The organism is Pseudomonas sp. LB3P14 (genome assembly GCF_054898045.1).
The window spans coordinates 6,115,878-6,173,548 of the sequence record NZ_CM142714.1 but is presented as its reverse complement, the minus strand read 5'-3'; the positions used below and the strand labels follow the sequence as shown (position 1 = coordinate 6,173,548).

48 protein-coding genes and 1 pseudogene (2 of these 49 cut by a window edge) are annotated in these 57,671 nt (G+C 60.6%); 24 read left to right on the top strand and 25 right to left on the bottom strand.

Annotated features, from left to right (window positions below):
- Together mpl and ACYZT5_RS28245 are read right to left on the bottom strand one after the other, a co-directional pair.
- A protein-coding gene (mpl, locus tag ACYZT5_RS28250; protein ID WP_462048311.1) for a UDP-N-acetylmuramate:L-alanyl-gamma-D-glutamyl-meso-diaminopimelate ligase crosses the window boundary here: on the bottom strand, positions 1-1,290 show its 5' portion. The gene continues 60 nt to the left of window position 1, outside the view; only the first 1,290 of its 1,350 coding nucleotides appear in the window; its start codon is at positions 1,288-1,290; the stop codon falls past the left edge of the window.
- A 181-nt stretch (positions 1,291-1,471) separates the two neighbouring features.
- Positions 1,472-3,391: a sigma-54-dependent Fis family transcriptional regulator gene (locus tag ACYZT5_RS28245; RefSeq protein ID WP_462048310.1), complete on the bottom strand. Its 1,920-nt coding sequence runs from the start codon at positions 3,389-3,391 to the stop codon at positions 1,472-1,474.
- Between the two features lie 335 nt (positions 3,392-3,726).
- Here ACYZT5_RS28245 and exaC point away from each other — a divergent pair, with 335 nt between their 5' ends.
- The 10 genes from exaC to ACYZT5_RS28195 all read left to right on the top strand — a co-directional run bounded on the left by exaC (position 3,727) and on the right by ACYZT5_RS28195 (position 14,909).
- Positions 3,727-5,247, top strand: coding sequence for an acetaldehyde dehydrogenase ExaC (exaC, locus tag ACYZT5_RS28240; RefSeq protein WP_462048309.1), 1,521 nt, complete (start codon positions 3,727-3,729; stop codon positions 5,245-5,247).
- Positions 5,248-5,443: 196 nt separating this feature from the next.
- The gene (eat, locus tag ACYZT5_RS28235; RefSeq protein ID WP_462048308.1) at positions 5,444-6,814 is read left to right on the top strand and encodes an ethanolamine permease; all 1,371 of its coding nucleotides are present in this window, start codon (positions 5,444-5,446) and stop codon (positions 6,812-6,814) included.
- A 184-nt stretch (positions 6,815-6,998) separates the two neighbouring features.
- Positions 6,999-8,393, top strand: a complete 1,395-nt coding sequence (locus ACYZT5_RS28230; protein WP_462048307.1) for an ethanolamine ammonia-lyase subunit EutB — start codon at positions 6,999-7,001, stop codon at positions 8,391-8,393.
- A gap of 8 nt (positions 8,394-8,401) precedes the next feature.
- Positions 8,402-9,220, top strand: coding sequence for an ethanolamine ammonia-lyase subunit EutC (eutC, locus tag ACYZT5_RS28225; RefSeq protein ID WP_462048306.1), 819 nt, complete (start codon positions 8,402-8,404; stop codon positions 9,218-9,220).
- A gap of 124 nt (positions 9,221-9,344) precedes the next feature.
- Positions 9,345-9,806 (top strand): GNAT family N-acetyltransferase, encoded by a 462-nt coding sequence (locus tag ACYZT5_RS28220; RefSeq protein ID WP_462048305.1) that lies wholly within the window; start codon positions 9,345-9,347, stop codon positions 9,804-9,806.
- 220 nt (positions 9,807-10,026) lie between these two features.
- The gene (locus tag ACYZT5_RS28215) at positions 10,027-10,683 is read left to right on the top strand and encodes a DedA family protein (RefSeq protein WP_462048304.1); all 657 of its coding nucleotides are present in this window, start codon (positions 10,027-10,029) and stop codon (positions 10,681-10,683) included.
- Positions 10,684-10,689: 6 nt separating this feature from the next.
- Complete coding sequence (locus ACYZT5_RS28210; protein ID WP_462048303.1) at positions 10,690-11,502, top strand: M90 family metallopeptidase; 813 nt, start codon at positions 10,690-10,692, stop codon at positions 11,500-11,502.
- Between the two features lie 113 nt (positions 11,503-11,615).
- Entirely contained in the window at positions 11,616-12,143 is a 528-nt protein-coding gene (gene ppa, locus ACYZT5_RS28205) for an inorganic diphosphatase (RefSeq protein ID WP_462002876.1), read from the top strand.
- A 223-nt stretch (positions 12,144-12,366) separates the two neighbouring features.
- Positions 12,367-13,119 carry a S24 family peptidase gene (locus ACYZT5_RS28200; RefSeq protein ID WP_462048302.1) on the top strand — a complete coding sequence of 251 codons (753 nt, stop codon included), beginning with the start codon at positions 12,367-12,369 and terminating at the stop codon, positions 13,117-13,119.
- A gap of 728 nt (positions 13,120-13,847) precedes the next feature.
- Entirely contained in the window at positions 13,848-14,909 is a 1,062-nt protein-coding gene (locus ACYZT5_RS28195; protein WP_462048301.1) for a PDDEXK nuclease domain-containing protein, read from the top strand.
- Between the two features lie 119 nt (positions 14,910-15,028).
- Here ACYZT5_RS28195 and ACYZT5_RS28190 read toward each other — a convergent pair whose 3' ends face one another.
- From ACYZT5_RS28190 to ACYZT5_RS28165, 6 genes are read right to left on the bottom strand one after another with little or no spacing between them, the layout of a single operon-like run.
- A complete protein-coding gene (locus tag ACYZT5_RS28190) occupies positions 15,029-15,844 on the bottom strand; it encodes a YfaP family protein (RefSeq protein WP_462048300.1) in 816 nt (271 codons plus the stop codon).
- A 3-nt stretch (positions 15,845-15,847) separates the two neighbouring features.
- On the bottom strand, positions 15,848-17,467 hold the full coding sequence (locus ACYZT5_RS28185) for a DUF2300 domain-containing protein (RefSeq protein ID WP_462048299.1): 1,620 nt from the start codon (positions 17,465-17,467) through the stop codon (positions 15,848-15,850).
- Position 17,468: 1 nt separating this feature from the next.
- The gene (locus tag ACYZT5_RS28180) at positions 17,469-22,034 is read right to left on the bottom strand and encodes an alpha-2-macroglobulin family protein (protein ID WP_462052322.1); all 4,566 of its coding nucleotides are present in this window, start codon (positions 22,032-22,034) and stop codon (positions 17,469-17,471) included.
- Positions 22,031-22,681: a DUF1175 domain-containing protein gene (locus ACYZT5_RS28175; RefSeq protein WP_462048298.1), complete on the bottom strand. Its 651-nt coding sequence runs from the start codon at positions 22,679-22,681 to the stop codon at positions 22,031-22,033. The genes ACYZT5_RS28180 and ACYZT5_RS28175 overlap by 4 nt, the downstream gene beginning before the upstream one ends.
- Positions 22,666-24,378 (bottom strand): DUF2138 domain-containing protein, encoded by a 1,713-nt coding sequence (locus ACYZT5_RS28170; RefSeq protein WP_462048297.1) that lies wholly within the window; start codon positions 24,376-24,378, stop codon positions 22,666-22,668. Before ACYZT5_RS28170 ends, ACYZT5_RS28175 begins: the two co-directional genes overlap by 16 nt.
- 51 nt (positions 24,379-24,429) lie before the next feature.
- On the bottom strand, positions 24,430-25,209 hold the full coding sequence (locus ACYZT5_RS28165) for a YfaP family protein (RefSeq protein ID WP_462048296.1): 780 nt from the start codon (positions 25,207-25,209) through the stop codon (positions 24,430-24,432).
- 281 nt (positions 25,210-25,490) lie between these two features.
- Between ACYZT5_RS28165 and ACYZT5_RS28160 the strand changes: the two genes are divergently transcribed.
- Entirely contained in the window at positions 25,491-26,660 is a 1,170-nt protein-coding gene (locus ACYZT5_RS28160; protein ID WP_462048295.1) for a Fic family protein, read from the top strand.
- Between the two features lie 282 nt (positions 26,661-26,942).
- On the opposite strand, the gene ACYZT5_RS28155 is transcribed toward ACYZT5_RS28160, so the two are convergent.
- Positions 26,943-28,001 (bottom strand): IS110 family RNA-guided transposase, encoded by a 1,059-nt coding sequence (locus ACYZT5_RS28155; RefSeq protein ID WP_462052202.1) that lies wholly within the window; start codon positions 27,999-28,001, stop codon positions 26,943-26,945.
- Between the two features lie 238 nt (positions 28,002-28,239).
- Here ACYZT5_RS28155 and ACYZT5_RS28150 point away from each other — a divergent pair, with 238 nt between their 5' ends.
- The 4 genes from ACYZT5_RS28150 to ACYZT5_RS28135 all read left to right on the top strand — a co-directional run bounded on the left by ACYZT5_RS28150 (position 28,240) and on the right by ACYZT5_RS28135 (position 33,369).
- Positions 28,240-28,482 carry an exodeoxyribonuclease VII small subunit gene (locus tag ACYZT5_RS28150; protein WP_007894317.1) on the top strand — a complete coding sequence of 81 codons (243 nt, stop codon included), beginning with the start codon at positions 28,240-28,242 and terminating at the stop codon, positions 28,480-28,482.
- Positions 28,479-29,366, top strand: a complete 888-nt coding sequence (gene ispA / locus ACYZT5_RS28145; RefSeq protein WP_462048294.1) for a (2E,6E)-farnesyl diphosphate synthase — start codon at positions 28,479-28,481, stop codon at positions 29,364-29,366. The genes ACYZT5_RS28150 and ispA overlap by 4 nt, the downstream gene beginning before the upstream one ends.
- A gap of 91 nt (positions 29,367-29,457) precedes the next feature.
- Complete coding sequence (gene dxs, locus ACYZT5_RS28140) at positions 29,458-31,356, top strand: 1-deoxy-D-xylulose-5-phosphate synthase (protein WP_462048293.1); 1,899 nt, start codon at positions 29,458-29,460, stop codon at positions 31,354-31,356.
- 129 nt (positions 31,357-31,485) lie between these two features.
- Positions 31,486-33,369: a TonB-dependent receptor domain-containing protein gene (locus ACYZT5_RS28135; protein WP_462048292.1), complete on the top strand. Its 1,884-nt coding sequence runs from the start codon at positions 31,486-31,488 to the stop codon at positions 33,367-33,369.
- 113 nt (positions 33,370-33,482) lie between these two features.
- Here the strand turns inward: ACYZT5_RS28135 and ACYZT5_RS28130 are convergent, their stop codons facing one another.
- The 12 genes from ACYZT5_RS28130 to nrdR form a co-directional block, all read right to left on the bottom strand.
- The gene (locus ACYZT5_RS28130) at positions 33,483-34,283 is read right to left on the bottom strand and encodes a cobalamin-binding protein (RefSeq protein WP_462048291.1); all 801 of its coding nucleotides are present in this window, start codon (positions 34,281-34,283) and stop codon (positions 33,483-33,485) included.
- Complete coding sequence (locus ACYZT5_RS28125; RefSeq protein ID WP_462048290.1) at positions 34,283-34,702, bottom strand: MFS transporter; 420 nt, start codon at positions 34,700-34,702, stop codon at positions 34,283-34,285. Before ACYZT5_RS28125 ends, ACYZT5_RS28130 begins: the two co-directional genes overlap by 1 nt.
- Positions 34,699-35,316, bottom strand: a complete 618-nt coding sequence (gene ribA / locus ACYZT5_RS28120; RefSeq protein ID WP_027924335.1) for a GTP cyclohydrolase II — start codon at positions 35,314-35,316, stop codon at positions 34,699-34,701. Before ribA ends, ACYZT5_RS28125 begins: the two co-directional genes overlap by 4 nt.
- 111 nt (positions 35,317-35,427) lie before the next feature.
- Positions 35,428-36,183 (bottom strand): ABC transporter substrate-binding protein, encoded by a 756-nt coding sequence (locus ACYZT5_RS28115; RefSeq protein ID WP_462048289.1) that lies wholly within the window; start codon positions 36,181-36,183, stop codon positions 35,428-35,430.
- A gap of 22 nt (positions 36,184-36,205) precedes the next feature.
- On the bottom strand, positions 36,206-36,709 hold the full coding sequence (locus tag ACYZT5_RS28110) for a phosphatidylglycerophosphatase A family protein (RefSeq protein WP_131062001.1): 504 nt from the start codon (positions 36,707-36,709) through the stop codon (positions 36,206-36,208).
- Positions 36,706-37,671: a thiamine-phosphate kinase gene (gene thiL / locus ACYZT5_RS28105; RefSeq protein WP_462048288.1), complete on the bottom strand. Its 966-nt coding sequence runs from the start codon at positions 37,669-37,671 to the stop codon at positions 36,706-36,708. The genes ACYZT5_RS28110 and thiL overlap by 4 nt, the downstream gene beginning before the upstream one ends.
- Positions 37,672-37,688: 17 nt before the next feature.
- Positions 37,689-38,189 (bottom strand): transcription antitermination factor NusB, encoded by a 501-nt coding sequence (gene nusB / locus ACYZT5_RS28100; protein WP_462019799.1) that lies wholly within the window; start codon positions 38,187-38,189, stop codon positions 37,689-37,691.
- Positions 38,186-38,662 (bottom strand): 6,7-dimethyl-8-ribityllumazine synthase, encoded by a 477-nt coding sequence (gene ribH, locus ACYZT5_RS28095; RefSeq protein WP_161756585.1) that lies wholly within the window; start codon positions 38,660-38,662, stop codon positions 38,186-38,188. The genes nusB and ribH overlap by 4 nt, the downstream gene beginning before the upstream one ends.
- Before the next feature lie 91 nt (positions 38,663-38,753).
- Positions 38,754-39,845, bottom strand: coding sequence for a bifunctional 3,4-dihydroxy-2-butanone-4-phosphate synthase/GTP cyclohydrolase II (ribBA, locus tag ACYZT5_RS28090; RefSeq protein WP_033059428.1), 1,092 nt, complete (start codon positions 39,843-39,845; stop codon positions 38,754-38,756).
- A gap of 30 nt (positions 39,846-39,875) precedes the next feature.
- Positions 39,876-40,538, bottom strand: coding sequence for a riboflavin synthase (locus tag ACYZT5_RS28085; RefSeq protein WP_462048287.1), 663 nt, complete (start codon positions 40,536-40,538; stop codon positions 39,876-39,878).
- A 45-nt stretch (positions 40,539-40,583) separates the two neighbouring features.
- Positions 40,584-41,717, bottom strand: coding sequence for a bifunctional diaminohydroxyphosphoribosylaminopyrimidine deaminase/5-amino-6-(5-phosphoribosylamino)uracil reductase RibD (gene ribD / locus ACYZT5_RS28080; RefSeq protein ID WP_462048286.1), 1,134 nt, complete (start codon positions 41,715-41,717; stop codon positions 40,584-40,586).
- Positions 41,714-42,178: a transcriptional regulator NrdR gene (nrdR, locus tag ACYZT5_RS28075; protein ID WP_003228656.1), complete on the bottom strand. Its 465-nt coding sequence runs from the start codon at positions 42,176-42,178 to the stop codon at positions 41,714-41,716. Before nrdR ends, ribD begins: the two co-directional genes overlap by 4 nt.
- 128 nt (positions 42,179-42,306) lie before the next feature.
- Between nrdR and ACYZT5_RS28070 the strand changes: the two genes are divergently transcribed.
- The 3 genes from ACYZT5_RS28070 (at position 42,307) to trxA (ending at position 44,478) form a co-directional block, all read left to right on the top strand.
- The gene (locus ACYZT5_RS28070) at positions 42,307-42,771 is read left to right on the top strand and encodes a YbaY family lipoprotein (RefSeq protein WP_462048285.1); all 465 of its coding nucleotides are present in this window, start codon (positions 42,307-42,309) and stop codon (positions 42,769-42,771) included.
- Complete coding sequence (locus ACYZT5_RS28065) at positions 42,768-43,424, top strand: class I SAM-dependent methyltransferase (RefSeq protein WP_462048284.1); 657 nt, start codon at positions 42,768-42,770, stop codon at positions 43,422-43,424. The genes ACYZT5_RS28070 and ACYZT5_RS28065 overlap by 4 nt, the downstream gene beginning before the upstream one ends.
- Positions 43,425-43,605: 181 nt before the next feature.
- A complete protein-coding gene (gene trxA / locus ACYZT5_RS28060; protein ID WP_462048283.1) occupies positions 43,606-44,478 on the top strand; it encodes a thioredoxin in 873 nt (290 codons plus the stop codon).
- A gap of 102 nt (positions 44,479-44,580) precedes the next feature.
- Here the strand turns inward: trxA and ACYZT5_RS28055 are convergent, their stop codons facing one another.
- Positions 44,581-44,922 carry a hypothetical protein gene (locus tag ACYZT5_RS28055; RefSeq protein ID WP_462048282.1) on the bottom strand — a complete coding sequence of 114 codons (342 nt, stop codon included), beginning with the start codon at positions 44,920-44,922 and terminating at the stop codon, positions 44,581-44,583.
- 134 nt (positions 44,923-45,056) lie between these two features.
- Between ACYZT5_RS28055 and ACYZT5_RS28050 the strand changes: the two genes are divergently transcribed.
- From ACYZT5_RS28050 to ACYZT5_RS28030, 5 genes and pseudogenes are all read left to right on the top strand, one after another.
- Positions 45,057-45,635, top strand: a complete 579-nt coding sequence (locus ACYZT5_RS28050; protein ID WP_462048281.1) for a DUF2796 domain-containing protein — start codon at positions 45,057-45,059, stop codon at positions 45,633-45,635.
- Between the two features lie 23 nt (positions 45,636-45,658).
- Positions 45,659-46,369 carry an ABC transporter ATP-binding protein gene (locus ACYZT5_RS28045; protein WP_462048280.1) on the top strand — a complete coding sequence of 237 codons (711 nt, stop codon included), beginning with the start codon at positions 45,659-45,661 and terminating at the stop codon, positions 46,367-46,369.
- A 1-nt stretch (position 46,370) separates the two neighbouring features.
- Positions 46,371-47,636, top strand: coding sequence for an ABC transporter permease (locus tag ACYZT5_RS28040; RefSeq protein WP_462048279.1), 1,266 nt, complete (start codon positions 46,371-46,373; stop codon positions 47,634-47,636).
- Positions 47,637-47,647: 11 nt separating this feature from the next.
- Positions 47,648-48,166 carry a DUF3299 domain-containing protein gene (locus ACYZT5_RS28035; RefSeq protein ID WP_462048278.1) on the top strand — a complete coding sequence of 173 codons (519 nt, stop codon included), beginning with the start codon at positions 47,648-47,650 and terminating at the stop codon, positions 48,164-48,166.
- A 234-nt stretch (positions 48,167-48,400) separates the two neighbouring features.
- Positions 48,401-49,098: pseudogene (locus ACYZT5_RS28030) on the top strand (OmpW/AlkL family protein).
- A 147-nt stretch (positions 49,099-49,245) separates the two neighbouring features.
- On the opposite strand, the gene ACYZT5_RS28025 reads toward ACYZT5_RS28030, so the two are convergent.
- A complete protein-coding gene (locus tag ACYZT5_RS28025) occupies positions 49,246-50,175 on the bottom strand; it encodes an NAD-dependent epimerase/dehydratase family protein (protein WP_462048277.1) in 930 nt (309 codons plus the stop codon).
- Positions 50,168-51,052 carry a sugar nucleotide-binding protein gene (locus ACYZT5_RS28020; protein WP_462048276.1) on the bottom strand — a complete coding sequence of 295 codons (885 nt, stop codon included), beginning with the start codon at positions 51,050-51,052 and terminating at the stop codon, positions 50,168-50,170. The genes ACYZT5_RS28025 and ACYZT5_RS28020 overlap by 8 nt, the downstream gene beginning before the upstream one ends.
- Positions 51,053-51,367: 315 nt before the next feature.
- Between ACYZT5_RS28020 and ACYZT5_RS28015 the strand changes: the two genes are divergently transcribed.
- On the top strand, positions 51,368-55,684 hold the full coding sequence (locus tag ACYZT5_RS28015; RefSeq protein ID WP_462048275.1) for an Lhr family helicase: 4,317 nt from the start codon (positions 51,368-51,370) through the stop codon (positions 55,682-55,684).
- A 134-nt stretch (positions 55,685-55,818) separates the two neighbouring features.
- Here the strand turns inward: ACYZT5_RS28015 and ACYZT5_RS28010 are convergent, their stop codons facing one another.
- On the bottom strand, positions 55,819-57,671 hold the 3' portion of the coding sequence (locus tag ACYZT5_RS28010) for a mechanosensitive ion channel family protein (RefSeq protein ID WP_462048274.1). The gene runs 277 nt beyond the window's last position; 1,853 of the gene's 2,130 nt are visible here — the last part of the coding sequence; its start codon lies off the right edge, out of view — the gene reads right to left on this strand; its stop codon occupies positions 55,819-55,821.

Below are 57,671 nucleotides of genomic sequence, written 5' to 3'. Positions count from 1 at the left end.
CACCACATGAGTGCCGGGCTGGGCCTGGCTCTTCACGCGCTCGATGATGCCTTCCAGCGAATCGCTGACGATCGACGGCACCGTGCACAACCCAGCGATAGCCCCCAGATCCCAACCGAGGTTGGCCGGTGCGTACCAGATCACTTGATCGGCATCGACCACGCTTTCCGGCAAGCCGTCGCGGTGAGCACCAAGCTTCATGGAGTTGGAGCGCGGCTCGATGATCGCAATCAACGGTGCATCGCCGATGCGCTTGCGCAGACCGTCGAGGGTCGTCGCAATAGCCGTCGGATGGTGAGCGAAGTCGTCGTAAATGGTAATGCCACGGATCTCCGCGACTTTCTCCATCCGGCGCTTGACGCTTTTGAATGCGCTCAGCGCAGCGATGCCCATGGACGGCACCACGCCGACATGGCGGGCGGCAGCCAATGTAGCCAAGGCGTTGGCGACGTTGTGCTGGCCGGTCATGTCCCACTCGACCACACCTTGGGCAACACCTTCGAACATCACTTCAAACTTCGAACCGTCTTCGCTGAGCAGTTTGACCTGCCACTGACCGCCGGCACCGGTGGTTTGCACCGGGGTCCAGCAGCCCATCTCGATCACTCGCTGCAACGCAGGCTCGGTGGTCGGATGGATTACCAGGCCTTCGCTCGGGATGGTCCGCACCAAATGGTGGAATTGGCGCTCGATGGCTGGCAGATCGGGGAAGATGTCGGCGTGATCGTATTCCAGGTTGTTCAGGATCGCCGTGCGCGGGCGGTAGTGAACGAACTTGGAGCGCTTGTCGAAGAACGCGCTGTCGTACTCGTCGGCTTCGATCACGAAGAACGGTGTGTCACCCAAGCGAGCGGACACCGAGAAGTTTTGCGGCACGCCGCCGATCAGGAAACCCGGGCTCATGCCCGCGTGCTCCAGCACCCAGGCGAGCATGCTGCTGGTGGTGGTTTTACCGTGAGTACCGGCGACGGCCAGCACCCAGCGACCTTGCAGCACGTGATCTGACAGCCATTGCGGGCCGGAGACGTACGGCAGGCCTTTGTTGAGCACGTATTCGACAGCCGGGTTGCCGCGGGACATGGCATTGCCGATCACCACCAGATCCGGTGCCGGATCGAGCTGCGCCGGGTCGTAGCCTTGGGTCAACTCAATGCCCTGAGCCTCAAGCTGAGTGCTCATCGGCGGATAGACGTTGGCATCGGAGCCCGTCACGTGATGGCCCAGCTCTTTGGCCAGAACCGCCATCGAACCCATGAAAGTGCCGCAGATACCAAGAATATGAATGTGCATTAGTCGACCTCGTAAAACATGGCCGCAGGTTAGCGTAGGGTGGGGAAAATCGCACTCTTTAGCTGAGACCACAGATCGTTCCCACGCTCCGCGTGGGAATGCAGCAAGGGACGCTCTGCGTCCCAGAAGCGGACGCGGAGCGTCCGGCGAGGCATTCCCACGCAGAGCGTGGGAACGATCATTACGCAGACCGGGCGATGCCGTGTTTGCGCAGTTTTCTATAAAGGGTGTTACGGCTGACACCGAGCTGTTCGGCGGTGTGAGTCATATGCCAGCGCGTCTGCTCCAGCGCATTGAGCAACGCCAACCGCTCAGCGTCATCCAGCGGATGCTCCGATGACGCGTCAACCGCAACAACCGGCACCGGCCGAGCCAGACGAATCATCGCCGGCAAATCCTCCAGCCCGATCCGCCCGCCGTCACACAGCGCCGCCAACGTGCGCAGCACATTGCGCAATTGCCGCACGTTCCCTGGCCAGGAGAAGGCCAGCAACGCCTGGCGTGCCGGACTGTCGATCAGTACGGTTTCCCCCCCCGCCTCTTCGGCCAGCAAAAAGTCGAGCAACTGGGACTTATCACTGCGATCACGCAACGCCGGTAAAGCAACTTCCAGCCCATTGAGCCGGTAATACAAATCCTCGCGGAAGCTGCCGTCCTGCACCCGCTCCAGCAAATTACGGTGAGTGGCGCTGATGATCCGCACATTGACCGATTCCGGTTCGCCGCCGATCGGCACCACCTGACGATCTTCCAGCACCCTTAATAGCCGGGTCTGCAAGGCCAGGGGCATGTCGCCGATTTCATCGAGGAACAAGGTCCCGCCATCGGCCTGCTGCAACTTGCCGCGCATGCCTTCCTTGCGCGCGCCGGTAAAGCTGCCGCCGCGATAGCCAAACAGTTCGCTCTCGATCAGGCTTTCGGGGATGGCGGCGCAGTTGAGCGCGACGAAGGCTTTTTCTGCTCGCAGGCTGGCCTGGTGGACGGCTTTGGCAAACGCTTCTTTGCCGGATCCGGTTTCGCCGTTGATCAGTAGCGGCACGTCCCGTTCGAACACGCGCAAGGACTTGCGGAAGTCTTCCTGCAACCCGGTGTCGCCCAGACAAATGCCCGACAAGCGCGAAGGTTCGGCGATCAACGGGCTTTGCACCACCGGCACCGGAATACTGCGTGGTTGCCCGCGCAACACGGCAAACAGACTCCGCCCGTCGCGCGTGCGCAACGGCCAACTGGCGCTGGCATTGACGCTGGCGCGGCCGAGCAATTCATTCAGCGAGCAGTCGAAAAACGCCTCCACCGGTTTGCCCAGCAGCCCACCGCGAATATGCCCCAGCAGGTTCAGCGCACTTTGGTTGACCGCGCTGATCCGCCCTTCCCCGTCAAACGCCAGCAACCCTTCGCTGAACAACCCGACGGATTCGGCCTGAAGGTGAAAACGCAGCAGCCATTGATTGTCGAAATAACGCAGGAAATAGCAGCTCTCGATCATCTTCGCCGAAAGATTGACCAGGGCCATGGTGTGGAACTGACTTTGACGAGAGACCTCGTGGCGCGCCGAGGACACGTCGAGCACCGCCAGCAGTTCGCCGTGAGGGTCGAACACCGGGCTCGCCGAGCAGGTCAGCCCGGTGTGACGGCCCCGAAAGTGCTCGTCCTGATGAATGGTCAGGGACTGACGCTCCACCAGACAGGTGCCGATGCCGTTGGTGCCTTCGCAGGCTTCGCTCCAGTCAGCGCCGAGCCAGAGGCCGGCGCGTTCGAAAATCTTCCGTTCGGCAGGCGCGGTGACGCAGTTGAGGATCACGCCGCGGGCGTCGGTCAGCAAGACCGCATGGCCGGCGCCGGAGAGTTGCTGATGAAGGCTGGTCATTTCACTGCCGGCGATGTGCAGCACCTGCTGCAAGCGCTCGCGGCTTTCCAGTACGCGGCCATGTTCCAGCACCGTGGGTGCCATGGTCAGGGCCGGGTCGAGGTGATAATCCTCAAGACAACGCAGCCAGGAACGGGCAATCGACGGATCGCTGCCGGGACCGCGCAGGTGGGATTTTCCCTGAGTGACAGTCAGGACCTGCTGGGCATGGCGACTCAAATGGTTGTCGTGCATTTCTTATTGTTCTCCCCGAGCGGTTTACACCGCCCCTGTAGGAGCTGCCTCGTTTCACTCGACAGCTCCTACAGGGGTTGTGCCGAGCATCCTCCAGCCTAGCCTGCATTGCAATGCTGGCAAGACCGCCCGGTCACAGGCTGTGCCGAAAGCGGTACAAAGTGTCACAGGGGCTGTACCGGAAGCGTCACAGGCGCGGTCCGCCTGTCCGACAAAAACAACGCAAGGCCTTGATTTACCTGACCTGCAAGGCAGTGGCCCGACCTTTGCTCTACGCTTATAGCAAGCGCACATGCGCTCTCCCTTATAAGCACAAAAGCCAAGGAGAAATCACTATGCGTTACGCTCACCCCGGTACTGAAGGCGCTATCGTTTCGTTCAAGAGCAAATACGGTAACTACATCGGCGGCGAGTTCGTCGCGCCTGTCAAAGGTCAGTACTTCACCAATACCTCGCCAGTGAATGGCCAACCGATTGCCGAATTCCCGCGCTCCACGGCCGAAGACATCGACAAAGCCCTGGACGCTGCCCACGCGGCCGCCGATGCCTGGGGCGCCACGTCCGTCCAGGCTCGCTCGCTGGTGCTGCTGAAAATCGCCGACCGCATCGAACAGAACCTGGAAGTCCTGGCGATCACCGAATCCTGGGACAACGGCAAAGCCGTTCGCGAAACCCTCAACGCCGACATCCCGCTGGCTGCCGACCATTTCCGTTACTTCGCCGGTTGCATCCGCGCCCAGGAAGGCAGCGCCGCCGAGATCGATGGCAATACTGTGGCGTATCACATCCATGAACCACTGGGCGTGGTCGGGCAGATCATCCCGTGGAACTTCCCGATCCTGATGGCCGCCTGGAAACTCGCCCCGGCCCTGGCTGCCGGTAACTGCGTGGTGCTCAAGCCTGCCGAGCAAACGCCACTGGGCATTACCGTGCTGATGGAGCTGATCGGCGACCTGCTGCCGCCGGGCGTGCTGAACGTCGTGCAAGGCTTCGGCAAAGAAGCCGGCGAAGCGCTGGCCACCAGCAAACGCATCGCCAAGATCGCGTTCACCGGCTCGACCCCGGTCGGCTCGCACATCATGAAATGCGCCGCCGAAAACATCATTCCGTCCACCGTGGAGCTGGGTGGCAAGTCGCCGAACATCTTCTTCGAAGACATCATGCAAGCCGAGCCGACTTTCATCGAGAAAGCCGCCGAAGGCCTGGTGCTGGCGTTCTTCAACCAGGGCGAAGTCTGCACCTGCCCTTCCCGCGCCCTGGTGCAAGAATCGATCTACGACGAGTTCATGAAAGTGGTCATGAACAAAGTCCTGCAAATCAAACGTGGCGACCCGCTGGACACCGACACCATGGTCGGCGCCCAGGCGTCCGAGCAGCAATTCGACAAAATCCTTTCGTACCTGGAAATTGCCAAGGGCGAAGGCGCCGAGCTGCTGACCGGCGGCAAGATTGAAAAACTCGAGGGCAACCTGGCGACCGGGTATTACATCCAGCCGACCCTGCTCAAGGGCACCAACAAAATGCGCGTGTTCCAGGAAGAAATCTTTGGCCCAGTGGTGAGCATCACCACCTTCAAGGACGAAGCCGAAGCCTTGGCCATCGCCAACGACACCGAGTTCGGCCTGGGCGCCGGCCTCTGGACCCGCGACATCAACCGCGCCTATCGCATGGGCCGCGCCATCAAGGCCGGTCGTGTGTGGACCAACTGCTACCACCTGTACCCGGCGCACGCTGCGTTCGGCGGTTACAAAAAATCCGGCGTCGGTCGTGAAACCCACAAAATGATGCTCGATCACTATCAGCAGACCAAAAACCTGCTGGTGAGCTACGACATCAATCCACTGGGCTTCTTCTAACCCGGCGCGATACCGCGTAACGGCTATCGCGGGCAAGCCTCGCTCCTACAAGAGCCTGGTTTGCTCGCGATGGCACCCCGCCTCACACCGAACATTGCCCTGCCGCTCTGGCACGGGCTTTGCGTGCCCGCTCTACACGAAAACGTCGTACCCGAAAGTCCAACAGATCAAACAATAAAAAAGACAGCGAGGACTTATGACTTCTACTACACAGCTCAAACCCACACTCGGCACCCTGCATTTATGGGGCATTGCCGTCGGCCTGGTGATTTCCGGCGAGTATTTCGGCTGGAGTTACGGCTGGGGCACTGCAGGGACCCTGGGTTTCCTCGTCACCGCGTTGATGGTGGCGACGATGTACACCTGCTTCATCTTCAGTTTCACCGAATTGACTACCGCGATTCCCCACGCGGGCGGGCCGTTTGCCTACAGCCGGCGAGCCTTTGGTGAGAAAGGCGGACTGATCGCCGGCATCGCCACCCTGATCGAATTCGTCTTTGCCCCCCCGGCGATTGCCATGGCCATCGGCGCCTACCTCAACGTGCAATACCCGGAACTGGACCCCAAGATCGCCGCCGTTGGCGCCTATTTCGTGTTCATGGGCTTGAATATCCTCGGCGTCAGCATCGCCGCGACGTTTGAACTTGTAGTCACCGTGCTGGCGGTCGCCGAATTGCTGGTGTTCATGGGCGTCGTTGCGCCGGGCTTCAGCTTCAGTAATTTCGCGCTTAACGGCTGGTCGGGCGCCAACGAGTTCACCATGGGCTCGATCCCTGGCATCTTTGCGGCGATCCCCTTTGCGATCTGGTTTTTCCTTGCGATTGAAGGCGCGGCGATGGCGGCCGAAGAAGCCAAGGACCCGAAACGCACGATTCCCAGGGCTTATGTCAGTGGCATTCTGACCTTGGTGTTCCTGGCCATCGGCGTGATGGTGATGGCGGGCGGCGTCGGCGACTGGCGTCAACTGTCGAACATCAACGATCCGTTGCCTCAGGCAATGAAAGCGGTGGTCGGCAACAATTCGACCTGGATGCACATGCTGGTGTGGATCGGCCTGTTCGGTCTGGTGGCGAGTTTCCACGGGATCATTCTCGGTTACTCGCGGCAGTTCTTTGCGCTGGCCCGGGCCGGTTACCTGCCTCGCGGCCTGGCCAAGCTCTCGCGCTTCCAGACTCCGCACCGGGCGATCCTGGCCGGCGGCGTGATCGGCATCGCGGCGATCTACAGCGACGGTCTGGTCAACCTGCAAGGCATGACCCTGACGGCCGCCATGATCACCATGTCGGTATTCGGTGCCATCGTGATGTACATCATCAGTATGCTGAGCCTGTTCAAACTGCGTAAAACCGAGCCGAATCTTGAACGCACCTTCCGCGCGCCGGGTTATCCGATCGTGCCGGGGATTGCGCTGTTTCTGGCGGTGGTGTGCCTGGTGGCGATGGCCTGGTTCAACACACTGATCGGGTGTGTGTTCCTCGGGTTTATGGCTGCCGGTTACTTGTATTTCCAATTGACTGCCAAGCAGCGCTTCGATGCGCCGGCGGACGCGATGCTCGAAGGCGTCTGAGTTGCACCGGCGCCGGGCTGATTCCCGGCGCCTGCCCTATTTTGGGTCGACAACCCTGCCCTGTAGGAGCAAGGCTTGCCCGCGATGGCATCACTGCGATCGGACAGCTACACCGCGGTGATGCCATCGCGGGCAAGCCTTGCTCCTACAGGTCATCATTTCAGAATCAGGAGGACCCCGTACCATGGCCGCATTTGCCCATTCCGTCGGCGCCCAGACCTATCGCTTCGAGAGCCTCAAGGAAGTCATGGCCAAGGCCAGTCCGGCGCGTTCCGGGGACTTTCTGGCCGGCGTCGCCGCCCTCAACGATGGCGAGCGTGTCGCCGCGCAGATGGCCCTCGCTAACATCCCGCTCAGCCACTTCCTGCAAGAAGTCCTCATTCCTTACGAGGCCGATGAAGTCACTCGACTGATCATCGACACTCACGACAAACAAGCTTTCGCGGTCGTCAGCCACCTCACCGTTGGCGGTTTTCGTGACTGGCTGCTCAGCGACGCGGCCGACGAACAGAGCCTGCGCGCCCTCGCGCCCGGCCTGACCCCGGAAATGGCCGCCGCCGTGTCGAAGATCATGCGCGTGCAGGATCTGGTGCTGGTGGCGCAGAAAATTCGAGTGATCACCCAGTTTCGCGGCACCCTGGGTTTGCGCGGCCGGTTATCCACACGCCTGCAACCCAACCACCCCACCGACGAACCGGCCGGCATCGCCGCGAGCGTTTTGGACGGCCTGCTGTATGGCAATGGCGACGCGATGATCGGCATCAACCCGGCCACCGACAGCATCGCTTCGATCTGCGCCATGCTGGAAATGCTCGACGCAATCATTCAGCGCTACGAAATTCCTACACAGGCCTGCGTTTTGACCCACGTCACCACGTCTATCGAAGCGGTGAATCGCGGTGTCCCACTGGACCTGGTGTTTCAATCGATCGCCGGCACCGAAGCAGCCAACGCCAGTTTCGGTATCAACCTGAACGTGCTGCAGGAAGGCTACGACGCCGGTTTGAGCCTGAATCGCGGCACGCTGGGCCAGAATCTGATGTATTTCGAGACCGGTCAGGGCAGCGCCCTGTCAGCCAACGCCCACCACGGCATCGATCAACAGACCTGCGAAACCCGCGCCTACGCCGTGGCACGACATTTCAAACCGTTCCTGGTGAACACCGTCGTAGGATTCATCGGCCCGGAATACCTCTACAACGGTAAACAGATCATTCGCGCCGGCCTCGAAGACCACTTCTGCGGCAAGCTCCTGGGCGTGCCCATGGGTTGCGATATCTGTTACACCAACCACGCCGAAGCCGACCAGGACGACATGGACACCCTGCTGACCCTGCTGGGCGTGGCCGGGATCAATTTCATCATGGGCATCCCCGGCTCCGATGACATCATGCTCAACTACCAGACCACATCGTTCCACGACGCCCTCTACGCCCGCCAGACGCTGGGCCTGAAACCGGCGCCGGAATTCGAACTATGGCTGGCAAAAATGGGCATCTTCACCCAGGCGGACGGCAAGATTCACTTCGGCGACAGCCTGCCGCCGGCTTTCCGCCAAGCGATGGCGCAACTGGGATGAGTGTTGAAATGGATAAACCACCCGTTGATCCACAGAACCCGTTGCTGGAACTGCGTCGCCTGACCCCGGCGCGGATCGCCTTGGGAAGAACCGGCACCAGCATGCCGACCAGCGCGCAGCTGGATTTCCAGTACGCCCACGCTCAGGCGCGCGATGCGGTGCACTTGCCGTTCGACCATGCGGGGCTGAGCTCGCAACTGGCCGAGTGCGGGCGCGAGAGTGTGCTGCTACATAGCGCGGCCACGGATCGAAACATCTATTTGCAACGCCCTGATTTGGGGCGAAAGTTGAGTGACGAGTCGGCGCAAACGCTGCGCGATTATGCGTTGGCCCATCCTGGCGGGGTGGATCTGGCGATCGTCGTCGCCGATGGCTTGTCGGCATTGGCCGTTCATCGCCATACCCTGCCGTTTCTGGCACGAATGGAAGAACAGGTATCAGCCGAAGGCTGGTCTCTGTCTCCGGTGATACTGGTGGAACAGGGCCGGGTCGCGGTGGCCGACGAAATCGGCGAGCTGCTGGGTGCGAAAATGGTGGTGATCCTGATCGGTGAACGCCCTGGCCTCAGTTCCCCGGACAGCCTGGGGCTGTATTTCACCTACAATCCCAAGATAGGGCTGACGGACGCCTATCGTAACTGCATCTCCAATGTCCGGCTCGAAGGCCTGAGTTACGGCATGGCGGCACACCGTTTGCTGTATTTAATGCGCGAGGCCTGCCGGCGGCAGTTGTCAGGGGTCAATCTGAAGGACGAAGCCCAGGTTCAGACACTGGGGTCGGACGCAGGTGCGGACATGAAGGGTAATTTCCTACTAAGTCCGTCGTAAGCCTGAACCGTTTCCGCATTGCGTTTCTGATTCGGTTTCAGGCAGGATCGACGCACGGCCGCCCGAGTGAGAACCGTTCGCCGTCAGAGTACGTGAAGACAGCCACTTGAAGACGAGACCTACCATGCGGATTATTCAAGCGACCCTCGAACATCTGGACCTGCTGACCCCTTTGTTCGTCAAATATCGCGAGTTTTATGGCTCCCTGGCCTATCCGGACTCGTCCCGGGCGTTCCTCGAGAAACGCCTGCGCCGCAAGGAGTCGGTGATCTATCTGGCCCTGGCCGATGACGATAGCAACAAACTGATGGGTTTCTGTCAGTTGTATCCAAGCTTTTCGTCCCTTTCGCTTAAGCGCGTCTGGATCCTCAACGACATCTACGTCGCCGAAGAGGCCCGCCGCCAGTTGGTGGCCGACAACCTCATCCGCACTGCGAAGAAAATGGCCAAGGAAACCAATGCCGTGCGCATGCGCGTTTCCACCAGCAGCAATAACCAAGTCGCGCAGAAAACCTACGAATCCATCGGATTCAAGGAAGACACTGAGTTCAAGAACTACGTTTTACCGATCAGCGACGAGCTGTAAGCCGAAAAGATCGCAGCCCTTATGGGTAATGGCCTGAGGCTGCGATTTTCTCCTCACTGCGCTCTGAAATCCCCCGCGACAAACTCAACGCGCTTTTCACCTCTCAACCCGTATAATGCCGACCTTTCCGGCTTGTAAGAAAAACTACACCCGTCTGTAGCCTTTCGCGAAGTCATCCGCACAGGCCTGCCGAGTCGGGCCGTCACCACAGGTGCTCTCCATGGATTTCAACCCGCTCGACCTTATCCTGCATCTCGATGTTTACCTCGATTTGCTGGTGAACAACTACGGGCCATGGATTTACGCCATTTTGTTCCTGGTGATCTTCTGCGAAACCGGTCTGGTGGTGATGCCGTTCCTGCCGGGCGATTCCCTGCTGTTTATCGCTGGCGCAGTAGCGGCCGGTGGCGGCATGGACCCGGTGTTGTTAGGCGGCCTGCTGATGTTGGCGGCGATTCTCGGCGACAGCACCAACTACATAATCGGACGTACGGCGGGCGCGAAGCTTTTCAGGAATCCGAACTCGAAAATCTTCCGCCGCGACTATCTGCAGCAAACCCACGATTTCTACGACAAGCACGGCGGCAAAACCGTGACCCTGGCGCGCTTCCTGCCAATTATTCGCACCTTTGCACCGTTCGTCGCCGGCATGGCGAAAATGCCGTATCCGCGTTTCCTTGCCTTCAGCATTCTCGGCACCATCCTGTGGGTCGGTGGCCTGGTGACCCTCGGTTATTTCTTCGGCAACGTACCGTTCATCAAGCAAAACCTGTCGCTGCTGGTCGTGGGCATCATCTTGCTGTCGCTGGTTCCGATGATCATCGGCGTAATCCGCAGCCGCTTTGGCAACGCCTCATCCAAAGCCCAATCGCGCTGACTCCCCGTGTGGTCCCTTAGCGCCTGGCGTCGCCGGCGCATCCTGGCCAAGCATCCGATTGCCGACGACATGTGGCAGCGGGTGCGCCATCACTTGAGTTTTCTCGATGGCATCAGCGCCGCCGAAGACCAGTGGTTGCGCGAAGCCAGCGTACTATTCCTCGAAGACAAGCACCTGACCGCCCTGCCCGGCGTCGAACTTCACCAAGAGCAACGCCTGCTGCTGGCCGTCCAGGCGCAATTGCCATTGCTACATCTGGGCGATTTGAACTGGTATCAGGGTTTTCACGAAATCGTCCTCTATCCCGACGACTTCCTCAGCCCCCAGCGCCATCGCGATGCCAGTGGTGTCGAACACGAATGGGACGGCGAACACAGCGGCGAAGCCTGGCAGCAAGGGCCGATCATCCTCGCGTGGCCTGGCGTGATGGCCAGCGGTGGCTGGGAAGGCTACAACCTGGTGATCCACGAACTCGCGCACAAACTCGACATGCTCAACGGCGACGCCAACGGCCTGCCACCGCTGCACGCCGACATGCGGGTCAGCGACTGGGCCAAGATCATGCAAGAGGCCTACGACGACCTCGATCGGCAACTGGAGCGCAATCCAGACGCCGAAATCGCCATCGACCCGTACGCGGCGGAAAACCCCGCCGAATTCTTCGCGGTCACCAGCGAATACTTCTTCAGCGCCCCGGATTTGCTGCACGAGGCGTATCCTCAGGTCTATGAGCAGCTGAAGCTGTTCTACCGTCAGGACCCGCTAACCCGGCTGCGGCAACTTCTGACCGAGAACCCGGTCTATCAGGCACACGACTAAGGTCTCTACGACCTCTGGTACATGGCGTCGACGAAGGAATATGACTATAATCGCCGCCACTTTTTGGTCAATCCGGCCAAGTGTTTTTGGTCAACTAACGGGGGCACCGCCCAATGAGCTACAGCAAGATTCCGGCTGGCAAAGACCTGCCGAACGACATCTACGTCGCGATCGAGATTCCGGCCAACCACGCGCCGATCAAATACGAAATCGACAAAGACAGCGATTGCCTGTTCGTTGACCGTTTCATGGCCACCCCGATGTTCTACCCGGCCAACTACGGTTTCATCCCGAACACCCTGGCTGACGACGGTGACCCCCTCGACGTGCTGGTCGTGACCCCTTACCCGGTTGCTCCAGGTTCGGTCCTCCGCGCCCGTCCGGTCGGCATCCTGCACATGACCGACGACGGCGGCGGCGATGCCAAAGTCATCGCAGTCCCACACGACAAGCTGTCCCAGCTGTACGTCGACGTGAAGGAATACACCGATCTGCCACCTCTGCTGCTGGAACAGATCAAGCACTTCTTCGAGAACTACAAAGACCTCGAAAAGGGCAAATGGGTGAAAATCGAAGGTTGGGGCGACGCAGAAGCCGCTCGTACCGAGATCATGAAGTCGGTTGCTGCCTATAAAGGCTGATCGCCGCCTCTCACGAACGGCTATAACGAAGAACCCCGGTTGATCCGGAGTTTTTTGTGGGCGTTTGAATATCATATTCAACAGCCCGCTTAACTGGCGGGCAAACCGGTTTTTTCTTGTTTAATTTTTACCAAAGTCGTCTTACATCAGGACTTAAATTTGACGCTGGATTTGAACATTTTGTTGAATCAAAGCCTTATGCCGCACGGCTAGACTCGTGTTTATGAAAAAGAACAAAACCTGCGGTCCACGATTCAGAATGCTCCTGAAAGAGTTCCAAATCACGACAACGAGATTTGCCGAATTCCTGGGCATTTCCGACCCTCAAACTGTCCATAACTGGTATACCCGCGGAGTTCCTGACTACCGCATGGAGGACGTCGCCAGAAGACTGTCCGTTAACACTGAATGGCTGAAATCCGGCGAAGGACCGAAAGACGCCAGGGAATTGCATCTGATCGACGCATCCGGCAACACCTTCGACGCCCAGTCAATCCGGGGCACCTATCGGGTCATCGAGCCAGTCGATATCGAACTACCCTTTTACAAAGAAGCGGCCACTGCCCCCGGCTCCGACAAAACCCATGTCATCAAAGCCCCCAGCGAATCGATCCGCCTGCCGCGCAGCGATCTTGACTCCCTGGAAATCAACCACGCCGATGCCATCTGCGCCCGCATGGTTGGCAACAGCATGGCCGAAAAAATTGAAGACGGCTCCATCGTCGCCATCGACCGCGGGCTCACGCAAATTGTCGACGGAGAGATTTACGCAATTGAGCACGACGGCATGTTGCGCATCAAATACCTGAGCCGGGTACCAGGCAACGCGATACGCATGCGCAGCCACAACAGCTCCGAATATCCGGATGAAGTCTTCAGACCTCCGCAAATCGAAGAACAAAACATAAGGGTTCTGGGATGGGTGTTCTGGTGGTCGACCCTGAATAAACGCAGGCCACCCATACCTTTTCTGTAAAAACACAACCTTGTAGCAGCTGGCGAAGCCTGCGTCCGGCTGCACAGCAGTCGTAAACCAGACAACACGGTGTATCAGGCAGACCACGCGCCCAATTGTCGACTGCTTCGTCCGAACGCGGCCCGAGCCGAACGCAGGCTCCGCCAGCGGCTACAAGTCACGGGATAGCTCTACCCCGTACACCAAGCTGGGAATTCCCCAAAAAAATCAGTATGCTGCGCCCCACATTTGCGCATCGACCCGCCCCGCGGCGGCGAATCGCACCGACAAGGCAGATGACTTTCTCGCCAAGTCCCACAGCCGGACGCAAGATCCGGGTGTACGTTTTGAAGGCTGGCGCGGTTTACCAAAAATGAACCAAGCCAGTCCCCGAGAAGCCGGCCACAAGCCGGCTTTTTAATGCCTGTCGAAAAGTTTCTTGTCTAGTATCAGCAGTGCTGGCACTTTTCTTTCACTAGGCGATAGAGGCCTAAAAGTAAGCAGCTTCGTTTTCTTTTGAAGGAAATCTCCTCGAAAGTCCAACCTGCTTGCGCCTGATAAATGCGCTGGCTAATCTTCGACCGTCACTGCCAAATCAGTAATGGATTTAGCAGCCCACCGTTTGATTCGGTGCAGAGTGCTCCCATACGCTCGGCGCATTTCATGGCCTCGCCTTTCTATGACCTCTACACCGAGCTGGCGGCAAACGCGGCGAAGGCCGCGCCGAAAAAGCCACAAGGGAACAAAACATGAGCGACACCCCCGCTAGCCTGAGCATGCCGCCCGAAGGCTATGGAGATTGGCTGGTCGACCTCAAAGGCCGCATCCATAATGCCCAGCAGCGCGCCACTCTGGCGGTGAACCGCGAACTGGTGCTGCTCTACTGGCAGATCGGTCAGGATATTTTGTCCCGGCAAGCACAACAGGGTTGGGGAGCCAAAGTGATCGACCGCTTGGCTCAGGATTTGCGCGCAGCCTTTCCTGATATGAAAGGGTTTTCCCCACGCAACCTCAAGTACATGCGCGCATTTGCCGAAGCGTGGCCGGACGCAAAATTTGTGCAAGAGGTGCTTGCACAATTGCCTTGGTATCACCAGTTAGCGCTGTTGGACAAATTGCCCAGCCCGGAAACCCGCCGCTGGTATGCCGCCCAAGCCATCGAGCACAACTGGTCGCGCAACATTTTAGTAATGCAGATCGAGATCCGTCTGCTGGAGCGAAGCGGCAATGCGGTCAGTAACTTTGATAGTCACCTGCCCAAACCGCAGTCCGACCTTGCCCGCGAATCACTGAAAGACCCGTACCGTTTCGACTTCCTCGGTCTGACTCTTGATGCCCAGGAGCGCGAGATCGAAAACGCTCTGGTCAAGCATGTCACCGAGTTCTTACTGGAGCTAGGCGCAGGCTTTGCCTTCGTCGGCCAGCAAGTGCTGCTGGATGTAGGCGGTGACGAGTTCTTCATCGATCTGCTGTTTTATCACCTCAAGCTACGCTGCTATGTGGTAATCGAACTCAAGTCTGGCAAGTTCAAGCCCGAGCATTTGGGTCAGCTGAGTTTTTACCTCACCGCAGTGGATGCCCAGCTCAAACATCCTCAGGACGGCCCGACCATCGGCCTTCTGCTCTGCAAAAGCAAGAACAAGGTCGTAGCCGAATACGCCCTGCGTGATAACGCCCGCCCCATCGGCGTCGCCGAATACCAATTAGTGGAGTCCCTGCCGGCAGAACTGCAAACCAGCCTGCCCAGCATTGAACAGATCGAGCGCGAGCTGGCAAGTAATGACGCGTCCATGGAGGACGACTCGCAATGACGGAACAGATCTATAAACCCCACTAATGGACAGGTAAGTGGGGGCGGACCAAGAGCTGAATGGCTCGAAGGATCAGGAGCGCAACCGCGTGTAAATGCTGTGGTCGCCGTATCTAAGCCTCACGGATAACTAAACCCCTTAACCAACGTCAACTCCCCCACCGCCCGCATCGGCACCAGAAACGTTTCCATCTTCTCGTTCGGCGTTCCCTCCTCAGTTATCACCGTCACCTGCGCCGTGGTCAGCGGCTGAACCGCATCCTCCTGTCCCTCCTCATCACTGCGATACCCGCCCCCGAAGTAATTCACATAAACCAGATACTGCCCCTTGATCGGTGCAGGCATGGCGAAGATTTCCGGGCCATAGCCGGTCGTCACGTCTACATCGAGCGCCGCACCATTGGGCGCAACACGATCGCCGTACCAGATGTGTGCGCCGTCGGGGGTGATGAGGTGCAGGTCGAGGTCGGTGTTGTCGCTGTCCCAGGAAAGCAGCACTCGCAACTTCGCCGGAGTTGCCCCGCCGCTGGCGTTGAGAAATTGGGTTCGGTGGCGCTGCTGACTATCGGGGCTGCGGACTTCAACGCTGTTGCTGCCATTGGGAAACGAGAACGGGCGATCAAAGCGGCCGGCAGGATCGATCTTCAGCGGCATGCTGACGCCGTTGACGATCAACCGGCCCGGCTCACCGGACTTGGGCGCGGCTTTGATCTGCCCAGTGATGCGGGCGGTATTGGCTTGGCCCACCGGTGTGTTCACCGAGGAGGCCGGGTAGTTAACGGTTTGACGAAAGCTTTCACCTTCACCCTCAGGCGCGCCGGTGCGCCAGCCGCCAATGGGGGTGTCGAGTTTGACGGCGCCTTCGACGGCGAACGTCGTCGGCCATACGCAAAAGGAGCAGAGGAACAGGAAGACCTGTGGATAACGGAGTTTCATGGCCTATTCCAGCAAGAGGTGGCGGGCGAGCCCTTCGATGTAGGTTTCATCCTGGCCGTTGGGGTGTGCTTCGAAGGCCAGGTGCAGGTATTCGTGGGTCAGGTCGAGGCGGTCTTGCAGCGACAACACGCCGCGCACGTAGATGCGTTGGCGTTCGCGGTCGACATAGGGGCGACCGAAGGCCAGGCGGCAGACGGCGAAGGTGCTGACTTCGTTGTAGCCGACTTCGCTTTCCAAGCGTTGGCGCCAGCCGCGGCGTTGGTTTTGTAGCCAGTCTTGCGCGGCGGGGAGTGCTTCGCAGGAGGCGACGGGGTTGTCCCAGCGGCTGAGGCTCGCGCGCGGATAGGCGTGGAGCAGGATGGCGTCGAAGCGCTGGCCAGCGTTGGCTTGCTCGACGGCTTGCTGCCAGGAGAGCTTGTCCGGGCCGGGTTGGTCGGAGTGGTAGGTGACGGTGCTGCCGGCGAGGACCAGGTCGCTGGTCCAGGCGGCGATGTTGCGCGATTCGGCCGTGGCCGGGCGCGGGGCGACGCGTTGGCGGTTGCTGCTGTCGTCGATACTCAGGCAGTCGCCGTGGCGGGTGGCGTTTTGCAGCAGGTAAGTGCGGATAGCGACGGCCAGGGCTTTTGCGGCTTCGGCGGGTTCGGATTTGGCTTCCCGTTGCAGGACGCGAGCGACGTATTCTTCGCGGTCCAGGCGGGCGACGAGTTTGTCTTTGAGCAGGAAGAGTTCGCCGTCGCTGTGGATATCCAGTTGATTGCCGTTGGTGAATTCGACGCGGTAGTCGCCCTGCAAGTGTCCCGATTCAACAACACGGTCCCCCGCCAGAACGCGCCCGATCGGATAACGGGAAAACAGACCGACCTCAACACAACGACCCGCCTCTGCCGGCCATGACGACGGCAGAACAGTCGCCAGCGCCTGACCATAATTGCGCAAGACCCTTGCGCTGGTCCCTCGCCCACCCGCCCAAATCGGCGTTCCATCCGCCAACCACCCAGCAAACCCGCCCTGACGTGAAGAAGAATCCTGATCCCCCAACCAGCTCCAGGTTTTCACCCGCAATCGACCACCGAGTTCACCCACGAGATTGCCGTCAGCGGCATTCAACACCACATCCAGCAACACCCGTCGCGCCTGATCCTGCGCCGGCATCACGGCCAACATTTGCAGCAACTCAGTCACTGAAACCCGGGCAGCAGGTTGCAACGACGGCAAATCCAGCAACCACTCCGGCGCCTGCCGTGCCTGCCAATACGTGCGCCACTCAGCGCCAGCAATGCCCAACCGCTTGGGTTCAAAGTACAAACCACACGACTTCACCAACGCCTGATCGCGACCAATCTTGCCGCCGGCCGTGCAGCAATAAACTTCCTCTTTCGACTGACCGCGACACTCGTAAGGCGATTCATGGGCGCCGGTATCGACCAGCCAGCCGTACACAAACAACTTCCACACACTGCCCAAAGGCGTCTGCAAATCAGCCGGCAACGGCTCGCGCGCGATCACCTGAGTTCGACTCAAAGAAAGCAACTCACCTTTAAAGGCCAGCCGCAGCGGCTCGTCCTGCGCGGTTGCCAGCGCAGGGATCAAGCACAGCAGCCACCAGACCAGCGGTCGGGTCATGTCAGTTGACCGTGACCTGGCCGAGGGCCGGTTTCTGTTCCTGAGCCTGATGCTGTGGCGCGTAGACCTGAGTGAAACGTACCGCCGGCAAGTTGAACTGGCCCTTCTGCGAGAAGCGCACCAGATGACGCAGACGCAACTCGCCACTCAAGGCATCAACCGGAATGGCATAGGCCATTTGCCCCGGTTCGAAACGCGCCTTCTCCAACGCCATCGGCTCGGTGCCGGCCTTGCCCATCAGCTTGATGCCCCACGTGGTGCGCTCGACATCGGCACCCGGTGGCAGCGGCACTTCGAGCATGCCGTAGCGCAGCGGTTTCGCGGCTTTGCTGGTGATGATCACTTCGTCCAGGTACAGGCTGTCGCTGGACAACGGTTTGTTGCCGACCGCTTCCAGTTTGAAGTTGAAGGCTTCGTCACCCGGCACCAAACGCGACAGACGACGGGTGATGGTCACGGCCATCGGATTAACCGCCGGTTGCTTGGTCTGGTAGCTCAGCGCGGCGCGCAACGGACGCTCTTGCGTCCCAGTCAGCGACAACACTGTCGGCACGGGCGAAGTACCCTGCCATGTCCAATACACCTCGCCGGTATCACCATAGTTTTTCTTCCAGCCTTCACCCGGTGCCAGGGCGATGGTCGGCGAGGCCTGCTCGATACTGCGTTGCAACCAGGTCAGCGCCAACGCGCGTTCCAGGGTCGATTGCTGGGGTAGCAGACGTTGCAGCAACGCTGCCGCGTGAGCCTGGTCGAAGGCTTGCAGCGACAGGTTCAACGCTTCGGCGAACGGTTGAGAACTGACGGCCAAACGCTGCTGAGCATCTGCCAGCTGCCGATTAAAGGTGTCCGGCAGATTGACCTTCGATTGCTTCGCCAAAGAGGCAGTCAACGCACGAGCCGCAGCCAAACCGAGCGCCGAATCCGGATCGCTCATGACAATGCTGTCCTCACCATCCTCCATCAGGTTCGCCGCATTACCCTCACCCGCTTTCGCCAAGTCATCCATCAACCCGCTGAGCAAAGTGTTCACCGGCAATTGCATCTGCTTGGCGAATGACAGAATCAGCGCTCTCTGTAGCAGCGGTGTGTTTTTGGCCTGTTTCGAATAAACCTCCAGCACCCGCTGCCAATGCTCCGGCGGCAGGCTCAACTCCAGCGCTTTGCTGGCGTGCCAGTCGGCGTAGTAAGCGTAAGCCGTGAGGAATGCATCCGGCTCACCGTCCATGCCCCACCAGGTGAAACTCGCCGAAGGCCCGGCCATTTGCACCAGGCGCAGACGGCTGTTCTGCATGATCAGGCGCAAGCGATCGCGGATGTGCGGGTTCGACGACAGGGTCGGATACGCGATGCTCAGCGGCAGCAAACGACTGGCCGTTTGCTCGACACCGCCGTACGGATAGCTCAACAGATCGTCGAGTGCCGAGCGGAACAGCGCTTGCGGACTGTCGTCCAGACGCAGGCGAATATCGCTGGCGTCCGCCGGCAGGGTCAGTGGTGTATCACCGCTGGCCACGTCCAGACTTTGGCTTTGCGTGACCTGCCAGCCTTCACCGGTCGCGGTCAGGCGCACGGCCAGCGCATCGGCGTTTTTGCCGTCCTGCACCAGCTCCGCAGTCCAATCGCCACTGGCCAACGCGAACGCCGGCAGCGCGATGTAGTTGATGCCGTTGTTCAAAGTCACCGGCACGCGCTGTTCGGTGCCAGCGTAATGAATCACCAGCTCAGCCTTGACCGGTTTTTCGGCCTGACTGAAAGCGAACACGCCCAGATCAGGTTTGTCGCCGTTGCGGAATTTGGTCGGGCCGCTCCACTTCAGGTACAGAGGTTTTTCCGAGCGCACGAATTGCTTCTTCTGCCCGACCTGACCGTCATCAGCAATGGCCCGCGCAGTGATGCGCCAGCGGGTCAGCGAGTCCGGCATCTTGAAGGTGAAGCGGGTTTTGCCGTTTGCGTCGGTCACCAGTTCCGGCTGCCACGCAGCGGTGTCGACGTCTTCACGACGCGGCCGCTCCAGCACTTTCACGCCTCGCTCGCTGCGGTTGGCTTTGCCCGGCGCGCCTGGGCTGCCCGGCAATGCCACGTCGTAGCTGATGAACGACAGACTGGCGCTGGTGCGCACGTTGTTGCGGCGCGGGTGGTAGAAAAACTGGTCGATGGTCGGTGCGACTTCCGGTTGCAGCGCGTAGACCATTTCGTCCACCACGCTGACCGTCAGGTGTGCCGGGATCGGCTTGCCAGCGAACTGGGTGGTCAAGTCAACCGACACGGTATCGCCCGGCTGATACGACTCTTTATCGGTGGCGATGGCCACGTCGATCTGCGGCGCGATCACCTTGATGCCGGCGTTCTGGAAGCTGTACTGACCGCCCTTGGTGTAAAGCACGGAGAAGGTCAGGTTCGGCGCAAAATTGTCCTTCACCGGGATACGCGCGCGGTACTGGGTCTCGCTGAGTTTTTCCATCTTCAGCCAGTCGCCGCCCTTGGACAGCAGCGCCGTGGCCTCGACCTTGTCGCGCTCGAGCGACAGCAATGCATCGCTGATCGGCTCAGGGAAAGTGATCAATGCGAGGGCTTCGTCGCCGGCCTTGTACTCGGGTTTGTCGAGGACGAGTTCCACGGTGCCGGGCACGGCTTTGACGCCGTCACCGATGACCGAATGACCGGTGGCACCCACCACGCGTCCATGGTCGTCCTTCAGCGTCAGGTTGTAAGTGCCCGGACGGTCGAAGGCCAGGGTGAAGCTTTTATCGGTTGCGGCGAGTTTGCCGTCGCCCGTGGTCTGGTCTTCCAGACGTACCCAACCGTAACTGCTCGGCGTCACCGATTTGCTTTGCTCGCTGCCGCCTTCGTTGGCGTAGCCGAACGCGACCTTGTCACCCACCGCACTGAACCGCTGTGGCGCACGCAGGCTGAAACTCGCAGCGCCGCGGTCGATGAGAATTTCCTTGGTGGTCTTGACCCGATACGCCGCACCATCGCTGGCGAACACGGTAAGCATGTACCGACTCGGCTTCTCGGCAGCCGGCAGATCGAGCGTCGCGTTGCCCTTGGCATCGGTGGTCAGTTCAGTGCTGGTCAACTCAACCGGGAATGGCCCGAGGTATTGCAGTTCGTTGTCGACCATCGACAGTTGTTGGGCGCGCAGGCTCAGGCTCAACTTGGCGTTGGCCACCGGTTTGCCGTCCGGGTACAGCAGCACGAGGCTGCCTTTCACCGGCTCGCCGGTGCGGTAATCCTGCTTGGCCAGGTTCAGGGAAATTTCGAAGTGCGGCTTGATGTATTCGGCGACACGGAAGGCACTGCTGTAGGCCTGATCCTTGTAGCTGAAACGCAGCTCATAACCACCCGCTACCGCGTTGTCCGGCAACTGGAACCGGCCTTGAGTGCCAGCCTTGGAATCGAGCTTCAGCGCCAGCGATTGCAGCGCCGTGCCGGTGGCATCGAGCACGGTGACATTGACGTCAGCTGCTGTCGGCAGCACCGAGTCGCGGGCATTCTTGAACTCGCGTCCGACAATTTTCAACGACACCCAATCCCCCGGCCGATACAGCGGCCGGTCAGTGAACGCATAGAGTTTGGTGTCGTAGATTTCGCTGTCGTAATAGAAGTTTTCGGAGACAAAAACCCCGCCCTCTTCGTCCTCGCCGATCACGAAAGAACGCTCCGGGCTGACGTGTTTCAAGCGCAGCAAACCATCGGTATCGGTGGCGCCACTGCTCATCACGCCCAACCCATCGGTCCATAGAACGTTGACCTTCGGCACCGAACTGCCTTCGTGTTTACGCGCAGCCCAGACCACCAGCTCATCACCGGCAATCTTGCTCACGGCCACGGTGTTGGAGACGAAGACCATGGTCGTCGCGCGGTATTTACCAATCAGCGCTTCCACCAGGTACAGACCCGGTTTCAGGTTGCCCAACGGGATGTAAACGTTACCGGGCGTAACGCTGACGAACTCGCTGGAAGAACCGGCCAGGTTCACGCCCTCAGGCGGCTCGATCGGTTTGGCTTGCCACAGCGGATAACGGAATTGGCTGACCACCGGCAAGCCCGGAATCAGCGCGAACTGCGGCTGAGCGTCGTAGGGCGTTGGCGCGGCCATGGCGGTGCCCATCTTCAGTTCCGGCACTTCCTCGGTGACTTGCTTACGCGATTCGTAGGAGAACGCCCGCTGCATCACCCGACGGGATTTGCGGTACCAGTTGTCCCACAAATACGCGAGGGTGTTCGACAGGCCTTCGCCCTTGAACTGGCCGTCGCTGACCACCCGGTGCAGGTTTTTCTGGCGCTTGAGGAAATGCAGCGGCTTGTCGATGCGGTACACGCGAATGTCGGCGCCGCCGTAAGGCTCCATGCGGAACCGCCGGTAGTCGCGGCCCGGCGCTTCAAGGCGAACCATCGCCTGTTCGTCGCTGGCAAAACTGCTGTCGGCCAGCAGGAAAAAGCTTTCACCGGCCACCGGCGTGTAGCCGCTCGGCTCGACGGTGTCTTCGGCATTCACCGCCGAAAACGGCAGTACCAATACCAACAGTAGAGACAGAAAGCGCAGCATGCGGGCACCGGTCATTGGGAGAGAAAGTTCAGTCGATAGACGCCGATGAAGTTGGGGTTGGCTGCGTCGGGTATCCATCGGGTGTCCTTCCATGTCATGAGTTGCTGCAGGCTTGCGGAGCGCATGCCGTTGTCAGTCGGGGTAGTGGTGCCGGTGTGATAGGCGATGTAGCGGCCCATCCAGATCATCAGGTGCTGGTCGTCGCCCTGATCGAAAAACATCAAGTCGCCGGGCCGGGCTTGCGCTAAATCGCGGCCGACCAAACGGCTGTTGAACTGAATCAGTTTGATCGCGTTGACGTACGGTCCGACCTTGCCGCCGCCCTGCTGCCATTGCTGGGCGAGGCCGCGCTGGGCCTCGCTCAATTGCAACTCCGGCGGCAGATAGCGGTTGGACAAGCCATTGCTGCGAAGCCATTTGTCGTCATGAACTTTCAGCGCTTCGTTAGCCGCGAATCGCACCAGTCCCGCGCAATCCTGCTGATACCAGCGCGGGCTCGGGCCTTGGGTCAGTTGTTCCTGGGCGATGCGCACGAACCAGGCACGGAACACCTGGGATTGCTGCACGTCCAGTGGCGGCGCCTCAGTGGCAAATGCCCGGGTACCCAGCAGCAACGCCAGCAGGCCAAGGCCTCGGATAAGTGCTGTCACAGGGCTTTCCATTCCAGCGGCAGCCATTGCCAGTGGCCGTCGGGTTCGCTGCCTTCCGGAAGCGTCAGTGCGTACTTGCCGTAACCGCCGAGCTTGCGCAGTTTCGGGATCAGGTAGGTTTGCGCGGCGTTGTAGAACACCGGCTCCATGTCTTGCGGCAGGCTGTCGAGGGTTTCCTGTTGCATCAGCTGCGCCATGGAGTCCGGGCCGAAGTAGACCGGCATCAGCAGGTCTTTTGGTACCACGTCGGCCATCGGCGGGAAGCGTTTGTCGAGGGTGCCGAGGGCCTTGTCGACCAGTTTGTCATCGAGGGAGAACAGCAGCGTTGAACCGTGGCGCGCCAGGCTCACTTTCATGAACGCCTTGCCGGTGATCGCGTCCGGATTCTCGGCATCCTTGGCCGCATACGGGCCGAAGTTGGAGCTGACCTGACGCTGCCACTGATGGGATTGGCCTTCCTGTTTTTCGACGACCGGGAACGCGTGCTCTTCGACGTTGCCTTCGTAGGCGCCGACCATCGAGCCGAACAAATTGCCCAGATCACCGTCGAGTTTGGCGCTGTTCTTGTCGTTCAGACTGGCCACCAGCAACGGCGTGTACAACCGCGAATCGGCGTACCAGCACAGACCGGCAGCGCCGGCCATGTGTTCGGTCAGGGCCTGGGCCACAGACTCTTCGGCGCCGAGTTTTACCAGCAGCGGTTTCTGTTGTTCGGCGGCGAGCGGCAAGGCTACACAGGCGCTTGCGCCCATGGGCATGGCTTGCCAGATCGGTTTGAAATCGAAGTCCGGCTGGTTGTCCAGTTCGTCCATGGCAAGGAAGCTGTGCCAGCCCTTGTCGTCCATGTCGAAGCGCAGGCCGGCGAAGTTCGGGATGAAACGCTGGTAACCCATGGCCAGGACGCTGGCATTGACCGAGAGGCGTTGTTTCACCTCGGGCGCGCGGGGTTGCAGGCCGAAGGCTTCGGAGAACAGTTTGTCGCCGTTGAGCAACGCCGCGATGGCCTTGGTCGAGACGCTGCCCGGTTCTTCCGATGAGCCGCTTTGCGGATCGTAGAGTTTGGTCGGGTTGGACAGCACCACCAGTTTGTCGCCATGGGAGGCGAACAGCAGCGCTTTGCTGGCGTTATAGCTCAGTTGATAGAGCGCAACGTCGTCGGCACCCACTTTCACATCACCGATTTTGCTCAGTTGCGAATCATCCAGGGCCACTTTCGCCAGCGGCTCCAGCACCTTGGCCAGACCACCGCGATCCATCACCAACAAAAAGTCTTTCAGGCGACCATCCGCCCCACGCCACAGCGCCACGTCCGCCGGTTGATCGAAGAGCTGCTCGATCAGGCTGTCCTGCAGCTTCAGGTCATGTTCGTAAATGATCCGCCGCAGACTGCCGATCAAACCGAGACGATCCGCATGCGTTTCGTAATAGAAGACGAAATCTTCGGTCAGGGTTTCCTTGAGGAACGGCACCGCCAGCAAGTCCTTGGGCAACTGGCTCAAGGAGTGGGTTTCGAGCAGACCGTCCGGCCGGCTCATGCCCAGTTTGTCGCTGGCCAACTGCGCCGGCGGCGCCTTGGGTTTGTGCATGAACCAGCCCAACCCACCGGCCACGCCAGCCACCAGGCACAGCCCGACCAGGACGGCCGGCCAGCGACGTGAAGGTTTGGCAGCCGGTGCGTCAGCGGCAGGAGAAACAGTGTTATCGCTCATGTTCACGCTCATGTTCCCAAAGCTCAGCAATTCATCCGTGGTGCGGGATGTTCAATAGTTGAAAGTCTTGACCAGCAGCAGGTCACCGATGGCCCGCAGGGGCACGATGAAGGTCTCGCGTTTTTCGTCGACGGTGTTTTCGTTGAGCACCAAGTTGATTTGCGAGGTGATCACCTCGTTCTGGTTGCTGGTCTCATCGAAGTTATAGCCGCCACTGCCAAAGTTGCCCCAATAGTTCACGTAAACCAGATAGGTGCCATGCATCGGCGCGGTCATGGTGAACATTTCCGGGCCGGGGCCATCGACGCCGTCCGGGTCCAGCCCCCCGCCGTTGGTCAACGCCGAGTGAGCCCAGAACGCATGCTGGCCGTCAGGAGTAATGATGTGCAGGTCGAGTTCCGCTTTCGGGTCATCCCAACCCAACACCACACGAATCCGCGCCGGGGTGCGCAGGTTGTTGGCTTCATAGAATTGAACGCGCTTGAGCGATTTGCCTTCAGCGCTGCGCACTTCGACGCTGTTGGAACCGGCACCGAAGGCATACGGCCGGGCGAAACGCCCTTGGTCGTCGGTATATAGATTCAGAGGATTGCCGTTAACCGACAGGCTGTGCGGTCCACGCTGAGTGCCGATGGCCTTGAGCTGGCCTTCAATCATCGTGCGATTGCGCTGCACACCCCGATCGATGGGTGGCGTGGGATAGGCGACTTGAGGATTTTCACTGCGGTCCAGCAGGCCGGAATAACGCCAGCCGCCCACCGGTTCCGACAGCTCGGCCAAAGCCGCGGTCGCGCAGACGAGCCCCATCAGCAATGGAAGAAATGAACGCATGTGACGCCTCCTGCCATGCATAACGAAACCTTGCGCCCGATCCTCGGCGCGTTACAGATCCAAAAAACTGCGTTTCGTCAGAAAGACCCGTGACTATCGGGTCGTAGAAGGCGCGAAGATTAGCCATTTGGCGGTTTTTTAACAATCGGATGCCTCTATATTTGCGCTGGGAATCACCTCTGGTGTGCTGGACGGTGAGCCGAATAGGCGTCATATTCGGCTCATTATATGAGCCGAATAACACTACTATTCGGCTCACTCACTCCAAGAGCATCGAGTTCATGGCATCTCACTGGATCTGGCAGCAGCCTGATTGGCCAAATTTCAACTGGCAAGCGGAGCGCTTGGGGCCGTTGTTGCGCGAGTGTGTTCAAGCCCAAGGACGATTGATGGGCATGGCCAGTTCAGTAGGCAGTTCGCTGAGCGCTCAAAGCGAACTGGATGCGCTGTTGCAGAACATCGTGACCTCATCCGCCATTGAGGGTGAACAGCTGAATGTAGGCTCGGTTCGCTCGTCTTTGGCGCGGCGGTTGGGCCTGGAGCTGGTCGATGGCAATAACGTCAGCCAACGCAGCGAAGGGCTGGCGCAATTGATGCTCGACGCCACTCAGCATTTCGCTGAACCGCTGACGCTGGAGCGATTACTGGACTGGCATGAGTGGCTGTTTCCCGAGCAAGACACCGAGCTCGCCGCCCGGCCGATCCGGGTCGGCGCGTTACGCGGCGATGATCCGATGCAAGTGGTGTCCGGTCGCCTCGACAGGCCAACCGTTCACTTCGAAGCTCCGCCTCGTCAGGGCCTTGAGCGACAGCTAGACACTTTCCTCACCTGGTTTACCGCCAGCCAAAATCAGGCCGGACTCGATCCATTGCTGCGGGCCGGCATCGCGCACTTCTGGTTCGTCACCCTGCACCCTTTCGACGATGGCAACGGTCGCCTGACGCGAACGATCACCGACCTGGCGCTGGCTCAGGGCGAAGATCAAGCCGTCCGCTTCTATGCCATGTCGGCGAGCATTCTCGAGGATCGGTCCGGCTATTATCGAGTGCTCGAAACCTGCCAGAAAGCCGCGCTGGATATCACCGAGTGGCTGGAATGGTTTCTGCAAACCCTGCTGCGCAGCTTGCAACAAGCCATGGCCCGAATCGAAAGCGTTCTGGGCAAGACGCGTTTCTGGCAGGCGCATAGGCTGTCATCGCTGTCGGCCGAGCAGATAAAGGTCCTCAATCGCTTGCTCGATGGTGGGGAACGAGGTTTCACGGACGGGATCAGCGCGGCTCAGTATCAGGCGGTGGCGAAGGTATCCAAAGCTACTGCAACCCGTCATCTGGTCGAGTTGTTGGAGAAAGGCTGCCTCAAACGTCTGCCCGGTGGCGGGCGCAGTACTCGATACCAGATCAGCTACCCCGATGTTCTCACCACTTTAATTGAACCAAACCGCGATCTGTAGCAGCCGAACGCAGGCTTCGCCAGCTGCTATGTATGGACTCGCCCTCACTGTCTACCCGCTTTTGAAAAACCGCCGCCCCGTTGCATCTATGTATTAGGCCTATTCGAGGAAGCCGTCTTCGGCTTCTGGCCAAAATTGGAAGAGCTCGTGGTTTGCCGATTACAGTCAGGCCTCGAAGGCCAGTAGCAGCTAAGGCATCAATCCACGCCGGTCTTACCTGGGGTCAATTTTTTTTCAGCAAAGGGCCGGACAGTTAGTACCTCGGTGGCAGAACTCTGTCGCTCAGTGGCTCATCGTCGCTTGCTGGCCATCACCAGCCTGGCGACGATAAGTCTGGTCATTCTGTAGAAGCACCCAGACGATTCGCAGGTTGCGGTTGGCTAACCTGACCGCAGCCTCCTTACGGCCCAGTCGGCTCATCCAGCGCAACAAGCGGCGGTCATCGGGTTGCTGGGAATCAGGTCGTAGTTGTTGCAGTACCGCATGGGCTCCCTGGATCATCAGGCTGCGTAAATAAACATCGCCGCGCTTGGTCATGTCCCCCAGCCGGACCGTCTGCCCGCTGCTGTGCTGGTCAGGCACCATGCCAAAGTACGCGGCAAACTTGCGGGCATTGGGAAATCGCTCAGGCTTGGTTTCCTTGGCCACCAGTGCCGTGGCAGTGACTGGGCCGATGCCGCGCACAGTCATCAGTCGCTTCGCCGTCATGTCGGCGTTGGCGGCCACTTCCAGGCGCCCCGTCAGCACGCTGATGCGTTCGCCCAAATGGCGCCACTCGGCCAACAGTTCGTCGATCAGTTCACGCAGCAGGCCCGGCACCGGCTGGGTGGCATCTTCCAGTACCCGCGGAATTTTCTGGCTGATCGCAACATCGCCCTGCGCCAAGGCCACGCCATGCTCGAGCAGCAGGCCGCGCATCTGATTACTCACCGCCGTGCGTCGACGCACATAGCCTTGGCGGGCGCGATGCAACGCCTGCATTGCCAGCGCCGCAACGCTTTTGACCGGCACTGCGTAGATCTTTTCATCGCGACCAGCCCGCAGAATCGCCAGCGCATCGTTGCGATCATTTTTAGGCCCGCTGCGATGTGTGGCCACCAAACCGGCTGGAAGAATCCGCGCCAGATTGCCTTGGTCTTGCAGCTGCCGGGCCCAGGCTTGAGCACCCGGACCGGTCTCCATCAGAACCACGACATGAGGCGGCAACTGGCGTAGAAACTCATAAAACGCCTCGCGCGACTTGATCCGTTGCTCGTAGTGCACCTGGCCGAGGACGTCTTCACCGGCGACCTGAAAGACCTGCTTGGCCAGATCGACCGCCACGGTTGTGCAGGCCGACAAATCGGAAGAAGACAGGGATTGATCAATCGAAGTATGCTTTTTCATGGACTCGCCCTCGCTGTCGTTGGCTGTTTAGACTGCCATCGTGGCGCATTGACGCCTCGGCTTGGGCGAGTCCATCCAATTACATAGAGTGTGTTGCGGCTGAAACCTGTGGCCGAAACGCGGCCCTCATTTGCCCATAACCCCCATGTCTGCTAGTGTCGCGCCGGTTTAACGTCAACCGGAAATAGCCGCCATGGCCCGCAAAAAAGCTGCACTGGATTTCGAACAATCTCTCGCTGACCTGCAAACGCTGGTGGAGCGTCTGGAGAACGGCGAATTGTCGCTGGAAGATTCGCTGACGGCTTTCGAGCAAGGCATCGGTCTGACCCGCGATTGCCAGGCGGCGCTGGCCCAGGCCGAGCAAAAGGTTCAAGTGCTGCTCGAGCGTGACGGCGAGTTGGCCGAGGAACCCTTCGACGCGGATCAGCCAGAATGATCGCAGCGTATTCGGCGACCAGCCAGGCCCGCGTCAACGCTGCGCTGGATACCCTGTTCAACGCGCCGAGCCCTGAGCTGGCACGTCTGTACGAAGCCATGCGCTACAGCGTGATGAATGGCGGCAAACGGGTCCGTCCGCTGCTGGCCTACGCCGCATGCGAAGCGTTGGGCGGCAAGGCGGAGCAAGCCAACGGGGCTGCATGCGCGGTAGAGCTGATTCACGCTTATTCCCTGGTGCACGACGATTTGCCGGCCATGGACGACGACGATTTGCGTCGCGGCCAGCCGACCACCCACAAGAAATTCGATGAAGCCTGCGCGATTTTGGCCGGAGACGGTTTGCAGAGCCTGGCCTTCAGCGCCCTGCTTGATCCGCGCCTGAGCACCTCGGACGCGCAAACTCGCCTGCAGATGGTCAGCGCTCTAGCGTTAGCGGCAGGCCCGGCCGGCATGGTCGGCGGTCAAGCCATTGACCTCGGTTCGGTCGGTCTGAAACTCGATCAAAAAGCCCTCGAAACCATGCACAGGCACAAGACCGGCGCGCTGATCGAGGTCAGCGTCAAGCTCGGCGCCCTGGCCAGTGGCCGTGCCGAGAAAGACGAACTGAAGTCTTTGCAGACTTATGCTCAGGCCATCGGCCTGGCATTCCAGGTCCAGGACGACATTCTCGACGTCGAAAGCGATACCGAAACCCTCGGCAAACGCCAGGGCGCCGACATCGCACGCGACAAGCCAACCTACCCGGCCCTGCTCGGCCTCGACGCCGCCAAGGCCTACGCCCTGGAACTGCGCGATCAGGCCCTGCACGCGCTGCGACCGTTTGACGCGGCAGCCGAGCCACTGCGCGATCTGGCCCGTTATATCGTCGAACGCCGCAGCTGACAGCGTATCCGCCAAAAAAGAGCAACGCGTGGGCAGGGGGCGATGCATCAGGTAAACTGCCGCATCTTTTATACCTATAACGATTCGCCTGATGCCCACGACGTTTCATGAGATTCCCCGCAAGCGCCCGACCACGCCCCTGCTCGACCGTGCCAACACGCCGGACGGCCTGCGCCGGTTAGGCGAAGCCGAGCTGGAAACCCTGGCCGATGAGTTGCGCCTGGAATTGCTCTACACGGTCGGTCAGACCGGCGGGCATTTCGGTGCCGGCCTGGGCGTCATCGAGCTGACCATCGCGCTGCATTACGTCTTCGACACCCCGGACGACCGGCTGGTGTGGGACGTGGGTCATCAGGCCTATCCGCACAAGATCCTCACCGGCCGTCGAGCGCGCATGGGCACCCTGCGCCAGAAGGACGGCGTCGCGGCTTTCCCGCGTCGTTCCGAGAGCGAGTACGACACCTTTGGCGTCGGCCACTCCAGCACCTCGATCAGCGCAGCGCTGGGCATGGCCATTGCCGCCCGCCTGCAGAACAGTGATCGCAAGGCGATCGCCGTGATCGGCGACGGTGCTCTGACCGCCGGTATGGCCTTCGAGGCGCTGAACCATGCGCCGGAAGTGAACGCCAACATGCTGGTGATCCTCAACGACAACGACATGTCGATCTCGCGCAACGTTGGCGGGCTGTCGAATTATCTGGCGAAAATCCTCTCCAGCCGCACTTACGCGAGCATGCGTGAAGGCAGCAAAAAGGTCCTGTCGCGCCTGCCCGGCGCCTGGGAAATCGCCCGGCGCACCGAAGAATACGCAAAAGGCATGCTGGTTCCCGGCACGCTGTTCGAAGAGCTGGGCTGGAACTACATCGGCCCGATCGATGGCCACGACCTGCCGACCCTGATCGCCACTCTGCGCAACATGCGCGATCTGAAAGGCCCGCAGTTCCTGCACGTCGTCACCAAGAAAGGTAAAGGCTTCGCGCCGGCGGAAGTCGACCCGATCGGTTACCACGCCATTACCAAACTCGAGCCCCTGGACGCCCCGGCCAACCCGCCGAAGAAATCCGGCGGGCCGAAGTATTCCGGTGTGTTCGGCGAATGGCTGTGCGACATGGCCGCGTCCGATCCGCGTCTTGTCGGGATCACTCCGGCGATGAAAGAAGGCTCCGATCTGGTGGCTTTCAGCGAGCGCTTCCCGCTGCGCTACTTCGACGTGGCGATTGCCGAGCAACACGCCGTGACTTTCGCCGCCGGCATGGCCTGCGAAGGCGCGAAACCGGTGGTGGCGATCTATTCGACGTTCTTGCAGCGTGGCTACGACCAGCTTGTGCATGATGTGGCGGTGCAAAACCTCGACGTGCTGTTCGCCATCGACCGCGCAGGCCTGGTGGGCGAAGACGGCCCGACGCATGCGGGCAGCTTCGACCTGTCGTTCCTGCGCTGCATCCCCGGCATGCTGGTGATGACCCCGAGTGACGAAAACGAACTGCGCAAAATGCTCACCACCGGTCACCTGTTCAACGGCCCGGCGGCGGTGCGTTATCCGCGCGGCTCTGGCCCGAACGCGACGATCGAGAAAAACCTTGAACCGATCGAAATCGGCAAGGGTGTCGTTCGTCGTCAGGGCAGCAACGTTGCCTTGCTGGTGTTCGGTGTGCAACTGGCCGAGGCGCTGAAAGTCGCCGAGACGCTGGATGCAACCGTGGTCGACATGCGTTTCGTCAAACCGCTTGATGAAGCGCTGGTTCGCGACATCGCCGGTAGCCATGAGCTGCTGGTGACGATCGAAGAGAACGCGATCATGGGCGGTGCCGGTGGCGCCGTCAGCGAGTTTCTCGCCCGCGAAAACATCCTCAAGTCGATTCTGCACCTGGGCTTGCCGGACAGTTACGTCGAGCACGCCAAGCCTGCGCAAATGCTCGCCGAGTGCGGGTTGGATGAGGCTGGGATCGAAGCGTCGATTCGTCAGCGTCTGCAACTACTGGCCCAGTAATCCCTCGCCCCTGTAGGAGCGAGGCTTGCCCGCGAAGGCGATTTAACAGGCAACATAGATGTTGAATGTTACGACCTCTTCGCGGGCAAGCCTCGCTCCTACACGTACCGTGTTTGCTACGGATTACCGATGAAACTCTCTCCCCTCGCCCTGACGCTGACCCTTCTGCCGTCCGGCCCGCTCCTGGCCGACACCTTCGAACGCGATCAGGCCCTGAAGCTTCCCGACGTGCTGATCAGCGCCAACCGTCAGGTCGAAGCGCGCAATGACAGCAGCGCCGCCAACACCGTGTTCACCCGCGAAGACATCGATCGCCTGCAACCGAGTAGCGTCACTGACTTGCTGCGTCGTGTACCCGGCGTGCAAGTCGGGCAAACCGGCGGGCGCGGCAGTCTGCCGGGGGTTTACATACGCGGCACTAAATCAGCCCAGAGCCTGGTGCTGGTCGACGGCCAGCGCATCGGCAACTCCACCTCCGGCGACAGCAACCTGCAACACATCAACATCGAACAGGTCGAGCGCGTGGAAGTGCTGCGCGGCTCCCGTTCGGTGATTTATGGCAGTGACGCGATTGGAGGGGTGATTCAGATCTTCACCCGTCGTGGCGGCGAACCCGGTTTGCAACCGCGAATGCACGCAGGTTTTGGCAGCAACCAGACCTGGGAGCGCAGCCTCGGGTTGTCCGGCGGTGACGAGCAGACGCGATTCAATCTCGGCGCCAGCCTCGATGAAACCGCCGGAATCAATCGCACCCGCGAGTCGTATCCCAGCGACGGCGATCATGACGAATACCGCAACAAATCGGTGAGCTTGAGCCTGAGTCACGCCCTCACCGATGACATCGAAATCGGCGCCAACCTCCTGGATAACCGTGGCAAAAGCGAGTTCGACAATCCGTTCGGCCGTTTCGACATGGACACGTTCGAGTCAGTCCAGCAGCAGCCCTACAGCGAATTCGCGGTCAGCAGCCTCAGCAGTTACGTCGATGCGCGTATCAACGACCGGTGGAAAACCCGCGTCGAATTCGGCCACAGCGAAAATCGCGAGAAGACGTTGGACAAGCTCAGTGACGAACGTAGCGTGTTCAACACGTACCGCGACTCGGTGAACTGGCAGAACGACCTGACCCTCGACGAGCGCAACAGCCTGATCCTCGGCGGCGACTGGTACGAGGACAGGATCAACAGCAGCACGCCATTCGACGAGGACAGCCGCTGGAACCGTGCGGCATTCATTCAGCATCACTACCAGTCGGATAGTTTCTCCACCGAACTGGGTCTGCGCCGCGATCAGAACCAGCAGTTCGGCGGCCAGAACAGCTGGAGCGGCACCTTCACCCTGCCGCTGAATCCGGACAACGATGTGCTGCTGACCTACAGCGAAGGTTTCCGTGCGCCGACGTTCAATGATCTGTATTACCCCGATTTCAGTAATCCGGATCTGAAACCCGAGACCTCGAAAAGCTACGAGCTGCAATGGCGCAGTCAGCTGACTGATACCTCTCGCCTGGAAGCTTCGCTTTACCGTACGGACCTGGAAGACGCGATTATTTTCGGCAGCAACTCACGGCCGCAGAACGTGGCCTCGGCACGGATCAACGGGTTCGAAGCGGCTTTGAAACAGGAACTGTTCGGCTGGCAGAGCAACCTCGGCGTAGCGATCATCGACCCGCGGGATCGCGACAGCGGTCACACCCTGGCCCGCCGTGCACGGCGGACCTTGAGCCTGGATCTGGATCGGCAGTTCGATCGCCTGGGACTCGGCGCCAGTTGGCAGGCCGTGAGCAGCAGCTACGACGATGAAAACAATCAGCAGCCGTTGGGCGGGTATGCACTGCTGGGGTTGCGCAGCAGCTGGGCGTTGAATCGTGAGATCAAGCTTGAGCTTAAGGTGGATAACTTGCTGGATAAAGGTTATAGCCGGGCGCTGTACAGCCATGATGGCAGTCAGCATGGGTATCGTGAGGAAGGTCGGGCGTGGATGTTTGGGGTGACCTGGGCGCCGGAGCTTTAGCTCACGATCGTTCCCACGCGCAGCAAAGGAATGCATCCCGTGACGCTCTGCGTCACATCAAGAGCGGACGCGGAGCGTCCATGGCGGCATTCCCACGCGGAGCGTGGGAACGATCAGCGTGAAGGCGCGATCACATGGCACAAAATGGCAGTCGCTTCGATCATCTGCCCACTCGGCCGTTCCAGCCCTTTATCCGTCACCAACAGCAATTGCCCCTGCGCCACTGCCGCCACGTGCGGCCAGGCTTTCCACGCATCGAGTTGCGCCTGATCGCTGGCCAGAATCACTTCTGGATTACGCTGCAATACCGCCTCAATACTGACCTGCGGCGCCGGCAGAGTCAGGTCGGCAAACACATTGCGCGCCCCGCACACGTCAAGCGCATCGCTGATAATCTGCCCGCCGCCAACGGTGTACAGCGGTCGATCCCAGACCTGATAAAACACCCGCAATGGCTCATCCCGGCGATAACGCTGGCGCAACGAATCCAGTCGCTGACGCAACTTTTCAGCCAATGAAACGCCACGCTCCGGACGGCCGAGCTGTGAGGCAATCGCCTCAATCTGCGACGTGAGTTGTTCGAGGTTGTGGGGTTCAGCAACGTAGGTCGGGATGTTCAACCGCTTGAGCTGTTCACGCTGGGCCGGGCCAACGCTACCGGGCCAGAGCAACAGCAGATCGGGCTGGAGACTGAGCAGCTGTTCCATGTCCAACTGGCCATAGCGACCCACTGAAGGAAGGTCTTTGAGTTCGGCAGGACGCTCACCGGCATCCAGCACCCCCACCAACAGGTCGGCTGAATCCAGCTCAACAACGATTTCAGAGAGGGACGGCGCGAGACTGACAACGCGTTCGACCGCAGCCGCCGGGCCACTGACAGCCAGCAGCAAAACCGCCAGCCATACAGATCGCATCAACCGAGTTGACGCGGTATACGGTAAAGGTAGAACAGCACCAGGGTCGACAGCGCCAGCAACATCAACGGCACGGCTTCGAGGCCGACACATACCGCCAGCGCGCCGATCCAGGCCGGCAGGCCGGCAGCCAGAAACGCTGTGCGACGCTTGGCCGCCAGGGCAATCCAGGCAGCAGGTTCTTCAGGGGTGTCGAGGGCTTTTTGAGTGGCGATCAGCGCGTGTTTGTAGCCGCCAAAGAATTTCAGGCTGACAAACATCGAAGCCACACCGGCGATGAAAAAGGGCATCGCCAGCACCGGCAGAATCGCTTCGCTCTGGCCAAATACGCCGTTGATCACGAACAGCGGCACCAAGGCCAGCGCCAGATATTGCCACCAATTGACGGACAGTCGCCGCCGCACCTGACCTCGGGTCACGCTCGGTCAGCCTCACCCTGATGCTCGTTGCCCATCATGTGGTCGAGCTTGCTGGCCTTGGTGGCCAGGTAGAGTTTGTTGTGCGGGTTGTGGCCGGTGTGCAGCGGCACGCGCTCGGCGACCACGATGCCCATGTCGGTCAAGGCTTTGACCTTGCGTGGGTTGTTGGTCATCAAACGCAGGGACTTCACGCCCAGGTGCTCCAGCATCGGCAGGCACATGGCGTAGTCACGCTGATCGGCGGCAAAGCCCAGACGCTCGTTGGCTTCAACGGTATCGGCGCCGCCATCCTGCAATTCATAGGCGCGGATCTTGTTCAGCAGGCCAATGCCACGGCCCTCTTGACGCAAGTACAGCAACACGCCACGGCCCTCACGGGCGATGGCCTGCAAGGCGGCCTCGAGTTGCGAGCCGCAGTCGCAACGCTGGCTGAACAAGGCATCGCCGGTCAGGCATTCGGAGTGCAACCGGCCGAGTACCGGGGCACCGTCGGCGAACTCACCCAGGCTCAGCACAACGTGCTCGCGCCCGTTTTCTTCATCGAGAAAGCCGTGCATGGTGAATTGCGCAAAAGGCGTTGGCAGCTTGGAAGCGGCGACAAAAACGACAGGCACCGGTGTGCTCCTGATCAATAAGTACTGGAGATTCGCAGACGCGGCATTGTAACAGCAGGTTCCTACAGACGCTTAGGCTGAATTATGGGGCATAACGATCTAAAAGTTAGATCACTGGCCTGCGGGCTCACCGCTGTCGTCGAATGGATAGGGTTGTTTCCAGCGCGCGAAGATAGGTTTCAGCTGGCCGTTTTTCACCAGCAGCTCCATGCGTTGATCGAACAGCGCCATCAGTGTTCGGGCCTTGGGCGTGTTGGCAAAGCACAGATACAGCGGCAATTCCGCGATGTGGGTGCGACGGAACTGCGATGGATCCTTGGCCCACCTGAGGACATAGTCGACCTCGGTCAGCGCGTCGATGTAAAAGTCGGCGCGGTTGTGGGTCAACATCGACAAAATCCCGGTACGCCGCATGACTTCGTTATAGCGGCGTACGTTGGGCAGGTAATCCTGATAGTCGTAGCCGCGGACCCAGGCCAGTCGATAATTGCCCAGGGTTTCCGGGGTCGGTGCGGGGTTGCTGGCCAGCCCCAGGGCATAGATGTGATCGGTATCGAAGTTCCAGCGCGGATAGAGCAGATCGCTGGACTCATCATGATAGGAGCCGACACAGGCGTCGACTTCGCCGCGCTGGGCCAAGCCCATGGAGCGGACGTAGGGTTCGCTGCGGATATCCAGTTTGACCCCCACTGGCTCGAAGACTGCCCGCAACACGTCCCAGCCCAGACCGTGGCCATCGGCGGCGGTGTAGTCTTCCCAGTCTTCGCTGGCCAGATGAATCACCGATGGCGTTGTCGCCCCGTCACCCGCCTGGGCGAGCGAGCAAAACATCGTGAAAACCATCACCGCCAACCAGCGTCGAGCCATCCTTAGTCCCCTGTTTCGCCCTTCAGGCGAAAATCCATACCAACCCTTGCATCGCCAGCCACGCAAATACCCCGGCCAATACGTCATCGAGCATGATCCCGACGCCGCCATGCACATGCCGGTCGATCCAGTGAATCGGCCAAGGCTTGAGAATGTCGAAGAAGCGGAACACTACGAACCCCGCCAGCAACCAGTACCAACCTTCAGGCACCAGCCACAGGGTGATCCACATCCCGACCATTTCGTCCCAGACGATGCCTTCGTGGTCGTGCACCCGCAAATCGTCGGCCACTTTGCCACACAGCCAGAAACCAAACAGCATGGTGATGCCGAGCATCAGCCAGTAGCCCCAGTCGGGCAACATCTGCCACAACGGAATAAAGGGTAGCGCAACTAACGAACCCCAGGTGCCCGGTGCTTTTGGCAGGGTGCCCGAGCCGAAGCCGAACGCCAGGAAATGCCACGGATTGCGCCAGACCGATGGCGGTACGAATTCCGCCGGGACCTGTTTGGGATGATCTGTCACGGTGTCTCCCGAAAATGTTGATAGCCCCGGGTTTGCGGGGTGATGTCTTGACCGTCGGCGTCCAGCAGCACCACGCCCTGCCCCGTCACAACACGCCCGACCACATGGATCGGCCAGCCGTCGCTCAACAATTGCGCTAACTCGACGGACGGCAAAGTAAAGGCCAGCACGTAATCATCACCGCCGCTCAAGGCCGCTACTTCTGCATCCGATTGACCGAGGAAGGCGACTAAAGCTTTCGACAATGGCAGCTTGTCCCGTTCAACCTGAATGCCGACCTTCGATGCGAGAGCGATATGCCCGCAGTCCGCGAGCAGGCCGTCGGAGATGTCCAGCGCCGAGGTGGCTTTACCGCGAAGCGCCATTCCCAGCCCAAGCTGCGGCTGCGGCGACCAATAATGCGCCAGCAGCGGATCGGCGATGGCAGCTTCAGCTGTTCGCTGACCGAGCACCAACGGCAAGGCGCCAGCGGCGTTGCCCAGGTCACCGCCAACGCACAGCAAGTCGCCTGGCTGCGCACCGCTGCGGGTCAACGCCTTGCCCGCCGGCACACGACCGAACACGGTCATGGTCAGGCTCAACGGCCCACGGCTGGTATCGCCGCCCACCAGCGCCACACCGCAGCTCTGCGCCATGGTGTTCAAACCACGAGCATAGGCGTCCAGCCAATCGGCGGTCACCGTCGGCAACGTCAGGGCGAGGGTAAAGGCAACGGGGGTGGCGCCCATGGCAGCCAGATCGCTGACAGCCACGGCCAGCGAGCGCTGACCGAGTAGAAACGGGTCGCAAGGATCTGCGAAATGCACGCCGGCAACCAGCGTGTCGGTGGAAATCGCCAACTGCTCCCCGGGAGGAACAGCCAGCAAGGCGCAGTCATCACCAATCCCGAGGGCAACGCCTTCGCCGCCCTGCGCACAAGGCGCGGCGGCGAAGAAGTTGCGGATCAGCTCAAACTCGCCCATTGGGTATCAAGCGCGTTTCAGCGCTTGAACGCCTTGACTTCAGCTTCACGCAGACGCGGGGCCAGCTTGTCGAGTACACCGTTGACGAACTTGTGGCCGTCGGTGGAACCGAAGACTTTCGCCAGCTCGATACCTTCGTTGATCACAACGCGGTACGGCACGTCGACGCGCTTGAGCAGTTCCCAGGTCGACAGGCGCAGAACGGCCAGTTCAACCGGGTCCAGCTCTTCGATCGTGATGTCCAGGCACGGCGTCAGTGCAGCGTCGATCTCAGGCTTGTGAGCCGGAACGCCGTGCAGGATGTCGTGAAAGTAAGCGGCATCGACATCGCTGAAATCGTTATCGACCCGAAACTGCGCTTCGATCTCGTTCAGCGACTGCTTGGCCATGTGCCATTGGTACAGCGCCTGAGTCGCGAGCTGACGGGCTTCGCGACGCTTGACGCTTTTCGATGGCTTGCCGGCATCCGCAGGCTTTGGATCGCGCGGGTTGAAACGATCGCTATCGTCGCTAATCACTTGGCCTCCAACTGCGCCAGCAGGCTGACCATTTCCAGAGCGGACAGGGCAGCTTCAGCACCTTTGTTGCCGGCCTTGGTGCCGGAACGTTCGATGGCTTGCTCGATGGAATCAACGGTCAGGACGCCGAAAGCGACCGGTACGCCGAACTCCATGGACACCTGGGCCAGGCCCTTGGTGCATTCGCCAGCCACGTATTCGAAGTGCGGAGTACCGCCACGAATGACCGCGCCCAGGGCGATGATTGCTGCGTAGTCGCCCTTCTGAGCGACTTTCTGCGCAACCAGCGGGATTTCGAAGGCGCCAGGCGCGCGGATGATGGTGATATCGCTTTCGCTCACGCCGTGGCGAACCAGGGCATCAACTGCACCGCTGACCAGGCTTTCAACGACGAAGCTGTTGAAACGGCCTACGACCAGAGCGTAGCGGCCTTTAGGGGCGATGAAGGTACCTTCGATGGTCTTCAGGGTCATTCGTTAGATCTCTTAAAGAGCCGGGACGCGTTTTCTACGCATCCCTCAGTGATGTGTTAACCGCGAATCAAGGACTGGAAACAACCGGTCATTATTCGGAGGGCACGTATTCTACAACTTCCAGATCGAAACCGGATATCGCATTAAATTTCATTGGCGCACTCATCAGGCGCATTTTGCGCACGCCCAGGTCCCGGAGGATCTGCGAGCCGGCACCGACGATGCTGTAAGTGGTCGGTTTTTTCGCCGGTACGTGTTCCGCGGTTTCGCGGATGTGCGCCAGCAACACGTCGCCATCGAGCGGGTGACCGAGCAACAGCACGACGCCGCTGCCAGCCTCGGCAACCGCAGCCATCGCGGCGCGCAGGCTCCAGCGGCCAGGCTGCTTGACCATCAACAGGTCGCGCAGCGGGTCCATGTTGTGCACCCGGACCAGGGTCGGCTCTTCCGCGCACACGGTGCCCAGGGTCAGCGCCATGTGCACGTCCCCTTCCACGGAATCACGATAGGTCACCAGGTTGAATTGGCCCAGTTCGCTGTCCAGCGGCTGCTCGGCAATCCGCTGAACGGTACGTTCGTGGATCATCCGGTAGTGAATCAGGTCGGCGATGGTGCCGATCTTGATGTTGTGTTCGGCAGCGAAAGCTTCCAGTTCCGCGCGACGGGACATGGTGCCGTCATCGTTCATTACTTCGCAGATCACACCGCTCGGCTCGAAACCGGCCATGCGCGCCAGGTCGCACGCCGCTTCGGTGTGGCCGGCACGGGCCAGGGTGCCGCCAGCCTGGGCCATCAGCGGGAAGATGTGGCCGGGGCTGACGATGTCTTCAGCCTTGGCGTCTTTCGCGGCAGCCGCTTGCACGGTGCGCGCACGGTCGGCAGCGGAAATGCCGGTGGTCACGCCGGTGGCCGCTTCGATGGACACGGTGAACTTGGTGCCGAAACCGGAACCGTTGCGTGGTGCCATCAACGGCAGCTTCAGCAGTTCGCAGCGCTCACGGCTCATCGGCATGCAGATCAGGCCACGGGCGTGCTTGGCCATGAAGTTGATGTGTTCAGGCTGGCAGCACTCGGCGGCCATGATCAGGTCGCCTTCGTTCTCGCGGTCTTCGTCATCCATGAGGATGACCATCTTGCCTTGGCGGATGTCTTCAACCAGTTCTTCGATGCTATTGAGCGCCACAAGGCACCCCCCTTCTTTCAAAATTGAGTTTCAGGAATTGAGGTAGCCGTTCTCGGCCAGAAAGCTTTCAGTAATGTTCCCGGATGTCGGTTCTGCGGCCTTGTCGCCGAGCAGAAGGCGCTCCAGATAACGTGCCAGCAAGTCAACTTCAAGGTTCACCCGGCGACCTGGCTGATAAGACGCCATGATGGTTTCGCTCAGGGTGTGCGGAATGATCGTCAGCAAGAACTCGGCGCCATCGACCGCGTTCACGGTCAGGCTGGTGCCGTCGACGGTGATCGAGCCTTTATGGGCGATGTACTTGGCCAGCTCTTTGGGCGCGCGGATGCGGAATTCCACGGCACGAGCATTCTCGGTACGGGCAACCACTTCGCCCACGCCATCGACGTGCCCGCTGACCAGATGCCCGCCGAGGCGAGTGGTCGGGGTCAGGGCTTTTTCCAGGTTGACCGGGCTGCCGCTTTTCAGGTCATTCATGGCGGTGCAGTCGAGGGTTTCGCGACTGACGTCCGCCGCAAAGCCGTTGCCTGGCAATTCAACCGCGGTCAGGCACACGCCGTTGACCGCGATGCTGTCGCCCAGTTTGACGTCGCTCAGGTCGAGCTTGCCGGTTTCTACGTATACCCGCACATCTCCGCCTTTTGGGGTCAATGCACGAATACTGCCGATGGATTCGATGATGCCGGTAAACATGGAGTCCTCCTCGAAACAGGGCCGTCGCGTGGCGCAGGCCCGCAATTATACGCTCGCCGCTGACGAAGGAATGGCGATGACTCGCCAATCATCGCCAACCGCACGGATTTCGGTAATTTTAAGTTCCGGCGCGTCTTTCATCTGCGCCAGCGGCCAGTCCAGCAGCGGCCGCGCCGAGGACCCGAGAAACTTGCCGGCGATGAAAATCTGGAATTCGTCCACCAGCCCTTGCTGAGCAAAAGCCCCGGCCAGACGCGGGCCAGCCTCGACCAACACTTCGTTGACCCCACGGGCGGCGAGTTCGACCAGCAGTTTGCGCAGGTCGACCAAACCATCCTCGCCCGCCACGATCAAGCACTCCGGGCCATTGGCGTATTGCTCTTCGATCGCCATGCACGTGGCGACCAGCGCCGGACCGGCCTTGAAGAATGGCGCGTCCAGCGGCACTCGCAGACGGCCGTCGATCAGCACGCGCAGCGGCAGGCGGCTCATGGCCAGGGCTGTTTGTTCAGGGTCCAGGCCCAATTCATCGGCGCGCACTGTCAAACGGGCGTTATCCGCCAGCACCGTGTCGGCACCGGTCAGCACTACGCTGGCCTGGGCGCGCAGGCGCTGTACCGCCGAACGCGCCGCCGGACCGGTGATCCATTGGCTTTCGCCACTTTCCATTGCTGTCCGGCCGTCGAGACTCATGGCCAACTTGACCCGCACGAACGGCAAGCCGTGTTCCATGCGTTTCAAGAAACCTTCGTTGAGCTTGCGCGCTTCGCCTTCCAGCACACCGCTTTCGATAGCGATGCCGGCCTGCGCCAGACGCTGCATGCCACGACCGGCAACCGACGGGTTCGGGTCCTGCATCGCCGCGACTACCCGAGCCACACCCGCATGTACCAGCGCATCGGCGCAGGGCGGCGTACGTCCGTGGTGACTGCAAGGTTCGAGGGTCACGTAAGCGGTGGCGCCTCGAGCCTTATCGCCGGCGGCGCGCAGGGCGTGGACTTCGGCGTGAGGTTCGCCGGTGCGCACGTGCCAGCCTTCGCCGACAATCTGCCCGTCACGCACGATCACGCAGCCCACCCGAGGGTTGGGGTGCGTCGTGTAATGACCTTTGCGCGCCAGTTCCAGGGCGCGAGCCATGTAATGGGCGTCGAGGATGGCAAGTTCTACGGAGGTGGTCATTCTTTCACCGGCTCACGGGCCAGGCGATCGATCTCTTCGCGGAACTCATTGAGGTCCTGGAAGCGGCGATACACCGAAGCAAAGCGGATATAGGCGACTTCGTCGAGCTTTTGCAGCTCGGCCATCACCAGTTCACCGACGACAAGGGATTTAACCTCTCGCTCACCGGTAGCGCGCAGTTTGTGTTTGATGTGCACCAACGACGATTCCAGGCGCTCGACACTCACCGGGCGCTTCTCCAGCGCACGCTGCATGCCGGCGCGGAGTTTTTCTTCGTCGAACGGCTGACGGCTGCCGTCGGTTTTGATCAGGCGCGGCAACACCAGTTCGGCAGTCTCGAACGTTGTGAAACGCTCGCCGCAGGCCAGGCATTCGCGCCGGCGGCGCACCTGTTCGCCCTCGGCGACCAGACGCGAGTCGATGACCTTGGTGTCGTTGGCACCGCAGAAGGGACAGTGCATGGTGGCAGGCAACAAAAAAAGGGAGGGCCATGGTAGCGCATCCCGGTGGCAAGACAAGCCATAGGGTTTGCGGTATACAGACGGGTTATAGAGCTAGATCCATGGATTTCACCTTGCTGGAGCCGCAAATGTCCCTAAGACCGCTCGTTTTGCTCAGTCTTTTCAGCCTGCTGGTGGCCTGCAGCAGCGATGCGCCCAAGCCCCAGCCACCGACGCCAGGCCCCGCGCCGCAACAGGCACAGAAGAAAGCCAAGGAATCGGCCAACCTCGGCCCGCTGCCCGCGTATCAGCGCGAATTGAGCGGCACCCTGCAAGGCGTGCCGGCCGGCGCCGAAGTCGAACTGGCGCTGCTGGTGATCGACGACAAGGACCGTCCGCAGCAATTGCTGGCCAGTTCCAGCCTGATCGGCACCAACCAGATTCTGCCGTTTCACCTGCGTTTCAACCCGGAATCCTTTCCGGTCGGTGCCCGCGTTGAACTGCGTGGCCGCGCCAGCCAGTCGGGCCAGCTGATTTTGCATCTGCCGTCGCAGGTCATCACGCAGCCAACGACCCAAGTGCTGGGTCAATTGCAATTCGTCAAAGCGCCATGATTGCACCGCTCGACCTGCAACAGGCGCTAGGTGAACTGCTCGGTGACGCACAGCTGGTTGCCTGTGAATTACCGGAGACCGATCTGAAGCTTTGGCTGATCGACGGCGACAACATGGACCGCGCGTTCAGCCCCGAAGAAACCCGGCGGATTCTGCATGAGCCGCCTTATTGGAGTTTCTGCTGGGCCAGCGGCCTGGCGGTCGCCCGCTATCTCGCCGAATTCCCCGAGTGGGTCAAAGGCAAACGGGTGCTGGATTTCGGTGCCGGTTCCGGGGTGGCGGGGATTGCGGCGGTAAAGGCCGGCGCGCTGGAAGTAGTCGCCTGTGACCTGGACCCGCTGGCGATTGCCGCGTGCCGGGCGAATGCCGAACTCAATGGCGTATACCTCAACTACTCGACGGATTTTTTCGCCGAAGAGGATCGGTTTGATCTGATTCTGGTTGCCGACGTGCTGTATGACCGGGCGAATCTGCCGTTGCTCGATGAATTCTTGAGTCGTGGCCAGGAAGCGCTGGTGGCCGATTCGCGCGTGAGGGATTTTCGCCATCCGCTGTATCAGCGCATCGAGAGGCTGGAGGCGATGACCTTGCCCGATCTGGCCGAGCCCGAAGAGTTTCGGCATGTGAGCCTCTACCACGCCACACGGACATGATCGTTCCCACGCTCTGCGTGGGAATGCAGCCCGGGACGCTCCGCGTCCCTTTCCACCGCGTGACGCAGAGCGTCACAAGAGGCATTCCCACGCAGAGCGTGGGAACGATCAGTGTTCCGGCTTCCGGCTACACCCCGCCAAGCCTTATAGTGGCCTCATTCACGCTTCCAAGAGATCCCCCATGAGTCAGGAAACGCCGTACATCTTCGACGCCACGACTGCCGATTTCGAGCAGTCGGTGATCGAGAACTCTTTCCACAAACCGGTGCTGGTGGATTTCTGGGCCGAATGGTGTGCGCCGTGCAAGGCGTTGATGCCGATGCTGCAAACCATCGCCGAGAGCTATCAGGGCGAGTTGCTGCTGGCCAAGGTCAACTGCGACGTCGAGCCGGACATCGTTTCGCGTTTCGGCATTCGCAGCCTGCCGACTGTCGTGCTGTTCAAGGACGGTCAACCGGTGGATGGTTTCGCCGGTGCACAGCCCGAATCCGCCGTGCGCGCGATGCTTGAGCCTCACGTGCAAATGCCACCGCCGACCGCTGCCGACCCGTTCGAACAGGCTCAGGCGCTGTTTGATGACAATCGCTTTGCCGACGCCGAAGCCACACTGAAAGTGCTGCTGGGCGAAGACAACACCAATGCCAAGGCGCTAATTCTCTACGCCCGCTGCCTCACCGAACGCGGCGAGCTGGGCGAAGCGCAAACCGTGCTCGACGCGGTCAAGAGCGATGAGCACAAGGCCGCCCTGGCCGGCGCCAAGGCGCAGATCCAGTTTCTCGGCCAGGCCAAGGATTTGCCGGATGCGGCAGACCTGAAGGCGCGCCTGGCGAAAAACCCGCAGGACGATGAAGCGGTTTATCAACTGGCGATCCAGCAACTGGCGCGTCAGCAGTACGATGCGGCGCTGGATGCATTGCTCAAGCTGTTCATGCGCAATCGCAGTTACAGCGAAGGCTTGCCGCACAAGACCTTGCTGCAGGTGTTCGAACTGCTGGGCAACGATCACCCGCTGGTGACCACTTATCGTCGCAAGTTGTTTGCTGCGCTTTATTGAAAGATCAAAAGATCGCAGCCTCGTTTCACTCGACAGCTCCTACATGGGATCTTGTTTCCCTGTAGGAGCTGTCGAGCGAAGCGAGGCTGCGATCTTTGCGATTTACTCGATCCAGCTGTAGAGCGGCGTATCTCCGCCGCTCGTCACTTTCACATCAGAGCAGTGGCGCAGTCGCACCAACAGGCGTTTGCCCGACGCCGCGCTGCCAGTCAATCCTTCCAGCTGATCGAGCAAATCCGGCCCGCTCAATTGCCCGGCCTTGCGCAGCAAATCCTTGGCGATTTGCCACAGCGCATCATCCTGATTGATTGGTTTTGCCGGCGCAGCACTGGCCTCGGAGTTCACCACCTGCAACTGCGCACCGAGCCTTGCCCAGTCGCCGTCATCCATCTCCAGCGTCAAATCCACCGGCCAGTCGCCGATGCTTCCGCGTATACGCAACATAAGTCTGCTCCTGCACATTTCTGATTCGCATGCTCCCATGGGACTTGCGCAACGCCAAGTGGGCGGTCAAACTCTCGGCGCTTACGTTATAAGATTACATAACAAAATATTCATTTTACTTTCGGAGACCCGCCATGCGCCGTCTGCTTCTCGCTCTGCCGTTTGCCCTGTTGCCGCTGGCCGTCGCCCACGCCGCTGACGAACATGATCATGAGCACGGCAGCCTCGGCACCCACGAACATGGCGTCGGTCGCTTGAACGCAGCACTGGACGGTCAGACCCTGGAGCTGGAACTGGAAAGCCCGGCGATGAACCTGGTGGGTTTCGAACACGCCGCCACCACCGACGCCGACAAGGCCAAAGTCGCCGCCGTTCGTGCGCAGCTTGAGAAACCGCTGGTGCTGTTCAACCTGCCGAAAGCCGCCGGTTGCGTGGTTGCGACACAGGAACTGGAAAGCCCGTTGTTCGGCGACAAGCCGGATGCTGATGATGATCACGACGAAGAGGCCAAGGACGGTCACCACCACGACCACAGCGAAATCCACGCCCATTATCAATTCAGCTGCTCGGCACCCGGCGCGCTGAGGACTCTGGACCTGGCGAACATCTTCAACACCTTCCCGGCGACCCAGAAGATTCAGCTACAACTGATCAGCCCGAGCGGGCAGCAAGGCGTAGAAGTGACGGCCAAGGCTGCCGCCCTGAAATTCTGAAACGACGACAGAAATCGACTCAAATGACCCAAGCACTCATCGAACTGTCCGACCTGGGCTTCAGCTGGCCCGGTCATCCGCCGCTGCTGGATATCCCGGCGTTTAGCCTTATGCCTGGCGAAACCCTGTTCCTCAAGGGCCCCAGCGGCAGTGGCAAAACCACCCTGCTCGGCCTGCTCGGCGGTGTGCAGAAGCCCGATCGCGGCAGCATCCGCTTGCTGGGCCAGGAGCTGACCGAACTCTCGGCCGGCGCTCGCGACCGCTTCCGGGTCGATCACACCGGCTACATCTTCCAGCAGTTCAACTTGCTACCGTTTCTCTCGGTGCGCGAGAACGTTGAGTTGCCCTGCCACTTTTCCAAACTGCGCGCTGAACGGGCGATCCAGCGCCACGGCAGCGTCGATCAGGCGGCGGCCACCCTTCTCGCCCACTTGGGTTTGAAGGATCACAACCTGCTCGGCCGCCGCGCCGATTCGCTGTCCATCGGCCAGCAACAACGGGTGGCCGCTGCGCGCGCGTTGATTGGTCAGCCGGAACTGGTCATCGCCGACGAACCGACTTCGGCCCTGGATTACGACGCTCGCGAGAATTTCATTCGCTTGCTGTTCGCCGAATGCCGCGAAGCCGGGTCGAGCCTGCTGTTCGTCAGCCATGACCAGAGCCTGGCACCGCTGTTCGATCGCCACCTGTCGCTGGCCGATCTCAATCGCGCCACCACGCCGCTGGAGGTTTGAGATGTATTTGTTTCGTCTAGCCATGGCCAGCCTGGCTAACCGTCGCTTCACCGCGATCCTCACCGCGTTTGCCATCGCCCTGTCGGTCTGCCTGCTGCTAGCCGTGGAGCGCGTGCGCACCGAAGCCAAGGCCAGTTTCGCCAGCACCATCAGCGGTACCGACCTGATTGTCGGCGCCCGCTCCGGTTCGGTGAACCTGCTGCTGTACTCGGTGTTTCGCATCGGCAATGCCACCAACAACATCCGTTGGGACAGCTTCGAGCACTTCGCCAACAACCCGAAAGTGAAGTGGGCGATCCCGATGTCCCTCGGCGATTCCCATCGCGGTTATCGGGTGATGGGCACCACCGAGGCGTACTTCGAGCACTATCAATACGGCCATCAACAGCACCTGGAACTGGCCGACGGCCGGGCCTTCGCCACCGACCCGTTTGAAGTGGTACTCGGCGCCGAAGTGGCCGACGCGCTGCACTACAAACTCGGTGACAAACTGGTGCTGGCCCACGGCGTGGCGGTGATCAGCCTGGTCAAGCACGACGACAAGCCGTTCACCGTGGTCGGTATTCTCAAACGCACCGGCACCCCGGTGGACCGCACGTTGCACATCAGCCTCGGAGGGATGGAAGCCATCCACATCGACTGGCACAACGGCGTGCCGGCGCGCGGCAACGGTCGGATCAGTGCCGATCAGGCACGCAACATGGACCTGACGCCGCAAGCGATCACGGCGTTCATGCTCGGCCTCAACAACAAGATTTCGACCTTCGCGCTGCAGCGTGAGATCAATGAGTTTCGGGGTGAACCCATGCTGGCGATCCTGCCGGGCGTGGCGCTGCAAGAACTGTGGAGTTTGATGAGCACGGCGGAAAAAGCCTTGTTCGTGGTCTCGCTGTTTGTGGTGTTGACCGGGTTGATCGGCATGCTCACGGCGATCCTCACCAGCCTTAACGAACGACGTCGGGAGATGGCGATTCTGCGTTCGGTGGGCGCCCGGCCGTGGCACATCGCGACCTTTCTGGTGCTGGAGGCGTTTGCCTTGGCGCTGTCCGGGGTGATCGCCGGTGTAGCGCTGCTTTACGTGTGCATTGCCGTGGCCCAGGGCTACGTGCAGGCGAATTACGGCTTGTACTTGCCGCTGGCCTGGCCGAGCGAATATGAATGGACGCTGCTCGGTGGCATCCTGATCGCTGCGTTGCTGATGGGCAGCGTGCCGGCCTGGCGCGCGTATCGCCAATCCTTGGCCGATGGCCTGTCGATCCGTTTATGAGGACGTTGAACATGCCCCGCGCTGTGCTTGCGCTGTTGATGCTGGTTGCCCTGCCCCTGTGGGCGGCCGAGCCGAAAGACCTGACCTGGTCGGAAATGATCCCGCCGGACGCCGCGCCGGAAGTGCCCAACATGACGCCGCTGCACGACCTGTCGCAGATGGGCAGCGCGTTGGCTGCCGAGTCAGCACCTGCGGCCAAGCAAGACATGCCGAATGCACCGGTGGTGAAAAGTCTCGACGGCCAGAACATTCGGTTGCCGGGCTACATCGTGCCGCTGGAAGTGAGTGAAGAAGGTCGCACCACGGAGTTTCTGCTGGTGCCTTATTTCGGCGCCTGCATCCACGTGCCACCACCACCGTCGAACCAAATCGTGCATGTGAAAAGCGAAGTGGGTGTGAAGCTCGATGAGCTATATCAGCCGTACTGGATTGAGGGTGCGCTGCAGGTCAAGGCATCCAGCAGCGAATTGGCCGATGCGGGGTATCAGATGGAGGCGGACAAGATTTATGTGTATGAGCTGCCGGAATGAAACCGGGAGTTCAGTGTTGCTTGTTAGATAGCCATCGCGAGCAAGCTCGCTCCCACATTTGATCTGTGCATCAACACAAATCCCCTGTGGGAGCGAGCTTGCTCGCGATGAGGCCATCAGAGGCGCCAACAAAATCAGGGCCATCACTGTTTCATTGAGCTGAATCAAAAGACCGTACCAGACGGCTCCGTACCATTGGACATCGAACATTTTTAACGTCCTTTGGAGCCCTCCATGCACAAGTCCAAGCTCTGCGCTTCGCTGTTTGCCTCGCGCTCGCAGCACCGCTAGCCTACGCCCACGACGCTGGCGACATCATCGTTCGCGCCGGTGCGATCACCGTCAATCCGAAAGCCGACAGCTCCAGCGTCAAGGTTGATCAAGGCCCGCTGAAGGGCGCCGATCTGGGTGGCAAGGCCACCATGAGCAGCGACACGCAACTGGGTCTGAACTTCGCTTACATGCTCAACAGCCACTGGGGGATCGAGCTGCTGGCGGCCTCACCGTTCGAGCATGACGTGAAGATCAAAGGCACCGCCCTGGGCGCGGCCAACGGCAAACTCGGTACGCTGAAACACCTGCCACCGACGCTGAGCGTTGTGTACTACCCACTGGACGCGAAGTCCGCCTTCCAGCCGTATGTCGGCGCCGGTATCAACTACACCTGGATCTACGACGAGCACGTCGGCAGCGAAGCCAGCGCCAACGGCTTCAGCAACTTCAAGGCGGATAACTCCTGGGGCATGGCGTTCCAGGTGGGCGCCGACTACATGATTACCGACAACATCATGATCAACGCCCAGGTGCGCTACATCGACATCGACACCACCGCGACGGTGGAAAATAACGCAGTGGCACAGGGCACTCGCGCCAAGGTCGATGTGGACGTAGACCCGTTCATCTACATGGTTGGCCTGGGTTACAAGTTCTAAAAATGCCGCACAAAAAAGGCGCCTCGAAAGGCGCCTTGATCGTTCCCATGCTCCGCGTGGGAATGCAGCCAGGGACGCTCTGCGTCCCATGCCGAAGCGATTGCTGCGCGTCCATTGAGGCATTCCCACGCAGAGCGTGGGAACGATCTATCGTCCCAGCAACCGCGCCAGGCCGACACGCATCGATGTCTGCTCGGGGTAGGTAAAGCGCTCCAGCAAACGCTGATTGTTCGCTCGCGAGTGACGGATGTCACCGGAGCGCGCCGGGGCATAGCTCACCGGCGGCAATTGACCGACCACTGCTTCAAGGGCTTCAAGCATTTGCTTGAGGGTCGTGGCCTGGTTCCAGCCGACGTTGACCGCGCCGACTTCGACCTGCGGTTTCTCGATGGCTTGCACCAGCAAGTCGACCAGGTCTTCGACGTAGACGAAATCGCGAGTCTGCTCACCGTCACCGAACACAGTGATCGGCAGGCCCTTCTGCGCGCGCTCGCTGAAAATGCTGATCACCCCGGAGTACGGCGAGGACGGATCCTGGCGCGGGCCGAAGATGTTGAAAAAGCGGAACACCACCGGCTCCAGACCATGCTGGCGACGGTAAAAATCGAAGTAATGCTCGCTCGCCAATTTGTCTGAAGCGTAGGGCGTCAACGGCGCCTTGGGCGTCTCTTCGGCGATCGACTCGCCTTCGCCATTGTTGCCGTAGACCGCTGCGCTGGATGCGTACAGCACCCGTTTGACACCGACCTGGCGCATGGCTTCGCAGACATTCAGCGAGCCAATGAAATTGCTCTGGTGAGTCTTCACCGGATCATCCACCGACGCCTGCACCGACGCCACCGCAGCCAGGTGCGCCACAGCGCTGCAACCGACCATCGCCCGCGCTACCAGCGCGGCATCGGCGACATCGCCTACGATCAGTTCGACGTCGGGATTGTCCAGCGGCAAGTTGCTGCGTTTGCCAGTGGAGAGGTCATCCAGAATGCGCACCGAATGGCCCTTGGCGAGCAAGGCATCGGTGAGGTGCGAGCCGATGAAACCGGCACCGCCGGTGATTAAAACAGGGCCGTCAGCCATGGCGATAAAACCTATCCAATAAGCCCGGGAGAGCCGCACGCCAGGCGCGGGGCTTGATCCCGAAAGTGTGCAGAATTTTCTTGCAGGCCAACACCGCGTGTTGCGGCTCTTCGGCGGCGTCCGGTCGCGCGGCGTGAGCCTGGGCGGTTGGCGCTTCGATGGCCAGCGGATGCAGGGCGCGTGCTTCGGTGAGGATCGCCTGCCCGAGCGCCAGCGGCGTAGTCGCCTCATGCCCGGCGTAATGGTAGGTGCCCCACAGCGGCGCCGAGCAATCGAGTTGCTTGAGCACCGAGATGATCACCCGGGCGGCGTCATCCACCGGCGTCGGATTGCCCCGACGGTCGTCGGCCATCAACAGTGCTTCAGGTAGTTCGGCGCGACCGAGAAAACGCCCGAGGGTGCCGTCGGGGCTGTCATCAAGCAGCCAGCCGAATCGCAGCAGCACGTGTTGCGGGCAAGTGGCGCGTACGCTTTGTTCGATTCGCCACAAGGCCTGACCGCGCAGGCCCAGGGGCACCGGTTCGTCTTTTTCGCTGTAGGCCGTCGCCCGCGAGCCGTCGAACACTCGATAACTCGACGGTTGCAGCAGAACGATGTTGTGATGCTGGCACAGTTCGGCCAGACGCTCGACCGCCCGCTCCTGCCCGGCCAGACGCTGCTCGCTGACCGTCTCCGCCTGAAACCAGTCGAAGTAATAGGCGAGGTTGATCAACGCGTCCGGACGGGTGTCGTCGAGCAGTTGCGTCAGGCTCGCGGCATCCCAGCCGTCTTGCGGTGGGCGGGGGGCGAGGAAGCCGATGTCTTCCTCCGCACCGAGGCGAATCAGCGCCTGCCCAAGGGCATTTCCGCCGCCCAGTAACATAAGGCGCATTCGCATAAAGTCAGCAGGCCCAGTCTGATTGAAACAATGGTTTTATCGACACCGCTCGCGGGCGATGCCGTCGATAGTTGCCGGAATCGTTGCATTTTGCGGGTTTAGTGCGCAACCGTCATCCGTAAAGTGTAGATCTCCGGGATTTGTGGTGCTGCTACTGGCCCCTTCGCGGGCAAGCCTCGCTCCTACAAGGGAATGCGATCACCTGTAGGAGCGAGCGGTGCGGCGATCCGACTTGCCCGCGAAGAGGCCCTCAGCAAGAACGAAGGTCTTGAGCGGTACTTGCAACTTCCCCGACTCGCCCGCATAAATCAGGACATGAATCTGCCAATCCCAACGGACAGCGCCCTGGCAGGCTTCCACCCCGCCGTCAGCGCCTGGTTCAGCAGCACTTTCCCGACGGTCACCGCCGCCCAGGCCCGGGCGTGGCCAATAATCCGCCAGCACCGTTCGACCCTGATCGCCGCCCCCACTGGCTCTGGCAAAACCCTCACCGCGTTCCTAGCGGTCGTCGACGACCTGGTCCACCGCGGATTGGCCAATGGCGGCCACCTGCCAGACGACACCCTGGTGGTTTACGTTTCACCGCTCAAGGCACTGTCCAACGACATCCAGATCAATCTGCAAAACCCGCTGGCCGGCATCACCGAGCAGTTACGCGCGATGGGCCTGCCCGAACTGCAGATCAACACCGCCGTGCGCACCGGCGATACGCCGCAAAAAGACCGCTCGGCGATGCGCAAGAACGCCCCGCATATTCTGGTGACCACCCCGGAATCCCTTTACGTGCTGCTCGGTTCCGACTCTGGCCGACAAATGCTCAGCACCGCCCGCACGGTGATCGTCGACGAAATTCACGCAATCGCCGCCAGCAAGCGCGGCAGCCATCTGGCCCTGAGCCTCGAGCGACTGCAAGCGTTGTGCGCGCAACCGCTGATGCGAATTGGCCTGTCTGCCACGCAGAAACCCATCGAAGCCGTCTCGCAATTTCTGGTTGGCCGTGATCGCGAGTGCGAAATCATCGACATCGGCCACGCCCGCCCGCGAGATCTGGACATCGAAGTGCCGCCCGTGCCGTTGTCGGCAGTCATGGCCAACGACGTCTGGGAACTGGTCTACGACCGCCTCGCCGCCCTTGCCCGCGAACACCGCACCACGCTGATTTTCGTCAACACCCGGCGCCTCGCCGAACGCCTGAGTCGACACTTGAGCGAGCGTCTCGGCAAAGAAGCCGTCGCCGCCCACCACGGCAGTCTGGCCAAGGAATTTCGGCTCGACGCCGAGCAAAGGCTCAAGCGCGGCGAACTGCAAGTGCTGATCGCCACGGCGTCTCTGGAACTGGGGATTGATATCGGCGATGTCGACCTGGTTTGCCAGATGGCCTCGCCGCGTTCGATTGCCGGGTTCCTGCAACGGGTCGGCCGCTCCGGGCACCAGGTTGGCGGCACGCCCAAGGGCCGCTTGTTTGCCACCACCCGCGACGACCTGATCGAATGCGCCGCCCTGCTCGACTGCGTGCGTCGCGGCGAACTCGACACCTTGCAGATTCCCAAGGCGCCACTGGACGTACTCGCCCAGCAAATCATCGCCGAGGTGAGCTGCCAGGAATGGCAAGAACAGGCGTTGCTGGAGATGTTTCGCAAAGCCTCGCCGTATGCCCAACTCGACGAAAAACATTATCAGGCGCTGCTGCAGATGCTCGCCGAGGGTTACAACGGTCGCCTGGGCATCCGCAGCGCTTACCTGCACCGCGACGCCGTGACCCGCACCCTGCGCGGTCGCCGGGGCGCCAAACTGACCGCCGTGACCAGCGGCGGGACGATCCCGGACAACGCCGACTACATCGTGCTGCTGGAACCCCAAGGGCTGAACATCGGCAGCGTCAACGAGGACTTTGCGGTGGAAAGCATCGCCGGCGATGTCTTCCAGTTGGGCAACACCTCCTACCGAATTCTGCGGGTTGAAACCGGCAAGGTCCGGGTCGAAGACGCTCAGGGCCAACCGCCGACCATTCCATTCTGGCTCGGTGAAGCCCCTGGCCGCAGTGCTGAACTGTCGTTCGCCGTGGCCCGCCTGCAAGCGCAACTCGATGAGCTGCTCGGCGCTACACCCGGCCACTTGCAGCCCGCGCTCGACTGGCTGACCGACACCCTCGGTCTGAACCTCGCCAGCGCCGAACAATTGGTCGATTACCTGGCCCGTGCGCGCCTGACATTGGGCGCCCTGCCGTCACAAGACACGCTGCTGATGGAGCGGTTTTTCGACGAGTCCGGCGGCACGCAACTGATCATCCACACGCCGTTCGGCAGCCGCATCAACCGCGCCTGGGGGTTGGCCCTGCGCAAGCGTTTCTGCCGCACCTTCAACTTCGAACTGCAGGCTGCCGCCAGCGAAGACGCCATCGTCCTGTCGCTGTCGACCAGCCACAGCTTTGAACTCGATGATGTCTGGCGCTATGTGCACAGCAACAGCGCCGAGCACACCCTGATTCAAGCCGTGCTCGATGCACCACTGTTCGGTGTGCGCTGGCGCTGGAATGCCGGGGTGGCCCTGGCCCTGCCGCGCTACAGTGGCGGGCGCAAAGTACCGCCGCAGATCCAGCGGATGAAAAGCGAAGACCTGATCGCCAGCGTGTTTCCCGACCAGATTGCCTGCGTGGAAAACCTCGCCGGCGAACGGGAAATTCCCGACCATCCACTGGTGGAACAAACCCTCGACGATTGCCTGCACGAGGCCATGGACAGCGAAGGCTGGCTGGCGTTGTTGCGGCGCATGGAATGTGGCGACATCCGCCTGATCAGCCGCGATTTACCCGCGCCCTCGCCGCTGGCAGCGGAAATCCTCAGCGCCCGGCCCTACACCTTTCTCGACGATGCACCGCTGGAAGAACGCCGCACTCAAGCAGTACTCAACCGTCGCTGGAGCGATCCGCAGTCCACCGACGACCTCGGCGCGCTGGATGTGCAAGCGATTCAAGCCGTGCGCGAGGAAGCCTGGCCAACGCCGACCGGCGTCGATGAAATGCATGAGGCGTTGATGAGCCTCGCGTGCATCAGCGACGCCGAGGCCCAGGCCAATCCAGACTGGCTCGATTGGCTGAACGCCCTGGCTGACAGCGGTCGCGCCAGCCGCCTGCCAATCAATGCCGGGCAAGCGCTATGGTTGGCACTGGAGCGGCTGACCTGTCTGCGGGCGATTTATCCTCAGGCGATTTTGCAGCCGCCGTTGGAGGCGTTGCCCAGGTTCGATGAAGTCTGGGCGCCGGACGAAGCGGTGCTCGAAGTGATCCGTGCGCGGCTCAGTGCCTTTGGCCCGTTACCGCTGAAAGCAATTGCCGAACCGCTCGGAATACCGGCGACTCAAGTCACCCAGGCGTTGGCGCAACTGGAACGCGAAGGCTATGTGTTGCGTGGCCAATTCACGCCCGGCACGGGTGAGGAAGAATGGTGCGAACGGCATCTGCTGGCGCGGATTCACCGCTACACCGTCAAGCGTCTGCGGCGGGAAATCGAGCCCGTGGCGTTGCAAGACTTCATGCGTTTCCTGTTCGACTGGCAGCATCTGTCCGCCGCGACCCAAGGCCAGGGCAGCGCAGTGTTGCCAGTGATAGTCAGTCAGTTCGAAGGCTACCCCGCCGCTGCTTCAGCCTGGGACAGCGACATCCTGCCAGCGCGGATCAAAGGCTATTCGGCGAGTTGGCTGGATGACCTGTGCCGCAGCGGCAAACTGGTGTGGACGCGCCTGACCGCGCGCAACAAGAGCGCCAGCATGGCGTTGCGCAGCACGCCGATTCTGCTGTTGCCACGCAGTCAGGTCGGATTGTGGAGCGGGTTGACCGAGCAGACGCCGGCCAGCAAACTGTCGCCCAAGACACAAAAAGTTTATGAAGCACTCAGCCAACACGGCGCACTGTTTTTCGATGAGCTGATTCACGAGGCTCATCTGCTGCGCTCGGAACTGGAAATCGCCTTGCAGGAATTGGTCGGTGCCGGGTTGGTGAATGCCGACAGCTTCGCCGGCCTGCGAGCGCTGATCACCCCGGCCAGCAAGCGACAAAATCGCAGCAGCCGACGCGGACGCGGAGCGTTTGTCGGCGGGATGGACGATGCCGGGCGCTGGGCGCTGTTGCGGCGCGGGGCGCCAGCGCCGCTTGTGGATAACAAGCGCCCGGCGCCCACGCCGACCGACACCCTTGAACATATCGCCATGACCTTGCTTCGGCGCTACGGCGTAGTGTTCTGGCGCTTGCTGGAACGTGAAGCGGATTGGTTGCCGAGCTGGCGGGAATTGCTGCGCACTTTCCATCGGCTGGAAGCTCGAGGCGAGATCCGCGGCGGGCGGTTTGTCAGTGGCTTGGCGGGTGAGCAGTTTGCTTTGCCCGAGGCCATTCCATTACTGCGCGAGGTGCGGCGACGGCCGCATGACGGGAGTTTGATTGCCGTGTGCGGGGTTGATCCGCTGAACCTCGCCGGGACGCTTCTGCCGGGAGCAAAAGTGCCGGCCTTGGCGAGTAATCGATTGGTGTATCGCGATGGATTGCCCGCCGCTGCAGAGATTGCTGGCAAGCAGCTTTTTTGGCTGGAGCTGGATCAGCAGACCAGTGCGGAATTACAAAACAAACTGATCCGGCATTAGCGTTGCCTGGTCTGACCCCTTCGCGAGCAGGCTCGCTCCCACAGGGGATTTGTGTCCTACCCAAAAATGATATTCAACACAGAACACTGTGGGAGCGAGCCTGCTCGCGAAGGGGCCGTCAGCCCCTACACAAATCATTGAGTTCTCGGCTGATCCGGCAGCAACACCGATGAATGCTCTGATGTAAGCCCATCGCTTTGCGGCAGATCAACAGCCTGCCTAGGCATCAAAACCTGCTGTGGATAAGTCTGCGCGAAATGCACCCACGGGCTGTTATCCACAAGCTTTTTCAAACGTTGGTTGAACGCCCGACTCACGGCGTATTGCCCGCCCGACACCGTGCGGAACTGTGCCGTCAGCACCACGCCGTTGAGGTCCATCTTGTCGACACCAAACACATCCAGCGGACCTTGCAGGTTGTACTTGAGAAACGCATCTTCGCGGATGGAATCCCCGGCCTCGCGGATCAACTCGATAGCCTTGTCGACATCGGTGTCGTAGGTGAACTGCACCGAGAAGAACGCATAGGCAAATTGCCGCGATTGATTGGTCACGGCCTTAATCTGACCGAACGGCACCGAGTGCACAAACCCCTTGCCGTCGCGCAGGCGCAAGGTGCGGATGGTCAGGCCTTCGACGGTGCCGGCGTGGCCAGAGTCGAGCACCACCCAATCGCCAATCGACAACGTGTCTTCGATGATGATGAACAACCCGGTGATCACGTCCTGCACCAGTTGCTGGGAACCGAAACCGATGGCCAGCCCCACGACACCGGCACCGGCCAAAAAGGGTGCAACGTTGATCCCCAGGTTGGCCATGGTGGTAATGGCGCAGATCACCACCAGGATGATTTTGATCGCGTTGCGCAGCAGCGGCAGGATGGTTTTGGTTCGGGTACTGGGTTGGCGCGCCGATCGTTTATTAACGGGTGGTTTCAGGGCTTCCTGAATCGCCGTGTCCAACACCACCCAGCCCATCCAGGTCACCAGGAAAATCAAACCGATACGACTCAGCGAATCGCTGATCGCCCGGCCGACCGAATTGCTCACCGCAAACTCGAACAGCGACACGCCCCAGATGCGCCCCAGGACATCAATGAACACAATCGCCAGAGCGATCCGCAGCAACGCGTGCGAAAGGCTGAGAAAGCGCTCTTTGTAGGCACTGCTGCGGCGCACGGCCAACTCACTGCGCGACTTGAACAGGTGATGCAGCGACGTGCTGAGAAACACCGTCGCAATCAGCAGCACCGTGGTAAACAGCGCACAACGCAGTACTTTCTGGTTGTCATCGCCAATGCCGATCAGGTTGATCACCGACACCAGCACCATCAACAGAATCGGCCAGTACCAGAGCCCGGAAAAGATCCGCAGCATTTCACGCAAGGCCGGCTGACTGAGGCGCTGGGCCAACGGCAAAATGCGGATCAGATGGGCCACCGGACGGCGCATTTTGATCACCAAAAAGCCAAAGGTGACCGAGGCCGCCACCCCGGTGAACACCGCGACACTGCTGGTGAGATTGCCGCCGAGCAGGCGGGCGATCTGCGGACTGGTCAAGCCGTCGCTCAGGGCCACGAAAAAGCCCATCAAAAACAGCGGTCGAGGGCTGTACTGACGAATAATCTGCACCGCCCGGCGCTTGTGGCCGGCGTTGAACAGCACCACCAGCGACAACAGCAACGACGCGGCGAAAATGCCGCTGCTGGTGGCATAAGCGAAACACAATGCCAGCGCCCGACCGGCGGACACTTGCAAGAAGTGGCTGACATAGAGTGTCAGCGGCAGGCTGACCAGCGCCGGAACCGTGTAGGGCAACACATAACCGAGTAAAGCCTGACCGCGCTCGCGAGTGAGTAGCAGGCGGTTCTGGCACAGACGTTTGGCGAGCAGCCCTCCAAGCAGCCAGAGCAGCGCAAAGACACCAATCCACACACAGGACAACAGCAGGAAATCCCCCGCCACGCTCCAGCTTGAACGGGCCGATG

What these genes read in the sequence shown, in the direction of transcription:
- eutC (WP_462048306.1), top strand. Translation starts at nt 8,402, where the DNA reads ATGGATAAACCACCCGTTGATCCACAGAACCCGTTGCTGGAACTGCGT.
- dxs (WP_462048293.1), top strand. Translation starts at nt 29,458, where the DNA reads ATGCCCACGACGTTTCATGAGATTCCCCGCAAGCGCCCGACCACGCCC.
- ACYZT5_RS28195 (WP_462048301.1), top strand. Translation starts at nt 13,848, where the DNA reads ATGAGCGACACCCCCGCTAGCCTGAGCATGCCGCCCGAAGGCTATGGA.
- nrdR (WP_003228656.1), bottom strand. Translation starts at nt 42,178, where the DNA reads ATGCACTGTCCCTTCTGCGGTGCCAACGACACCAAGGTCATCGACTCG.
- ACYZT5_RS28220 (WP_462048305.1), top strand. Translation starts at nt 9,345, where the DNA reads ATGCGGATTATTCAAGCGACCCTCGAACATCTGGACCTGCTGACCCCT.
- ACYZT5_RS28165 (WP_462048296.1), bottom strand. Translation starts at nt 25,209, where the DNA reads ATGCGTTCATTTCTTCCATTGCTGATGGGGCTCGTCTGCGCGACCGCG.
- ACYZT5_RS28245 (WP_462048310.1), bottom strand. Translation starts at nt 3,391, where the DNA reads ATGCACGACAACCATTTGAGTCGCCATGCCCAGCAGGTCCTGACTGTC.
- ACYZT5_RS28230 (WP_462048307.1), top strand. Translation starts at nt 6,999, where the DNA reads ATGGCCGCATTTGCCCATTCCGTCGGCGCCCAGACCTATCGCTTCGAG.
- thiL (WP_462048288.1), bottom strand. Translation starts at nt 37,671, where the DNA reads ATGGGCGAGTTTGAGCTGATCCGCAACTTCTTCGCCGCCGCGCCTTGT.
- ACYZT5_RS28015 (WP_462048275.1), top strand. Translation starts at nt 51,368, where the DNA reads ATGAATCTGCCAATCCCAACGGACAGCGCCCTGGCAGGCTTCCACCCC.
- ACYZT5_RS28180 (WP_462052322.1), bottom strand. Translation starts at nt 22,034, where the DNA reads ATGACCGGTGCCCGCATGCTGCGCTTTCTGTCTCTACTGTTGGTATTG.
- ACYZT5_RS28175 (WP_462048298.1), bottom strand. Translation starts at nt 22,681, where the DNA reads ATGGAAAGCCCTGTGACAGCACTTATCCGAGGCCTTGGCCTGCTGGCG.
- ACYZT5_RS28115 (WP_462048289.1), bottom strand. Translation starts at nt 36,183, where the DNA reads ATGGCTCGACGCTGGTTGGCGGTGATGGTTTTCACGATGTTTTGCTCG.
- trxA (WP_462048283.1), top strand. Translation starts at nt 43,606, where the DNA reads ATGAGTCAGGAAACGCCGTACATCTTCGACGCCACGACTGCCGATTTC.
- eat (WP_462048308.1), top strand. Translation starts at nt 5,444, where the DNA reads ATGACTTCTACTACACAGCTCAAACCCACACTCGGCACCCTGCATTTA.
- exaC (WP_462048309.1), top strand. Translation starts at nt 3,727, where the DNA reads ATGCGTTACGCTCACCCCGGTACTGAAGGCGCTATCGTTTCGTTCAAG.
- ACYZT5_RS28170 (WP_462048297.1), bottom strand. Translation starts at nt 24,378, where the DNA reads ATGAGCGATAACACTGTTTCTCCTGCCGCTGACGCACCGGCTGCCAAA.
- ACYZT5_RS28085 (WP_462048287.1), bottom strand. Translation starts at nt 40,538, where the DNA reads ATGTTTACCGGCATCATCGAATCCATCGGCAGTATTCGTGCATTGACC.
- ACYZT5_RS28135 (WP_462048292.1), top strand. Translation starts at nt 31,486, where the DNA reads ATGAAACTCTCTCCCCTCGCCCTGACGCTGACCCTTCTGCCGTCCGGC.
- ACYZT5_RS28150 (WP_007894317.1), top strand. Translation starts at nt 28,240, where the DNA reads ATGGCCCGCAAAAAAGCTGCACTGGATTTCGAACAATCTCTCGCTGAC.
- ACYZT5_RS28050 (WP_462048281.1), top strand. Translation starts at nt 45,057, where the DNA reads ATGCGCCGTCTGCTTCTCGCTCTGCCGTTTGCCCTGTTGCCGCTGGCC.
- ispA (WP_462048294.1), top strand. Translation starts at nt 28,479, where the DNA reads ATGATCGCAGCGTATTCGGCGACCAGCCAGGCCCGCGTCAACGCTGCG.
- ACYZT5_RS28020 (WP_462048276.1), bottom strand. Translation starts at nt 51,052, where the DNA reads ATGCGAATGCGCCTTATGTTACTGGGCGGCGGAAATGCCCTTGGGCAG.
- ACYZT5_RS28190 (WP_462048300.1), bottom strand. Translation starts at nt 15,844, where the DNA reads ATGAAACTCCGTTATCCACAGGTCTTCCTGTTCCTCTGCTCCTTTTGC.
- ACYZT5_RS28215 (WP_462048304.1), top strand. Translation starts at nt 10,027, where the DNA reads ATGGATTTCAACCCGCTCGACCTTATCCTGCATCTCGATGTTTACCTC.
- ACYZT5_RS28185 (WP_462048299.1), bottom strand. Translation starts at nt 17,467, where the DNA reads ATGACCCGACCGCTGGTCTGGTGGCTGCTGTGCTTGATCCCTGCGCTG.
- ACYZT5_RS28200 (WP_462048302.1), top strand. Translation starts at nt 12,367, where the DNA reads ATGAAAAAGAACAAAACCTGCGGTCCACGATTCAGAATGCTCCTGAAA.
- ACYZT5_RS28065 (WP_462048284.1), top strand. Translation starts at nt 42,768, where the DNA reads ATGATTGCACCGCTCGACCTGCAACAGGCGCTAGGTGAACTGCTCGGT.
- ACYZT5_RS28025 (WP_462048277.1), bottom strand. Translation starts at nt 50,175, where the DNA reads ATGGCTGACGGCCCTGTTTTAATCACCGGCGGTGCCGGTTTCATCGGC.
- ppa (WP_462002876.1), top strand. Translation starts at nt 11,616, where the DNA reads ATGAGCTACAGCAAGATTCCGGCTGGCAAAGACCTGCCGAACGACATC.
- ACYZT5_RS28040 (WP_462048279.1), top strand. Translation starts at nt 46,371, where the DNA reads ATGTATTTGTTTCGTCTAGCCATGGCCAGCCTGGCTAACCGTCGCTTC.
- ACYZT5_RS28160 (WP_462048295.1), top strand. Translation starts at nt 25,491, where the DNA reads ATGGCATCTCACTGGATCTGGCAGCAGCCTGATTGGCCAAATTTCAAC.
- ribD (WP_462048286.1), bottom strand. Translation starts at nt 41,717, where the DNA reads ATGACCACCTCCGTAGAACTTGCCATCCTCGACGCCCATTACATGGCT.
- ACYZT5_RS28070 (WP_462048285.1), top strand. Translation starts at nt 42,307, where the DNA reads ATGTCCCTAAGACCGCTCGTTTTGCTCAGTCTTTTCAGCCTGCTGGTG.
- ACYZT5_RS28045 (WP_462048280.1), top strand. Translation starts at nt 45,659, where the DNA reads ATGACCCAAGCACTCATCGAACTGTCCGACCTGGGCTTCAGCTGGCCC.
- ACYZT5_RS28055 (WP_462048282.1), bottom strand. Translation starts at nt 44,922, where the DNA reads ATGTTGCGTATACGCGGAAGCATCGGCGACTGGCCGGTGGATTTGACG.
- ACYZT5_RS28035 (WP_462048278.1), top strand. Translation starts at nt 47,648, where the DNA reads ATGCCCCGCGCTGTGCTTGCGCTGTTGATGCTGGTTGCCCTGCCCCTG.
- ribH (WP_161756585.1), bottom strand. Translation starts at nt 38,662, where the DNA reads ATGACCCTGAAGACCATCGAAGGTACCTTCATCGCCCCTAAAGGCCGC.
- ACYZT5_RS28130 (WP_462048291.1), bottom strand. Translation starts at nt 34,283, where the DNA reads ATGCGATCTGTATGGCTGGCGGTTTTGCTGCTGGCTGTCAGTGGCCCG.